The following is a 55217-nucleotide window of genomic DNA, read 5'->3' on the forward strand; positions in this document are numbered from 1 at the left end:
CCGGCTGCCCAACCGCCTGAAGGAGAAGGTGGCGGGTCTGGGCGGCGGCGACGGCGGCGGCGAGATCCCGTTCAACCTGCTGGAAGAAGCCGAGGCCCAGCTCCAGCGGGCGGCGCTCGATTTCACAGAATGGGCGCGGGGCTATCTGACCAAACTGAGCCGCCTGTGCGAACAGGCGCTGGAGCAGCCGTCGGGCCGGCGCCGTCAGTTCGATGAAATCAACATGCTGGCCCACGAGCTCCGGGGCCAGGGCGGAACGTTCGGCTATCCGCTGATTTCGATCTTCGGCAAGATGCTCTACGACGCCACCGGGGCCAGCTGTCGCGAGGACAACAACATGGTCGAGATCGTCAGGGCCCATATCGACGCCATGCGGGCCGTGCTGCGCGACAAGGTATCGGGCGACGGCGGCATGGTCGGCCGCGAGCTGCTGGCCTCGCTCAAGGCGGCGATCAAGAAACGCATGACCGCGATCTGACCCGGCCGGCCTAAAGGTCGGCCACGGTTTCCTCGATCAGTCCGTCGACCACCGCCCGCAGGGCTTCCCGGGGCTTGGCTCCGGCGCCGACGGCCCGGGCGTAGGTTTCGCTCTGCCGATGGGCGCTGGTGCCCTCCCGGACGATCCGGCGGGTGCGCTCGACCTGCTGGCGGCAGCCCAGCGCCTCGGCATCCTCGGCGATCAGGCCGATCAGCTCTTCCAGCAGGTCGGAGAATGGGACGATCTGCCCCTTGCCGAAATCCACCAGGCCCTCGTCGATGCCATAGCGCTGGGCCCGCCAGCGGTTCTCGTTGATCAGCATGCGGGAATACCGCCGCCAGCGCTGGTTGGCGCGGCGCAGGCGATAAAGCATGCGCACGATGCACACGAACAGCGCGGCGACGGCGATGGCGTCGTCCAGGCGGGTGCAGACGTCGGTGATGCGCATCTCGATGGTGGGGAAGTTGGCGCTGGCCCGGATGTCCCACCACAGGAGCGTGCCGTCCTTGATCAGGCCGGCACCGGTCAGGATCTTCACGTGGCGCCGGTATTCGCCGAAAGACTCGAAATATTCGGGCAGGCCGGTGCGGGGCAACCCATGGAACACGCTCAGCCGATAGGATTTGAGGCCGGTATCTTCGCCGCGCCAGAATGGCGAGGAGGTGCTGAGCGCCAACAGGTGCGGCAGGAAATAGCAGGCCTGGTTGATCAGGTCGATCCTGAGGTCGTCGTCGTCGATGCCGACGTGGACATGCATGCCGCAGATGAGCAGCCGACGCGCCATCGCCTGCAGGTCGCGAGCCAGGATGTTGTAGCGTTCCTTGTCGGTGTGCCGCTGGTCCTGCCATTCCGAGAACGGATGGGTGGAGGCGGCGATCGGCGCCAGTCCGTGGCTGGCGGCCACCCCGGCGACGGTGCGGCGCAGCCCGGCCAGTTCCTCGCGGGCCTCGCCGATGGTGTGGCAGACCCGCGTGCCGACCTCGATCTGCGAGCGCAGGAGTTCCGGGCGCACCCGATCGGGGATCAGCGAGCGGCATTCCTCGATCATCGCCGCCGGCGGTTCGGCCGCGATGTCGCGGGTCTGGCGGTCGACCAGAAGGTATTCCTCCTCGACGCCGACAGTGAACGGGGGATCGCCGGCCGTCATCTCAGCGGGCCGCCCGCACGGGACCGACGGCCAGCAAGGCCTCTTCGATGAGGGCTGCCCAGCGCTCGGCGCCGGCGGGCGTGTCGACCAGGTCCTGGCGGATTTCGATGCCGACATGGGGAACGCCGGCGTCACCGGCGTGGTAGTCCATCGAGAAGCCGAAGGAGCGCCCCGAGTAGGGCTGGTTGTCGCCGACGCACAGGTTGCGTTCTTGCAGGTGACGGATCAGCGGCCGCGCCAGCCGGTCGTCGCGGTTCCACAGAAGTCCCGCTTCCCACGGCCGGGGCAGGCCGCCGTTCAGGCAGGGCGTGAAGGTGTGGATGGCGATCAGCGCCGCCGGGCGCCCGCCGTTCCAACGCGACGCGAAGGCCTCGGCGACCCGGTTGTGGTACGGCCAGAACAGGCCGTCGATACGCTGCTCACGCGCCTCGTTGCCGAGATCGCGGTTGCCGGGGATGGCGGTGCCGTCGCTTTCGGCGGGAATGGAATCGATGGCGCCGGGCAGGCGGTTGAGATCGATCGCCAGGCGCGAATAGGTGGCCAGCACGGCCGGCGCGTCCAGACGCGGCGAAAGCCGACGCACAATATCGGCGGCGCCGATGTCCCAGCCGATGTGGGCCGCAAGCGCCGCCTCGTCCAGCCCGAGGGTGCCCAAGGATCTGGGGATCGCGCGGCCGGCATGACAGGCCAGCAGAAAAAAGCCGCTCCGGCCATCGGGATTGAGGATTTCGGCGACGGCCGGATCGTCGGCCCCGAGAAGCGGGCAGAGACCGGCGGGTTTGGGGGCGCTGGCGTCCATGACAACCATATAGGGAAGATCGCCCGCTTTGTCAGCCGGGTTGTCGCCGCCAAAAGGCCCGCCTTGCGGCCGATGGGACGGCTCCTTAAGTTGCACTCTCGCGTGACCCGCCAACGACGGACCGGTGCCGGATGACCACCACGGAGCGATCGCAGCGCACGGTACCGTCGGCCACCCTGGCGGCCTGGATCGCCTGGCTGTGCGGGGCCTCCTTCTATTGCTACGGCTTTTTCCAGCGGGTGGCGCCCAGCGTCATGGTCGGCGACCTGATGCGCGACTTCGGCGTCTCGGGCGCCGTGCTGGGCAACCTGACCGCCTTTTATTTCTACGCCTACGCGGGATTGCAGATCCCCGTCGGCGTGATGGTCGACCGCTTCGGCCCGCGCCGCATGCTGACCGCCGCCGCCATCCTGTGCACGGCGGGAAGCTGGCTGTTCGCGACGGCGGATTCGCTTGCTCTCGCTTATGCCGGCCGGGCGCTGATCGGGGCCGGCGCCGGGGTTGCCTGGATCGGCACGCTCCAGATCGCCGCCTTCGGCTTCCCGGCCCGCCGCTTCGCCCTGTTGACGGGGCTGACCCTGCTGCTGGGCATGGCCGGCGGCGTCGGAGGCCAGACGCCCCTGGCCTTCGTCATCGGGACGGCGGGTTGGCGGCCCACCCTTCTGGGGGCCACCGTCGTGGCCGCCGTTCTCGCCTTGCTGATCTGGGGGTTCGTGCGCATCGATGCGGCGCCGGGCGGCAGGGCGGCGCCCGCCGAGGGCAGCGTACTGCGCGGGCTGGTGTCGGTGCTGGCCACCCCGCAAAGCTGGACATGTGCCATTTTTGGGGCGGGGCTTGCGGTTCCGGTGCTGGCCTTCGCCGGGCTGTGGGGCGTGCCCTACATGATGGAAATGTACGGCCTGACCCGCCCGGCGGCGGCTTTCACTACGACGTTGATGCTGGTCGGCTGGGCCATCGGCGCGCCGGCCGCGGGATGGATCTCCGATCACCTGGGGCGTCGTCGGGGTCCCATGGTGGTTTCCAGCATGGCGGCGCTGGCAACCCTGGCCGCCGCTCTTTACCTGCCGGGGCTGCCGCTGCTTGCCGTGCAGGGCCTGCTTCTGGTGCACGGCATCTTCTCGGGAGCCATGGTGCTGTCGTTTGCCACCGCGCGGGAGAACAACCGCCAGCGGGTCAGCGCCACCGCCGTCGGCTTCGTCAACATGGCGGTGATGGCGATGAGCGCCGGCTTCCAGCCGCTGATCGGCTGGCTGCTCGACCGTGGCTGGGACGGCCGCCTGGTCGATGGCGGCCGGGTCTACGCGCCGGCCACCTTCAAGGCGGCCCTGGTGACGCTGCTGGTGGCCGGTGTCGCCGCCTGCCTGGCCGCCCTCATGACCCGCGAAACCCGCTGTAAGCCGGTCGCCGGCGCCGACTGAGAAGGCTCAGTCCAGGTCCTTCTTGCGGCGGAAGAACTCGTCGCGGTCGATGCGGCCGCTGGCGTATTCCTGGCCGAGGGTGGCCAGCGCCGCCTCGCGGACCGGATTGCTGCGCCAGCCGCGAATCAGGTGGACCAGGGCGAACGCGATGAGGGCGAAGAACAGCAGCCACAGGATGCCGTGAAAACCCATGAACCACGGCCAGCCGCCGCCGTCCCAGCCCATCATGTTCCAGTGATTGAAGCCGTTGTTCCACATGGTTGATCTCCTGAGGCAGGGAAGGGGCGTGGGCGGCCGACCGAGGGGGGCGGCCGGCCGCCCGGGGAGCGTGCGGAATGCGCTTACCGCACGGGACGCATGAAGCCGGTCTTGGCGTCGATCTCCAGCTTTTCCACCAGCGAGTTGTCGAGCGTGACGATCTCGGCGGTAAACGCCGCGTCGCCCTTGGCCTCGACCTTGCCGACCTTAAGGCGGTCGTTGCCCATCCAGGCCAGACGTTGCTGGACGACTTTCTGGGCGTCGTCGAGGGTCAGCGGTTCGGCGTTGGCGGTGGCGGCAGCCAGGCCGGGACAAGGAACATCGGTTCCGGCGGCGCCCATCATGGCGCCGGGGCCGTAGCCGCGGCCCATCATGCCCGGGCCGTAGCCGCCGCCCATCATGCCGGGGCCATAGCCGCCGCCCATCATGGCGGGACCCCAGCCGGGCCGGGTCGGGCCGTCGGCGGGATCGGCGAGGGTGACGGTGGCGCCCAAAGCGGTGAGGCCCAGGGTGGCGACGGTAGCCAGTGCGATCAGGGAGCGTTTCATGGTTGAAGCCTTTCTTTCTTCCGAGGGATGTCGTGGACCCTGGTATAGCCATCGGCTGTAACCCGAGTGTGTCGGCAAAGCCCTCATTGGTAACAAGGTTTGCCGGACCCAGGCGTTGCCACACTTTGTCACACTTTTTTCGCGGAAGGCGGCGGGGCGGCCCCTATAATCCAGCCATGAACGAGACGCCGCACCTCCTGGTCGTCGACGACAACCGCGAAATCCGCGACCTGCTGGCCAGGTTCATGGCCAAGCACGAATTCCGCGTCAGCACGGCCGAGGACGGCAAGGCCATGTGGCGGGTCCTGGAAACCAGCCGCATCGACCTCGTCATCCTCGACCTCATGCTGCCCGGCGAGGACGGGCTGGTTCTGTGCCGCGAACTGAGGGCACGTTCGAACATCCCCATCGTCATGCTGACCGCCATGGGCGAGGAAACGGATCGCATCGTCGGCCTCGAGATGGGGGCCGACGACTACGTGCCGAAGCCGTTCAACCCGCGCGAGCTTCTGGCTCGCGTCAAGGCGGTGCTGCGCCGCGCCCAGTCGCTCCCGGAGCAGGGCAAGGCGCCCGAGCAGACAGCGGTCCGCTTCGCCGGCTGGACCTTCGATCTGGCCCGGCGCGAGATCGTGTCGGCGGATGGCGTGGCGGTGCCGCTCAGCACCGGTGAGTTCGACCTGCTGGCGACCTTCGTCGCCCATCCTCGCCACGTACTCAGCCGCGACCAGCTTCTGGACCTGACCCGCGGGCGCGAGGCGGCGGCGTTCGATCGCAGCATCGACACCCAGGTCAGCCGCCTGCGCCGCAAGATCGAAAAGGACGCCAAGGACCCGCAGATCATCAAGACGGTGTGGGGCGGTGGCTACGTGTTCACGCCGGAGGTGAGCGGGGAATGAGGCGTCTGCTGCCCAAAAGCTTCTTCGGCCAGACCGTGCTCGTCCTCCTGGTCGGGCTCTCCGTGTCGCATCTGGTCAGCATGGCCATTTATTCGAGCGACCGGGTGGAGATCCTGGCGCTTTCCGGCGGCGAGGAGACGGCCCGGCGCATCGCCTCCATCGCCCGCCTGGTCGACCAGGTGCCGCCCGAATGGCGGGGCCGCATTCTGGAAACGGTGCAGGGCCCTACCTTGCGGGTCACGCTGACCGGCGACAGCGGGCTCGTGCCCGACGCCTCCGAGGACTGGCGCGGCGGCCTCATCCGCCGCTTCCTGGCCAGCGAGATCCCGGTGGCCGAGGGCGACGTCATCGTGCGCCTGGAGGGGCCGCCGGAACCGCCGTCCGTCCGGCCGGGCATGATGACGGGGTCCCTGCAGCGGCACATGCACATGGGCTGGTTCGCCCCCCGCATGGTCGAGGACTGGCCGGTCGGGGCCTCGCTGCGCGCTTCGGTGCGCCTGGGCGACGGCCAATGGCTCACCTTCGCGGCGGCGATTCCCGACCCGCCGCGCCTGTGGTCGGCCCCGGCGGCGCTGTCCCTGGTCCTGATGGTGGTGACGGTGGTGGTCTTCTCGCTGTGGGCGGTCCGCCGGCTGACCGGCCCCATTCGCACCTTCGCCGAGGCGGCCGACCGTTTGGGCCGTGACGTCAAGGCGCCGCCGCTTCCCGAAACCGGTCCGCTCGAAATCCGCCGGGCGACGCGTGCTTTCAACGGCATGCAGGCCCGCCTGCGCCGCCTGGTCGAGAATCGCACCCGCATGCTGGCGGCCATCTCGCACGACCTGCGCACGCCGATCACCCAGCTTCGGCTGCGCGCCGAATTTATCGAAGACGCCGAGGAGCAGGCCAAGACCCTGGCGACGCTGGAGGAGATGGAGGCGATGATCGCCTCGACGCTGACGTTTGCCCGGGACGACGCCCTTGCCGAGGCGCCGCGACCGGTCGATCTCGCCGCCCTGGTCGAAAGCCTGTGCGACGATCTGGCCGATGCCGGCAAGGCGGTTTCCTTCGCGGCGGCCGAGAAGGTTGCCGTGACCTGCCGGCCGGCGGCGCTGAAGCGGGCGGTGGCCAACCTGATCGAGAACGCCGTGAAATACGGCGGTGGCGCCCGCGTGTCCGTCGCCGTCGACGCCGGGGAGGTGCGCATCGTCGTCGAGGACGATGGCCCCGGCATCCCGCCCGACGAACTGGAAAACGTCTTCGCGCCCTTCTACCGGGTCGAGAAGTCGCGCGGCACCGGGCCCGGCGGCGTCGGTCTGGGCTTGAGCGTGGTGCGGGCCGTCGCCGACGCCCATGGCGGCCACGTGCGGCTCGAAAACCGCGACGCCGGCGGCCTCAGCGCCATCCTCGAATTCCCACGATGAGAAAGTCATGGGCAGGGCGGCCCCAGGCGCGTTGCGATCCGACCGCCAACCTGCGAGACTCCCCGCCGCCCATCCAATCAAACGAAAAGGGGGAGGAGCCATGCACGTTACGCTGGTTCATGTCCAGGTGAAGCCCGACCGGGTCGACGATTTCATCGAGGCCAGCCGGGTCAACCACGTGGGATCGATCGAGGAGGCCGGCAACCGCCGCTTCGACGTGCTCCAGGACACCCGCGATCCGGCCAGGTTCATCCTCTACGAGGCCTATGTCACCGCCCAACAGGCCGCCGCCCACAAGGAAACGCCGCATTACGTTCGGTGGCGCGACGCGGTGGCCGGCATGATGGCGCAGCCGCGCGACGGCGTGCCGTATAACGGCCTCTTTCCCGTCGACTAGCCGATGACGGGAATTGCGTCCTTTTCGACCGGGCGTGTGCCCAGGATCGTTTTCGGGGCGGGTGCCAGCGCCGGCATCGCCAAGGAGGCGCGGGCCTTCGGCGCCCGCGCCCTGGTGGTGACCGGCCGCCGCTCGTTCCGCGAATCGCCGCGCTGGGCCGACTTCGTGGAAAGCTGCCGGCAGGCCGGCCTTGAGTTCGACACCGTGACGGTCGAGGACGAGCCGTCGCCGGAGCTGGTCGACGAAACGGTGGCCCGTTTCCGTCCGGCCGGCATCGGGGTGGTCGTCGGCGTCGGCGGCGGCAGCGCGCTCGACGCCGCCAAGGCCATAGCCGGCCTGCTGATCCCGGGTAATTCGGTGATGGATCACCTGGAAGGGGTCGGGCGCGGCGTGCCGTATGCGGGCCCCGCCGTGCCATTCATCGCCGTGCCGACGACAGCCGGCACCGGCAGCGAGGCGACCAGGAACGCGGTCTTGAGCCGGCGCGGATCGGAGGGTTTCAAGAAGTCGTTTCGCGACGAGCAGCTGGTGGCCCGCGTTGCCCTCGTCGATCCGGCGCTGCTGATCGGTTGCCCGGCCGCGCAGATGGCGGCCAACGGCATGGATGCGCTGACCCAGCTCCTCGAATCCTATGTGTCGCCGCGCGCCAATCCGATGACCGACGCGCTGGCCTTGTCGGGGATGAAGGCCTTCCGCAAGGGCTTCTTCGCCGCCTGGGAAAGGGCGGGCCGCAACGATCCCGCTGCCCGCATGGGCCGCTCCTGCGCCGCCTACGCCTCGCTGATGTCGGGCATCACGTTGGCCCAGACCGGGCTGGGGGTGGTTCACGGCCTGGCCTCGCCCTTGGGCGCCTTCCTGCCGATCGCCCATGGCGTCGCCTGCGGCACGCTGCTGGCGGTGGCCACCGAAACCAACATCCGGGCGCTCAGGCTTCGCGATCCCGGCGGGCCGGCACTCGCCAAGTACGCCGAGGCAGGGCGCCTGCTCTCGGGGCGCGACGACCTGGAAGCGCAACGCACGCTGGATCTTCTGGTCGAGACCCTGTTCGAGTGGGTCGAGCGTCTGCAGATCCCGCGCTTGGGCGCGCTGGGCATGTCGGCCGCCGATGTGTCGCGCGTGGCCGGCGCCAGCGGCGGCACCAGCATGAAGACCAACCCGGTGATGCTGGGCAAGGACGAAATCGCCGAAATCCTCGAGCGGCGGCTCTGATTTTGGGGACACCATACTAAATTCGGATCGATCGCTTGATCAGCCGCTGTCGATGGAATTTAGTATGGTGTCCCCAAAATTGTGGGGAGAAAAGTCGTTGCCCTCGGCCGGGCAACCGGGGTACGAGAGGCCCGGTGCCGTCGGGCGCCCGACGGCGTGATTTTCAGGAGGCCGCTGCGTGCACGTTCATCTGGACGCCCTAGGCGGCGTCGCCGGCGATATGTTCCTGGCCGCCATGCTGGATGCGCGGCCGGATCTGGTGGACGGCGCGCTCAAGGCCATCCGCGCCGCCGGCCTGCCGAAGGGGTGGACGGCCGAGGCCGTCGACCATCACGCCGACGGACTGGCCGGCCGGCGCTTCCACGTGGTGCCGCCTGCGCATGGCGTTCATCATCACCATCCCCACGAACACCACCATCATGTCGCCTTCCGCGACATCCGGGCGATGATTGAGAAAAGCCGCCTGGACGGGGGCGTGAAGGCGCGCGCCATCGCTATTTTCCGGCTGCTTGCCGAGGCCGAGGGGGCGGTCCACGGCCAAGACCCCGAGGAGGTGCATTTCCACGAGGTGGCCGACTGGGATTCACTGGCCGACATCGTGGGGGCGGCCTTCGTCATCGAGGCGCTGGGCGGGGCCACATGGTCGGTCTCGGCGCTGCCGATGGGCAGCGGACGCGTCAAGACGGCGCACGGCATCCTGCCGGTGCCGGCCCCGGCCACGGCCCGTCTGCTCGAAGGCTTCGAGACACTGGATGACGGCATCGCCGGCGAACGCATCACGCCGACCGGGGCGGCCATCCTCAAGGCGCTGGCGCCGGCGCGCCGGCGGCTCCCCGAGGCCACCCTGACGGCCAGCGGCACCGGCTTCGGCACCCGCGCCCTGCCGGGCCTGCCCAACATCCTGCGCGCGCTGCTGTTCGACACGGACGCGGCTGCCCAAAACGCCCCCGGGCGAGAAAGCGAAGTGGCGGTCATCGCCTTCGAGGTCGACGATCAGACGCCCGAGGACTTGGCGGCCGGCCTTGACAAGCTGCGCGCCGAGGCCGACGTCTTGGACGTGACCCAGGCGGCGGTTTTCGGCAAGAAGGGGCGGCTGATGGCGGCCGTCCATATCCTGTGCCGGGCGCCGGCCGTCGAACGGGTTGCGGCCGCCTGCTTCGCCGAAACGACGACCATCGGCCTGCGCTGGCATCTGGCCCGCCGGTTCGAGCTGGATCGCCGGGCGGTGACGGCGGGCGGGGTTCGGGTGAAGGTGGTCTCGCGACCCGGCGGGGCGACGGCCAAGGCTGAGATGGACGACATCCGCGACGTTCCCGGCGGGCGGGTGGCGCGGGCCGCCGTCCGCGTCGCCGCCGAAGGGGATGCGTTGCGCAATGGCAAGACGAGCAAACGGAAGACCGACGACGCATGAAAGATTTTGACGCCACCCCGCTGGAAGCCCTCAACGCGGTGCTCGATTCCCTGGGCTCCATCGCCGTCGCCGTCAGCGGCGGCGTCGACAGCCTGACGCTGGCCCAGGCCGCCCACCGGCGGCTGGGAGCGGGGGTCGAGATGATCCACGCCACCTCGCCGGCGGTGCCGGCCGAGGCGACGGCGCGCACCCGTGCCCTGGCGGCCCGCGAGGGCTGGACGCTCAAGGTGATCGATGCCGGCGAGTTCGCCGACAAGGACTACTTGGCCAACCCGGTCAACCGCTGCTTCTTCTGCAAGTCGTCGCTGTACCGCAGCCTGGCGGCGATGACCGAGCGCCAAGTGGTGTCGGGGGCCAATACCGATGATCTGGGCGATTATCGCCCCGGCATGCAGGCGGCGGCCGAGCGTGGCGTGCGCCACCCCTTCATCGAGGCCGGCATCGACAAGGCGGGCATCCGGGCGGTGGCCCGTACCCTGGGCCTCGAGGGCATCGCCGAGCTGCCGGCGTCGCCCTGCCTGTCGAGCCGCATCGAGACCGGCATTGCGGTGACGCCGGAGGCGCTCGATTTCGTCCATGCCGTGGAAAACCGCATCAGCGGCTGGCTGGCCGACCGCGGAGGCTTCGCCGGCGCGGTGCGCTGCCGCATCCGCCACGACGGCCCGGCGGTCGAGTTGGATGCCGCCAGCCTCGCCATGGTGCTGGCCCCCGAGGCCGCGCCCCTGCGCGGCGAGGTCGCCGGCCTGGCGCGGGCGCGCGGCTATGGCGCCGATCTGCCGTTCGGGCCCTACCGCATGGGCAGCGCCTTTCTCAAGGCCGAAGGCGCATGAGCCCGGAATCGGTATGGGACGCGGCCCGGCGGGCCCGCATCGGCTTGGCCGAGGCCATTCTATGCGAGGGCAAGACGCCGGCCCAGATCGCCGCGATTTGCGCAGTGGCCACCAAGGACGACCGGCATCCGCTGTTGCTGACGCGACTGGAATCGACGGTGTTCGCGGCGCTGCCACCCGAGGTGCGCCGCGAAGCCGATTACGACGCGCTTTCCCGGACCGCCCTTCTCGGCCGCCTGCCGGCGCCGACGGAAGCGGCTCGCATCGCCGTGGTGACGGCCGGCACGTCGGACATAGGCGTTGCCCGCGAAGCGGTGCGCACGCTCGCCGCCTATGGCGAAGCGGCGACCGAGTGGGCCGACATCGGGGTGGCCGGCCTGTGGCGGCTGTTGGAAAGGCTCGAGGAACTCAAGCGCTTCGCCGTCGTCATCGTGGTGGCCGGCATGGACGGCGCCCTCTTCTCGGTGATCGGCGGCCTGCTGCCGGGCGCCATCATCGCGGTGCCGACCTCGACCGGCTATGGCGTGTCGGCCAAGGGTGAAACGGCGCTGCACGCGGCGCTCTCCAGTTGCGCGCCGGGCATCCTGGTCACCAATATCGACAATGGGTATGGCGCCGCCTGCGCCGCGCTTCGGATTTTGAGGGCTGCGCGCCAAACACCACCGGCCGTTGCCTAGCGCCTACTCGGCCACCGCCGCTTCCGCCGCCTCGGCCCGATAGAGCGGCACCACGTAGGGCCCCTCGGGAACCACGGCGATGCGCGTGTCTTTGTGGCGGGCCACGCTCTGGCGCACCGCTTCCTCGACCGAGGAAATGATCTCGACCCCGGTCAGCGCCCGCTCTTCGGGCGTCAGCGCCTTGGTGTAGAGCTGGATGCGCCCCACCCGCATGGCCTTGATCTGGTATTCGGTCTGCCACTCGTCGACGGCGGCGTGGCTCTTGCCGAACAGGCCCTCGATGAAGCCGTCCTCACCCTTTTCGATCAGCTCCTTCTGGGCCGCCAGGTATTCCTTCGAACCGAAGCCCTCGGAAATCTCGGACACCATAATGATGTCGCCGCCCGGCTTCAGGATGTCGATGGGCGATACCATGCCCTTGACCGTCTGGTAATAGGTGCGATCCAGCGGATAGCCGGCGCTGCTGCTGAGCACGGTGGAGAAGCGCTCCGGCACGTGGACCACGGCGTAGCGGTTGATGAAATCGACCGCCTTGAGGTGGCTCTGGGCGATCTCGCCGAAGTTGACGAAGGACAGCCGCCGAAACTCGTCGATGACGGTATTGACGGCATAGGCGCCGCCCAGCAGCTTGACCACCTCCAGCTGCTCTTCGTGCAGCGGGTTTCCCTCCAGCACCAAGTTGGCGGCGTTGGGGTGCTCCATGAAGGGCGCGGTGTGCAGCGTGGTGATGGTCTCGGCGTGGGCGACGCCGGGGGTGATCACCTTGCGCCCGCCCGAGAAGCCGGCCATGAAATGCGGTTCGACCAGGCCGGTGGCGATGCGCAGGTCGGCCTCGACGAAGCGCCTGTCCAGGCGCACCACCGTTCCGCGCGTGGTCTTGCCGAGGAATACGTGGTCGGCGTCGTTGCGGGCGAAGTGATTTTCGACGCGCACCGTTTCCATGACCCAGGAATCGCCCACCAGCTCGGCCAGTTCGGCGCCCTCGTTGGGGCGGTGCAGACCGGTGGCGACGAGGACGCGGATGTTCTTTGCGCTCATGCCGGCGTCGAGCAGCGTGCGCAGCAGGACCGGCAGCACCGTGCCGTTGGGCACCGGCCGGGTGATGTCGCAGATCAGGATGCAGGCGGTCCCGGCCTTCTTGGCCAGTTCGGCCAACGGCGCGCATCCCACCGGGTTGGCCACTGCCGCCACCGTGGCGCCGACGGGGTCCGGCGCCGCCGGCATTTCCGGCTTGCGGATGACGGTTACCCGCCAGGTGTCGTCCAGTTCGACGGGCATCGTTCCCCGCCCGTAATTCATGTCGATCCGCATGGTCCCTTTCCGCTTCTTTTATGCCGCGTTCCGGCGCCCGAGGGCGCGCGTACCATAACGCACCCGGCGGCGGTCATCCAGGTGCTTCGACCCTCCATAGATGGGAATAACCTGGCTGCATTTCCCGTTTTCGTTCGGCCGGGGTTGCCGGGCGCCGCCGAATTTGAAAGAGTCGGCAAAACTGCCTAGATGATACGGGCGGCTGGATGACGAACCTCTACGCCGATCGGAAGCGAACGCCATGAGCGAATCTCAGAACACGGAAATTCAGGAATCCCGGCGGCCGCGACCGCAGGATGTCAGCTACGACCTGGACCGGGCGCTTTCGGCGGTGGTTTCGGTGCGCGCCGAAATACCCGACGACGCCTTCACCGCCGGCATCCTGGGAACCGAGCGGGCCGGCAACGGCGTCGTCATCGACGACGGCGGCCTGGTGCTGACCATAGGCTATCTGATCACCGAGGCGGAATCGGTGTGGTTGATGGGGACGGACGGCCAGGCGACCCAGGGCCATGTGGTGGCCTACGATCAGCAGACCGGCTTCGGCCTGGTACAGGCATTGGAAGATCTGCGGTTGCCGTCTCTGCCCATCGGTTCGGCGGCGGCGGTCGACGTCGGTGAGCCGGTGGTGTTCGCCGGCTTCGGCGGCCGGCCGTACGCCACGCAGGCCTCGGTCGTCGCCAAGCGCGAGTTTGCCGGCTATTGGGAGTACGTCCTCGACGAGGCGCTGTTCACGGCGCCGGCGCACCCCAACTGGGGCGGCGGCGCGCTGATCGACGGCCAGGGCCGGCTGGCCGGCATCGGGTCGCTGTTCGTGCAGTTGCCGCAGGCCGGCAAGGGGGCGATCGAGGGCAACATGGTGGTGCCCATCGATCTGCTGGCGCCCATTCGCGACGAACTGCTGCGTTTCGGCAGGACGACGACGCCGCCGCGTCCGTGGCTTGGCATCTACGTCGCCGACGCCGAGGAGCAGTTCGTCATCGTCGGCATCGCCGAGGACGGCCCGGCCGACAAGGCCGGCGTCGAGGTGGGCGATCGTATCGTCGAGGTGGATGGCCGGCCGGTCGACAGCCTGGCGAATTTGTTTCGCAGCGTGTGGTCGATGGGCGCGGCCGGTGTCGAGGTGCCCCTGACCCTGTGGCGCGAGGGCGAGGTGATCATGCTCGGCGTCCGATCGATCGATTGCAACCTCCTCCTCAAACGGCCGCGGCTGCATTGACGGCGCCTTTCGCCGGTTTGCCGGGCCGCCTGTGGCTTGCCCTGGCGGTGGCGGCGACATGGGGCATGGCGCCGGCGGCGGCACCCGCCCAGGCCATCGACGGTATCCCCTTCGTGATCGACGGCGATACCCTGGGCTTTGGCGAAACGCGGGTCAGGCTCTATGGCATCGACGCGCCGGAGGCCGAGCAGACCTGTCCCCTTCTCGGCAGCGAGGCGCCCATCGGCGCCTGGGCGGTGCAGACGTTGCACCGCCTGATCGGCCGCCACGAGGTGACCTGCCATCCGCTGTCCCGTCCGGCCCAGGGCCATGTGGCGGCGAAATGCCGCACGACGGCCATCGCCGACCTCGGCCGCGCCATGGTGATGGCGGGCTTCGCCTGGGATTTCAAGCGCCAGGGCCATGGCATCTATGCCGACGACGAGGCTGCCGCGCGCACCCAGCGGCTGGGTGTGTGGGCCGGCGAAGGCGAGTGCCAGCCGCCGTGGGATTGGCGGCGGCGCTAGGCTTGCGTTGACCCTGAGGCTGCCCCGTCGGTGCGCAGGCCCACCCCGGTCAGGAAAATTTCGACCGACCGGTTGACATGCTTCTCCAGATCTTCCCGCGACATCCCGCTGGTCGGCGAGATCAGGCGCCGCAGCAGGATGTTGCCGATCAGCAAGCCGGTGAAAGCGCGGGCCGCTTCCTGCGGATGATCGATGCGCAATTTGCCGGCCTCGGCCAGTTCGAGGAGATACTCGGCGGTGCGCTCGATGACGCTGTCAGGACCGCGGCGCAGCACAAACTTGCCTATTTCCGGAAATTTGCTGCCTTCCGCGATGAGGATGCGAAGAACGGCCATCGTCTCCTCGTCCATCAGGCCCTCGACGAAACGCAATCCCATCCGCTTGAGCGCCACGTCGGGTGCCATCGAGGAGTCCGGACGCAACGCCGCCAGATCCGACAGCAACCGGTCGCTCTGCTCCACCGTTACCGCCCGCAGCAGCCCCTCCTTGTCGCCGAAGTACTCGTAGAGCGAGGTTCTTGATCCGCCGGCCTCGTTCACCAGATCGGCCAGCGTCGTCGCCTCGAACCCCTTCTCGTCGAACAGGCGGATCGCCGCTTCCAGCAGCCGCCTGCGCCGCGCCTGGCCGCGCGGGCCAATCTTCGGTTCCGGCAATGCTTCGGCTTTTTCCATTTTCGACCCCTTGACCTCTTCAACCTCGAGGTATATGTACTGCACAGTACAGCCCTGTCAAGCGACGGACGCTTGGCGGAAGGGCCGCCGGCCGGAGAAGGTCGACGAAAGCGCCGAGTTCCCGAGGGCCGCGCCCCCGATTGCCTGGAAAATAAGATGACGATATCCGCAACGCACGCATCCCTGTTGGCCGCCTTTTTCAGCCTAAGCCTGGCCGCCTGCGACAGCCAGACGCAGGCGTCGGCGCCGGCGCAACAGCCCCGTCCGGTGGAAGTCTCCGTCGTGACGCTCGAGAAGCAGGCGGTGCCGATCACCGTGGAACTGCCCGGCCGCACGTCGGCCTTCCGCATTTCCGAGGTCAGGCCGCAGGTGACCGGTATCGTCAAGAAGCGGCTGTTCGAAGAGGGCAGCGTGGTTGCCGCCGGCCAGACGCTCTATCAGATCGACGCCGCGCCCTATGAGGCCAGCCTGGCCAGCGCCAGGGCCGAGGCCCAGCGGGCGGAAGCCACGCTGGTGGCGGCACGCTCCAAGGCCGAACGCTACAACAAGCTGGTGACCGTCGACGCGGTCAGCCGCCAGAACCACGACGACGCCATCGCCGCCCTCAAGCAGGGCGAGGCCCAGGTGGCGGCGGCCAAGGCGGCGGTCGAGGCGGCGGCCATCAACCTCGCCTACACCAACGTCAAGTCCCCGATCTCGGGGCGCATCGGCAAGTCGGCGATCACCGAGGGGGCGCTCGTTACCGCCAACCAGGCGGCCGCGCTGGCCGTCGTCCAGCAGCTCGATCCGATCTACGTCGACGTGACCGAGGCGGCCGCCGATCTGCTGCGCATGCGCAGGGACATCGCCGAGGGCCGGCTGACGGCGACGGCGGACCACGCGCCGGTGACGCTGCTGATCGGCGACGAGATCTACCAGCGGACGGGCACGCTGAAATTCTCCGACGTCACCGTCGACCAGGGGACGGGAACGGTTCAGTTGCGGGCGGTCTTCCCCAACCAGGACGGCGTTCTGCTGCCCGGCCTTTTCGTCAAGGCGCGCATCGAGCAGGGGGTGCGCCAGGACGCCATCGTGGTGCCGCAGCGGGCGGTGAGCCGGTCGACCGACGGCAAGCCGCTGGTGTGGGTGGTGGGCGCCGACGACACCGTTTCGCCCCGTCCCGTCGAAATCGAACGGATTCTCGAGAACGACTGGCTGATTTCGGCCGGCCTCGAGGACGGCGAGCGCGTCGTCGTCGAGGGCTTCCAGAAGATCAGGCCCGGCAGCCATGTGACCGCCGTTCCCATGACCCCGAAAGTGGCCGCCGGATCGGCCGCCGAGGCTTCGCGTTCCCGCTGAGGATCAGCCGACCATGTCGAAATTCTTCATCGACCGCCCGGTCTTTGCCTGGGTGATCGCCATCACGATCATGCTGGCCGGCGCGCTGTCGATTCTGCGCCTGCCGGTCGAGCAGTATCCGCAGATCGCCCCGCCGGCCGTGTCCATCAGCGCCAGCTATCCTGGCGCCTCGGCCAAGGTCGTCGAGGACAGCGTTACCCAGGTCATCGAGCAGAAGATGACCGGCATCGACCACCTGCGCTACATGGCCTCGACCAGCGACTCGACGGGCAACGTCTCCATCACGTTGACCTTCGAGCCGGAAGCCGATCCCGACATCGCCCAGGTCCAGGTGCAGAACAAACTGCAATTGGCGACGCCGCTGCTGCCGCAGGAAGTTCAGGATCGCGGCCTGACGGTGACCAAGTCGACCATGGACTTCCTGATGGTGGCCGGGTTCGTGTCCCGGGACGGCAGCATGTCGCAGGACGACATCGCCGACTACATCGCCACCAACCTTCAGGAAACCATGAGCCGGGTCACCGGCGTCGGCGATGTCCAGCTGTTCGGCATGCCGAAGGCTATGCGCATCTGGCTGGACCCGGACAAGCTGAACAGCCGCCAGATGACGGTGACCGACGTGCTGTCGGCGATCCAGGCGGAGAACGTCCAGGTCTCGGCCGGCGAGTTCGGCGGCGCGCCGGCGGTGCCGGGCCAGCAGCTCAACGCCACCATCGTCGCCCAGACCCGGATGCAGACGGCCGAGGAATTCGGCGGCATCCTGTTGCGCGTCAACCCCGACGGCTCGCAGGTCCGCCTGCGCGACATCGCGCGCATCGAGGTGGGTGCGGAGCGCTACGAATTCGTCGTCCGCTACAACGGCCAGCCGGCCGCCGGCCTGGGCATCAAGCTGGCGACCGGCGCCAACGCGCTCGACACCGCCGATGTCGTGAAGGCCAAGCTGGCCGAACTGTCGGTCTTCTTCCCCCAGGGACTGGAGCTTTTCTACCCTTACGATTCGACGCCCTACGTCAAGCTGTCGATCGAGGGCGTGGTCGAGACGCTCGTCGAGGCGATCGGCCTGGTCTTCCTGGTGATGTTGCTGTTCCTGCAGAATTTCCGGGCGACGCTGATTCCGACCATCGCGGTGCCGGTGGTGCTGCTCGGCACCTTCGGCATTCTTTCCGCTTTCGGTTTCACCATCAATACGCTGACCATGTTCGCCATGGTGCTGGCCATCGGCCTTTTGGTCGACGACGCCATCGTCGTCGTCGAGAACGTCGAGCGCGTGATGCACGAGGAGGGGTTGCCCCCCCGCGAGGCCACCCGCCGCTCGATGGGCCAGATCACCGGTGCCCTGATCGGCATCGCGCTCGTGTTGTCGGCGGTGTTCGTACCGATGGCCTTCTTCGGCGGCTCGGCCGGCGCCATCTACCGGCAGTTCTCGATCACCGTCGTCTCGGCCATGATCCTCTCCGTGGTGGTCGCCCTGATCCTGACGCCAGCGATGTGCGCGACCATCCTCAAACCCGTCACCAAGCAGCACGGGCTATCGGGAGGCCGCTTCTTCGGATGGTTCAACCGCGGTTTCGACGCCAGCCGCGGGGCCTATCAGCGGGGCGTGCGGGGTTCGCTCTCCCGTCTCGGCCGCTATGGCATCGCCTATGTCCTGATTCTCGCCGGCCTGGGGGTTCTGTTCGCCCGGCTGCCGTCGTCCTTCCTGCCGACCGAAGACCGCGGCCAGCTTTTCATGCTGCTGTCCTCGCCGCCCGGCGCCACGCAGGAGCGGACCCGCGAGACGACGGAGAAGGTGCGCGACTACTTCCTGCACGACGAAGCGGAAAACGTCAAGGCGGTCTTCACCATCAACGGGTTCAGCTTCGTCGGCCGCGGCCAGAATCAGGCCATGGCCTTCGTCAAGCTGAAGGATTGGGCCGTGCGCGAAGGGCCCGGCCAGTCCGCCGAGGCGATCGCCGGGCGGGCCATGCGGACGCTCTCCACGCTCAAGGACGCCATGGTCTTCACCATTCTGCCGCCCTCGGTGCCGGGGCTGGGCAACGCCAGCGGCTTCGACCTTCAGCTTGTCGATCGGGCCGGGCTCGGCCACGCGGCGCTGCTCGCCGCGCGAAACCAGCTGCTGGGGACGGCGGCGCAGAACCCCAAGGTCGCCGGCGTCCGTCCGAACGGCCTGGAAGACACCGCGCAGTACCGCCTCGAGGTCGACCGCGAAAAGGCCCGCGCCCTCGGCCTGTCGCTGACCGAGGTCAACGAGACGCTGTCGGCCGCCTGGGGCGGCTCCTATGTCAACGACTTCATCCATAACGGCCGCGTGAAGAAGGTCTACGTGCAGGCCGACGCGCCGTTCCGCATGCTGCCCAGCGACGTCGACCGCTGGTATGTGCGCAACGCCGCCGGCGGCATGGTGCCGTTCTCCTCCTTCGCCAGCGCCGAATGGACGTCGGGTTCGCCCAAGCTGGAGCGCTACAACGGCAGCCCCTCGATGAACATCCAGGGTGCCGCCGCCCCCGGCGTCAGCTCGGGCGAGGCGATGGCCGCCATGGAAGAGATGGCGGCAAAGCTGCCCCCGGGCATCGGCTATGAATGGACCGGGATCTCGTTCGAGGAGCGGCTGACGGGGTCGCAGGCCCCGGCCCTCTACGCCATCTCGATCCTGGTGGTTTTCCTAAGCCTCGCCGCCCTCTACGAAAGCTGGTCGGTGCCGGCGGCGGTCATGCTGGTGGTGCCGCTGGGGATCGTCGGCGCGGTTGCCGCCGTGACGCTGCGCGGTCTGCCCAACGACATCTATTTCCAGGTTGGCCTGCTGACCACCATCGGGCTGTCGGCAAAGAACGCCATTCTTATCGTGGAGTTCGCCAAGCAACTCTACGAGGAGGGCATGAGCCTGATCGACGCCGTCGTCGAGGCGTCCAGGCTGCGCCTGCGGCCGATCATCATGACGTCGATGGCCTTCATCTTCGGCGTGGCGCCGCTGGCCATCGCCACCGGGGCGGGTGCCGAAAGCCAGAACGCCATCGGGGTCGGCGTTCTTGGCGGCATGATCACCGCCACGGCCCTGGCGATCTTCTTCGTGCCCATCTTCTTCTTCGTGATCTATCGCCTGTTCGGGCGGAAGAAACGCGTCGAAGGCGCGGATCGCGGGCCTGCGGGAATCGCCGACGCCGGACCATCGATTCCATGACGCGCGGGGCGGCGATCCCGCCCCCCTCTCCCGGCGTCGGTCTTGCCCTCACTTCCCTGCCGCCGCATGGCCGTCGGCCCGGATTGGCGCCGGCGCACTGCGCAATATTCTCGCAACAAAGAGGCTCTCGGCGCGCTGCCGGCGGGAGAATTTTGAAATAAAATTGTTGAATATTTTGACTTTTTATAAAAAAATTATTATCATAAGGATGTGTGATTTATCGAAATATAAAAAATTTATGAATAGTGATACGCCGCGAGGAAATAATGACGGATTCAAACATTGAAAAACCCAGCGAGAATGCGGGTTCATTTAACGGAAAATTCTGGCTGATGATGGCCGGAATGGTCGCGATTATTGCCCTTGGCGGCATTTTCTTCAGCTGACGGCCCGCCCCTCGCGGGGCGTCAAGCCCTCGACACCGGAACGACGGCACGTCCGGGTCCGGGCCCATGAAAGGATCTCCCCTGATGAACAAAGAAAACCTCAAGATATTCGCTCAAGGCATTGCCGCCGGGGGTGTCGTGGTGGCGATCGGCATGTTCTGGAGTGGCATGGCGGTCACCGCCGGTTCGGCCGAGACCATGGCGCGGACCCAGGCGGAGACGGCTGTCGTCGACCAACTGGCGCCCATCTGCCTGGCCCAGTTTGGGCTGGCCGCAAACAATCAACAGCTCCAAAAGGACCTGGCGGCCAAGGAAAGCTGGAATCGGGCGGATTTCGTCAAGGCCGGCGGCTGGGCGACGATGCCCGGCAGCACGACGCCGCGTGACGACATCGCCCGGTCCTGCGCCGAAATGATCATCAAGACCGGCGCCTAGTCTGCGCGGTCCGGTCCCACGGTTTCCACATTGCGGAAACCGTGGCTTTTTCGTCGGTGAATTCCGGGTGAAGCCGGCCCGGGCGGCCGGTTAGAGAGAGGTTTGCGCTTTCCGGAGCCCAGTCCCGCAATCTCCGCATAACACGTATGGGTAATTTTCTGTCATACCGTCGCCATCCCAAACGAGCCAACCGGGGGAACGGTTATGAAGCACATCATCGAGCTGGTCGCCTTCTTCAAGCTTTCCACGATTTCCTGCATGGTTGGCCTGATTCTCGTCTGACCTCTGCGCCGGAGGCAGCCCACGGCCGAAGCAGCCGCAACGCCTGGGTGCCTCCTTTGTTGTAGAACGCCCTAAAAATCCCTTTCCCATTCGGCGTCAGCGCCGTTCGAGCAGCCCGTGCTTGCGCAACCGGTTGCGCAGCTGGTCGTAGCTGAGCCCGAGATGCCGTGCCGCCACCCTCTGGTTGAAGCGGGCGGCGCCAAGCGCCTCTTCAAGCAGACGCTTCTCCGTGCGGCCCAATTCGGCCCGCAGGTCCAGCCGTGCCGGCACCGGCGCGGCTTCGGCCGCTGCGGTGGCGCCCGGCGGTTTTTCCGACGCCGGCCGGAAAGGCGAGGCGAAGGGGTCGAACGGGATGGCATCGATGGGCGCTTCCTCGTCCGCCCAGCGATAGACGGCACGTTCGGCCGCATTCTTGATCTCGCGCACGTTGCCTGGCCAGGGATGACCCATCAGGGCGGCCATTGCCCGCTCCGAAAAGCCGGGGAAGGCCTGCCAGCCCAGCTCGCGGGCCATGGCCTGCCCGAAATGGTCGGCCAGCACGGGGATATCCTCGCGGCGCGCCCTGAGCGGCGGTACCGTGATCACCTCGAAGGACAGGCGATCCAGCAGGTCGAGACGGAAGCCTCCGGCCGCGGCTTCGGCCGGCAGGTCGACATTGGTGGCCGCGATGACGCGAACGTCGACATGAAGCGTCGCGCTGGCGCCGACGCGCTCCAGCTCGCCGTACTCGACGATGCGCAGGATCTTCTCCTGGGCCGCCATGCTGGCGTTGGCGATTTCGTCCATGAACAGCGACCCGCCGTCGGCCCGCTCGAAGCGTCCGGCCCGGCGCCGCGCGGCGCCGGTGAAGGCTCCCGCCTCGTGGCCGAAGAGTTCGGTCTCGAGCAACGTTTCGGGAAGCGCCGCGCAGTTGACCTTGATCAGCGGCTTGTCCCAGCGCCCCGACAGGAAATGCAAGCGCTGGGCGATCAGCTCCTTGCCGGTACCGCGCTCGCCGATGACCAGCACCGGGCGCTCCAGCGCCGCCGCCCGCGACGTGAGTTCCATCACCTCGAGGAAAGCGGGGGACTGGCCGATCAGTGCCGGCAGGTCGCGCGGGGCATCCATGCGGAAATCATACCGATAAATGGCGCAAAACACCAATAGATGGTTTTTTGCACGAATGCCCGACTAGCCTCTACCCAAAAAATTCCTTTCATTCCAAGGGATTGTTCGGTTCTCGCCGATTGGCACGATCCCTGCTCATGGAGAGGAACAGAGACCACCAGCCGACAGAGGAAGGCAATTCCATGGGTATCTTTTCGCGCCTCACCGACATCATCAATTCGAACGTCAACGGCATCCTGGATCGCGCCGAGGACCCGGAGAAGATCATCCGCCTGATCATTCAGGAGATGGAGGAGACGCTGGTCGAGGTGCGCGCCACCGCCGCCCACTCCATCGCCGAGAAGAAGGAAATCCAGCGCAGCCTGTCGCGCTACGAGGACGCCCAGGCCGAATGGGCGCGCAAGGCCGAGGTGGCGCTGGCCAAGGACCGCGAGGATCTCGCCAAGGCGGCGCTGGGCGAAAAGGCCAAGCTGGCCGATACCGCCGCCGCGCTCACGGCCGAAATCGCCTCCCTCGACGACGCCCTGGCCCGCAGTCATGACGACATCGTCAAACTGCAGGACAAGCTGCGCGAGGCCAAGGCCAAGCAGAAGTCGATCGCGGCGCGCCACGAGACGGCCTCGTCCCGGCTACGCGTGCGCCGGCAGCTTTACGACGGCAAGATCGAGGACGCCTTCGCCCGCTTCGAGACCATGGAAAAGCGCCTTGACGCCACCGAGGGAGAGGTCGAGGCTTTCGACCTGGGCCGGACCCGGTCGCTGAAGGACGAGATCGCCGAGTTGGAAACCGAAAGCGCGGTCGAGGAAGAACTGGCGGCGCTGAAGGCGCGCCTCGCCAAGCGCCGGGGTTCGAAGGATTGAGCGGGAGACCCCGATGTTCCTGGACTTCATCCACACGCCGTTGATCGTCTTCCTGGTGATCGTGGCGCCGCTGTGGCTCATCATCCATTACAGCACGCGCTGGCGCTCGACGCGGGCGCTGTCGGCCGACGACGAGAAGATCCTGGCCGACCTGTGGGAGAGCGTCCCCAAGATGGAAGGCCGCATCAAGAATCTCGAGCGCATCCTCGACGCCGAAGTCCCCCACTGGAGGGAACAGCTATGACCCGCCATGACTTTCACGACATTCGCCATCGCGCGGCGAGATTGCGCCGCTGGCCGGGAGCCATCGTTCTCGGCGTCTGCGCGGCGGTGGCGACGCGCTTTGGCGTCGGCGCCTGGTGGGTGCGCGCCGCGGTGTTGCTGGCCCTGCTCTGGGCGCCGGTCACCACCGTGCTTCTCTATCTGCTGGCCGCCGTTCTGTTGGCCCGCAATCCGGCCTGGCGGTGGCCGGCATGAGATCGTGTCGTCCCCCCTTCGGCGGGCGGTGGCGCCACCGCCATGGCTGGGCGCCGTGGGAAGCGGGCGACGCCGGCCGTCCCAGCCCCAACCGGCTCTATCGCAATCTCGACACCGCGATGGTCAAGGGCGTCTGCGCCGGCGTCGCCGACTATTTCGGCATCTCGCCCTGGCTGGTGCGCATCGGCACGCTGATCCTGTTGTTCAGTTTTACGGTGCCGACGATCATCGTCTACTTCGTCCTCGTCAAGATGGTGCCGCCGCGCCCGGCCGGGCTGTATGAAACCTCCGAGGAGGAAGCGTTCTGGACCCGCGTGCGGGTCGAGCCGGCGGGCATGGTCTCCAACCTGCGCCGCCAGTTCCGGGACATGGAGAAGCGCTTGCGCGACCTCGAAACCTACGTCACATCGCGCGAATTCGGGCTGGATCGCGAAATCAAGGACCTTTAGCCGCGTTTAGCGGCCGCCGCCGAAAATTTGGCGCAACAGATCCGTCGTGCGGGCGGCCGGGTTGTCGCGGATGGACGCCTCCTCCTTGGCGACATAGTGGAAGATGCCGTCAAGACCCTTGTCGACGACATGGCCGGAAATATCCGCCTTGACGTCGGGGACGAGCGGGATGGCGCTGTAGCGCCCCATCATGCTGTCGTAGGCCTTAACGGCACCTGCCTGTGCCATGGCGTCGTCGACCAGGGGCTTCATGCGTTGGCTCAGGGCCGGCGTCATCTTGCCGCGGAAGTACTGGGTGGCGGCGTCCTTGGGGCCGTTAAAAATGCGCTGCGCGTCATCGAGGCTCATGTCCCGGATGGCATCCCACAACAGCGGCTTGGCCTCGGCGGCGGCGATCTCGGCGGCGCGGTTCATGCGGTTTTCAAGGTCGTCGGCCATGCCCGCCATGCCGACCTTGCGCAACCAACCCTGCACCGTCTGCAATTGTGCGGGCAGGGGGATATGAATGGCCGGATCACGGTTGAACCCGTCGACAGCGCCGACCTTTGCGACCACTCGCTCGACGCCGACGTGCAGGGCTTCCTTGAGCCCGGCGGCGATGTCACCGGTCTGCTGTGTGCTGCCCTGGCTGCCGCCGAGGCGGTCGAGCAGGCCACGCGCGGCGCCCGTGATGTCGCCCTGCGTGGCGGCCGGGCCAGCCCCAAGCAGGATTGCCGCTGCCACGCAGCCAGCGATTGCGCGTTTGGCCATGGCCGATGTCCCTCCTAGGTTTTGTGCATCGCAAAGGATAGGCCCGATGGCAGTTTGGGGAAAGCGGCAACCCCTCTGTCGCCGCTGCTGGTTATCGGAAAAAAAGCGCCATGGGAGGCATGAATTGAATTCAATATGCTCGACGGCCACTGCCTTGCGCCGGCGCCGGTGGAGAATTTGAGAGATAAAATGTTGTAAAAAAAAGAAAAAATAACGAGTCTATTTCATCACGTGGAATAAGCGATCTTGAAAAAATGAATTCATAATGCACTTATTGGAAGCGATGTTCCTTGCTGCGTCCGGTCGGGCGCACCGATGCGAGGGACCGCCCATTGATCACGGAGCGTGCGATGCAGAACAGTTATCAAGCCGGCCGGCATTTCCTGCAGATCCCGGGGCCGTCCAACGTGCCCGACCGCATCCTGCGGGCGATGGCGAAACCGACCATCAGCCACCGCGACCCGGAATTCCAGCGGCTCGGCCGCGACATCCTCGATCGCGTGCGCCAGGTCTTCAAGACCGATCAGCCGGTGATCATCTATCCGTCCTCGGGTACGGGGGCGTGGGAAGCCGCGCTGACCAACACGCTTTCGGCTGGCGACAGGGTCCTGATGTTCGAGACCGGCCATTTCTCCATGCTGTGGGAGAAGATGGCCCGCAAGATCGGTCTTGACGTCGACTATGTGGCGGGCGACTGGCGCCACGGCGCCGATCCCGATGTCGTCGAGGCCAAGTTGGCCGAGGATCGCGCCCACAAGATCAAGGCCGTCTGCGTGGTGCACAACGAAACCTCGACCGGTGTCGCGTCACGGGTGGCCGAGGTACGCCAAGCGATGGACCGCGCCAAGCATCCGGCGCTACTGCTGGTCGACACCATTTCGTCCCTGGCCTCGCTCGATTACAGGCACGACGAATGGGGCGTCGACGTCACCGTCGCCTGTTCGCAGAAGGGCCTGATGCTGCCCCCCGGCCTCGGCTTCAATGCCATCAGCCAAAAGGCGCTGGCGGCCTCGAAGAAGGCGGGATTGATGCATTCCTACTGGAACTGGGAAGACATGCTGGCGTCCAACAAGACCGGCTTTTTCCCTTACACCCCGGCCACCAACCTGCTCTACGGCCTCAGGGAAGCCATCGATATGCTGCTGGAGGAGGGCTTGGAGAACGTCTTCGCCCGCCACGCCCGGCACGGCGAGGCGACGCGGCGCGCGGTCAGGGCCTGGGGCCTGGAGATCCAGTGTCTGGACGAGCGTGAATACAGCGGCGTGCTGACTGCCGTGCGTATGCCTGAGGGCCACAACGCCGATGCCTTCCGCACGGCGGTGCTCGAGCATTTCAACATGTCCTTGGGCAACGGCCTCAGCAAGCTGCAGGGCAAGGTCTTCCGCATCGGCCATCTCGGCGACTTCAACGACCTGACCCTGATGGGCACCCTCTCCGGGGTCGAGATGGGCCTCGTGGTGGCCGGCGTGCCCCACACCAAGGGCGGGACTCAAGCCGCCCTCGATTACCTGGCGAAAGCCTGACGTCTAAACGATGCGCGCGGCTCCTGGGCCGCGCCGCATCTCCCGCCACGACGAACATTCCGCCGCCCGCCCAGTCAGCGGAAGTCTTCCCTGTCGACATTGCAGAAGTTGCGATTGCGCCGCGACCTGGCTTGTGCTAAGTTCATCTTAATGAACATGTTCATTCTAATGAACGGATAAGAAATTGACGCGACAGGGACAGGGGGAGGCGAACGTGCCTCCGACATCGTTTTTCCATCTTGAGCACAGCGTCCCTGTGCGCCGGCCGCGCCACGCGCGCAAGCCGGCCCATTCCGTTTCCTTGCGCAAAGACCCAGTAGCGAACCGGTAAAGACAAATAAGGAGCCTTCACATGAAGCATACCCGTCTGCTTACCTGCGCCGTCGCCGGCGCCATTGCGCTGGCCGTTCCCGCCGGCGTCCTGGCGGCGGAATTCCCGTCCCGCGGCATCGAATTCGTCGCCGGCTACACGCCGGGCGGCGGCCACGACATCATGCTGCGTACCATGCAGAAGATCATCCAGGAGGAGAAGATCATCGCCGTGCCGATCATGGTGGTGAACAAACCGGGTGGCGCAGGCGCGGTGTCGCTGGGCTACCTCAACGGCCACAAGGGTGACGGCCATTTCCTGATGGCCTCGACGTCGTCCTTCATCACGACGCCGCTGACCTCCAACATCGGCCTCAACTACAAGAACTACACCCCGATCGCCCGCCTGGGCATCGACCCCGAGCTGCTGCTGGTGAACGCCAACTCGCCCCTGAAATCGCTGAAGGATATTGCGGCGTCCGCCAAGGTGCTGAACGTCGGCGGTACCGGCAAGGGCGGCATCGAGCAGATCGTTACCATCCAGTTCGCCAAGGCGCTGGGCAAGAAGCTGAACTACATCCCCTTCCAGAGCGACGGTGAAGTGGTCACCGCCCTGCTCAGCAACCAAGTCGATTTCATCGTCAGCAATCCGGGCTCTGCCGGCGACTTCATCACCACCAAGCAGTTCACGGCGCTCGGCATCACCACCGAGAAGCGCGCCCAGACGCTGCCGGACGTCCCGACCTTCAAGGAGCAGGGCTACGACATCACGTTGAGCCTGTTCCGCGGCGTGGTTGCCGCCGGAGACATCGGCCCGGCCGAGAAGAAGTACCTGGCCGACATGATGAAAAAGCTGAGCGACTCGCCGGCGTGGAAGACGACGTACCTTGAAAAGAACCGCGTCGAGCCGGCCTTCCTCGGCCCCGATGAATACGCGGCCTTCCTGGCGAAGATGAACGAGGTCTATCGGGCGTCGATGACCGAACTCGGAATCATCAAGTAGTCAGGCATTCCCTATACGCAGCCGTGCGGAGAGCTCCATGAAGATGTCCGAAATCATCCTTCTGGCAGGACTGACCGTGTTTTCCCTGGTCCTGCTGGGGAGCAGCCTGGAGATGCCGTATTCCACCGAAGAGACCTTCGGCCCCGGGTTCCTGCCTTTGAACCTGGCGGTGGCCCTTCTGGGGCTGGTGGGAATTTTGGCGCTCAGGGCCGTGCTGGCCGCCCGACGGGCCGGCCAGCACGCTTCGCCGGCCGCGGAGGGGGCGAAACCAGCCCCCTCGGCGGTGGCCCGGCCCGCCGTCCTCATCGCCGTCATGGGAACGGTGGGGATCGGCATCCTGGCCATGAAATATGTCGGCGTCCTGCCGGCCCTGACCGTCCTGATGGCGGTCATCTCGTGGCGTTTCACCGGCCATTCGCCGGCCAAGGCGACGGCCGTCAGCCTGGTCACCGTGGCGTCCATCTACGCCATCTTCGACCTGTGGCTGGGCATTCCGCTGATCCAGTCGTCCATGGCCCTGTGACGTTTTTTCGAGGAAAGCCATCATGTTAGAGTCATTGGTCCATCTGGCGGCCGGGATCGACAGCGTTCTGACCCCCTACAACCTGGCGGTGATCTTCGTGGCCGGCATGATCGGCACCATCGTCGGCGCCTTGCCGGGCCTGGGCCCGTCGTCGGGCATCGCGCTGATGCTGCCGCTGACCTTCGGCATGCCGCACATCGCCGGGCTGTGTCTGCTGACCGGCGTCTACCTGGGCACCATGTACGGCGGGCGCATCACCGCGATCCTCATCAACACCCCGGGCGACGCGCCGGCCATCATCACCGCCATCGAGGGCTACCCGATGATGCGCCAGGGGCGCGGCGGCAAGGCCCTCGGCATCTCGGCGCTGAGTTCCTTCGTCGGCGGCACCTTCGGTCTGCTCATCCTCATCTTCTTCGCGCCCATCGTCACCGAATACGCCATCTATCTGGGGGCGCCAGAATACTTCATGCTCATGGTGGTGGGCCTCAGTACCATCGTGCTGCTGGCCGGCGACAACGTGGTCAAGGCCCTCATCGTCACCCTTTTCGGCGCCCTGGTCAGTACCTTCGGCAGCGACTATGTGTCGGGCCACGTGCGCTTCGCCTTCCTGCCCGAACTGATCGAAGGCATCGACTTCGTCGCCATCATCATCGGCCTCTATGGTCTGAGCGAGGTGTTCCTCAACGTCGAGAAGAACATGGTGATGAACCTGGGCAAGCCCAGCTTCAAGGTTCGCGAATATGTTCCCGGCATGCGCGAGATCGGCGAGGCGTCGGCGCCGACCCTGCGCGGCTCGGTGATCGGTACCTTCATCGGCATCCTGCCCGGGGCCGGTGCCACGGTCGCCACCTTCCTGGCGTACGCCCTGGAGCGCAAGCTGTCGCGCCATCCCGAACAGTTCGGCCACGGGGCGATTGCCGGCTTGGCCAGCCCCGAAGCCTCGAACAACGCAGCCGTGCCGGGCGCCCTCATCCCGCTGATTACGCTGGGCATTCCCGGATCGGGCGGCACCGCCATCATGCTGGGCGCGCTGATCATCTTCGGCCTGCAGCCCGGGCCGCTCCTGATGATGCAGTCGGGCGACGTGGTATGGGCGATGATCGGCGGCCTGGTGGTCGGCAACGTCTTCCTGCTGTTTTCCAACGTCGTGCTGATCCCGCTGTTCATCAATCTGCTTCGCGTCATCCAGAATCATCTTTCGAGCGTGGTGGTCGGGCTGTGCCTGGTGGGCGCGTTTTCCTTGAACTACACCCTCTTCAATGTCTGGATCGTGCTGATCTTCGGCGTCGTGGGCTACCTGATGCACAAGCACAACTATCCCTCCGGGCCGTTCATCCTGGCGGTGGTGCTGACGCCGTTGGCGGAAAATTACTTCCGCCAATCCATCATGATCTCGCAGGGGTCGTGGGGCATCTTCATCGATCGTCCCATTTCCCTGACACTGGTCCTGCTCATGGCGGTGACCATCGTGATCGCCATCATGCAGAAACAGGGCCTGTTCAAGCGGCAGGCCAAGCCGGTGTCGTGACCCGGTGGCGAAGATCAGGAGTGTAGTGGCAGCGAACGGTTGATCCCATGGCAGCTCCCAGCGCGGTACGGATTCTCGAACTCATCGAATGGCTGGCGACGCAAAGCACGCCCGCGACCCTGGCGCACACCTGTCAGGCCCTCGACCTGCCGAAAAGCAGCACGCTGCTGCTGTTCAACGCCTTGGTCGAGGGCGGTTACGCAGAACGCGGCAGCGACGGACGCTATCGGCTGGTGCGCCTGCCGGGCGAACCGACGGGCGAGCGCCGGGCCTGGGGCACATTGCTGCGCGTCGCCGAACCCCACCTGCGCCGGGCCGTCGCCGAGGCCCGGGAAAGCGGCTTCGTCGCCGTGCTGACCGACGGCCTGTGCATCCGCTACCTCAACAAGCTGCTACCCGACCGCGAGATCCGCTACGACCGCGACATCACCAACGATCGCACGGCCCATCACGTGGCCAGCGGCCTGGCGATCCTTAGCGCCCTGCCGGAAGAACAGTTCGAACGGTACCTCTCCACGCTCGACGCCTCGGCCACCGGGGCGGACCATCCCGACCAGGTCCGGGCCCGCGTCGCCAAAGTGCGGGCCGATGGCTTCGCCATCAACCTGAAAGGGCGTGTCGATGGGGCGAGCGGCGTCGCCGCGCCGATCCTCGATGCCGACCGGCGGGCGATCGGGGCCATCAACCTGTCGGGTCCGACCGACCGGGTGGTCGGCAACGTCGATGCCGTTGCCCGGGTGGCCAAGCGGACGGCCGCCCAGGTGAGCGAGGAAATGGCTCGGCGGGCAACGGCCGTCCGCAAGCCGGCGAAACCCTAAATTCCGCGGCGGCCGGGACCGCTGCGGCTCTCTCTGCAAACGAGACCAACGACAAGAAAGACGAACGGAGCGACGATGTCCAAGCCGACCCATCCGACAGCCATTCAATTCGACGTCACGGCAAAGGGGCCGCTCGACGGCGTCAGAGTGCTCGACCTCTCGCGCCTGGTGGCCGGCAACATGCTGTCCCTGCAGTTGGGCGATTTCGGGGCCGACGTCATCAAGATCGAGCCGCCTGCCGGCGACCCGCTCCGCGACTGGCGGGAGGGCGGCAAGTCGCTGTTCTGGAAGACCTATGGCCGCAACAAGCGCTCCGTCCTCTTGAACCTGCGCCAGGATGCCGCCAAGGAGGCGCTGTTGCGCCTGGTCGAGACGGCCGACGTCTTCATCGAGAATTACCGTCCCGGCACGCTCGAACAGATGGCCCTGGGGCCGGACGTGCTGCACGCCCGCAACCCCCGGCTGATCATCGTGCGCGTCTCCGGCTTCGGCCAGACCGGTCCCTACGCGCACCTGCCCGGCTTTGGCACCCTCGTCGAGGCGATGAGCGGGTTCGCCTCGCGCAACGGCTTTGCCGACCGCGAGCCGGTGCTGCCGCCCCTCGCCCTGGCCGACATGATCGCCGGCATTTACGGCGCCTCGGCGACGGCCGTGGCGCTGCTGGCCCGCGACCGCGGCCTCGCCGAGGGCCAAGTGATCGACCTGTCGCTGCTGGAGCCGATGTTCTCGGTGCTGGGCCCCGAGGCCGCCATCTACCGGGCGACCGGCAAGGTGAAGGAACGGGTCGGCAGCGCGTCCAACACCAGCGCGCCGCGCAACGTCTATCGTTGCGCCGACGGCAAGTACGTGGCGCTTTCGGGCTCGATGCAGGTGGTGGCCAAGCGCATCTTCGAAGTGATCGGCCGGCCCGGGATGATCGCCGATCCGCGTTTCGACACCAACAGCCATCGCGTCCAGAACCGCGACCTGGTCGACGAGGCGGTCGGCGCCTGGTTCGCCACCAAGAGCCGCGACGAGGCGCTTGCCGCCATGCGCGAGGCGGGGGCCACCGTCGGTCCCGTCTACGCCATCGACGATGCCGTGAGCGACCCTCACTTCCGCGAGCGCGGCATCATCGTCGAGGTCGAGGACGCGGAACTGGGCAGCCTGCCGGTACACAACATCCTGCCCCGCCTGTCGGCGACGCCCGGGGTATGGCGGCGGCCGGCCCCGGACCTGGGGGAACATACCGAAGCCGTCCTCGGCGAGGCGGGAATCGAGGCCGCCCGCATCGCCGAGATCCTTGCCGGAGGCAAAGCCCCATGATGATGCGATCCCTCCTTTACGTCCCCGCCAGTTCCGAGCGCTTCGTCGCCAAAGCCCACGAACGTGGCGCCCATGCCATCATTCTCGATCTCGAAGACGGTGTCGCGCCGGCCGAGAAGACTGCGGCGCGCGCCGCGCTTGCCGCCGCCGTGCCGGCGGTCGGCCGCAACGGCGCCAAGGTGTTCGTGCGGATCAACGCGACAGCCGATCGGCTGGCCGCGGACGCCGAGGCGGCCTGCCGGGCCGGCGCCTTCGGCCTGTTCGTGCCGAAGACCCAAACCGCACAGCGCCTGGGCGAACTCGTTACCCTTCTGGAGTGCGTGGAGGGCGACTGCCGCCGCATGCCCACCGTATTGGTCCCCTTGCTGGAAGACCCCGGCGCCGTGCTCGACGCGCGGATCATCGTCGGCGCTCCCAGGGTGTTCGCCCTGATCTGCGGGACCGAGGACCTGGCGACGGCCCTGGGCGGCGAGCCGACGCCCGACGTCCTGCGTCTGCCCAAATTGATGGTGCACATGGCGGCCAAGGCGGCCGGGGTGCGCTCGTTCGGGATGCTTCGTTCGGTCGCCGACTACGCCGACACCGAGGCCATCGCGCTGGCGGCGAGGGAGGCGCGCAGCTTCGGCTTCGATGGCGCCACCTGCGTTCATCCCGGCGTGGTGGCGGTCCTCAACCGGGCGTTCGCGCCGACCGCCGATGAGGTCGCACGAGCGGAACGGATGGTCGATGCCGCCAAGGCGGCGTTCGCCGCCGGCATGGGGGCGTTCGTGTTCGAGGGCAAGATGGTCGACGAGCCCATCATCGCGCGGGCCCGCGCGCTTCTCGCCAGCCGGTAGCGCCTACGCGGCGATCCCCGACTTTTGGCGCTCGGCCGCCGCCGCGGTTGGCCGCAGAACCCGTTCGATATAGGCGGCGAGCCCATCCATGTCGGTGGCCTCGCCGCGCGCCGCCACCACCTGATCGGGGCGGATCAGCACCCAGCCCGGCCCGTCGAGGCGATAGCGTTTGCGCACCCGATGTCCGGGATCGCTTTGCGCATCGAGGCGCAGCACCTGCAAGCCGTCGCCGGCTCCCTCGGCGACGCCGCCGATCATGATCGGCTGGCCATCTTCGAACAGCAGCAGGCTGTGGCGCGGCGCCGAGAGGAACGGCCACAAGGTGTCACTCTTGCCGGTGAGGGGTTCGAGGAATGTGGCGTCGCACGCCCGGGCTCCGACGTCGGTGCGCCGGGGGCGGCTGGGTGGGGCGCCAAGCCGCACCAGCGGACCTTCGCGGTAGACGATCTCGGTTTCCGACAGTTCGACCTGCAGCTTGCGCTGCACCGCCGGCAGGTTGCCGAAAAGGCTGATGGCAATGTCCTTGACGAGGGTGCGCAGGGGGCTTGCCCCGAAGGCGACGTGCAGCTTTTGCGCCGCGGCGTCGACCACGGCGCGCGCAATCGGCCGGCGTTCGGCCTCGTAGCTGTCCAGCAGCAGGCCGCCATCGCCGCGGCCGGTGGCGGCATGGGCCAGCTTCCAACCCAGATTGACCGCGTCCTGGATGCCGGTGTTCATGCCCTGGCCGCCGGCCGGGGAATGGATGTGCGCGGCATCGCCGGCCAGGAAGCAGCGGCCGACCCGATAGCGTGCCGCCAGCCGCTCGTTGATGCGAAAGACGGAAAGCCATCCGGGATCGCCGAGGCGAAGATCACCGGGCCCGTGGCGGTCGAGATGATCCTGCAGCTCCTCCAGCGTGGCCGGCGCCTCGGCGCTTTTGCTCCCGTCGCGCATGGCGAAAACCCGCCACACGTCGGCCCCGAAGGGGAACAGCGCCACGGTGCCGCCGTCGCGCCACCACAGATAGATGCTGCGGTGATCGAGCGTCCCGCCGCCGATCTTCGCATCGCAGAGCAGGAAGGTCTGCGGCTCGGTATAGCCTTCGAAGGCGATGCCAAGCGCCTGGCGCACGAAGCTGCGCGCGCCGTCGGCGCCGATGGCGTACGGCGTGCGCACGTCCTCGTGGCGGCCATTGGCATGACGCAGGACGACGGTGACGCCGCCCTCGTCCTGGGCCAGCCCGGTCGCTTCGACCTGGCGTTCGACGGCTACCCCCAGCGCGGCGAGCCGCGCGGTGAGAATTTCCTCGGTACGCGATTGTGCCAGCAGCAGGGGATAGGGATAGGGGCTGTCGATGCCGTCGCCGACCGCCAGCGTGGCCAGCCGGCGGCGGCCGTGGCCGACGCAAACGGCGCGCAGGCGCTGGCCCTCGGCAAGGAAGGGCTCGATCGCCTGCATGCCTTCCAGCGCCTCCAGGCTGCCGCTCCAGACGGCGAGCGCCTTCGATACGCCGCTCGGCTGTGCCGCGCGATCGACGATGCGCACCGGCATGCCGAAGCGGCGGAGCGTGATGGCCAGGGACAGGCCGGTAGGTCCGGCGCCAATGACCAGGATCGGCAAGCCAGGATGGTGATGATGCACGATTTAGCTCTCCTGAACCGGAACAGACAGCTAATTTTTCTTATTATCATTACAACTTATTCTACATGTCGCGCATCGCAATGCCAGCGGAAAATCTTCCGGGCACGGCCGGCGAACCCCACGGGAACAAATCGGTCCGGCCCCGGTTGTCAGGGTCCGATCTCGGGAACCACCCCTAGTCACAGGAGACGACAATGGCTGTGAAGACCATGGAGGACCTGTTCTTGCACGGGATACAGGACATCTATTACGCCGAAAAACAGATCACCCAGGCGCTGCCGAAAATGGCCAAGGCGGTCGGCAAGGGCGAGCTTGCCGAGGCGTTCGAGGAACACGTCAAGGAGACCCGGAAGCAGATCGACCGGCTCGAGAAGGTGTTCGCCAACTGCGAGCAGAGGGCGAAGGGCACCGAATGCCCCGCTATCGACGGCATGATCAAGGAAGCCGAGGAGATCATGGAGGACGTGGAGGACGAAGACGTCCTCTCGGCCGCCTTGCTCGCCGGCGCCCAGGCCGTCGAGCATTACGAGATGGCCCGCTACGGTACGCTGTGCGAATGGGCGCAGGTGCTGGGCTACGACGACAGCGCCAAGCTTTTGAAGGAAACGCTGGCCGAGGAAAAGAACACCGACAAAAAGCTGACCAAGCTTGCCGAGAAGGCGATCAACCGGCGCGCCGCCGCCTCCTGATCCTCATTCTGCGCCCCGGCCCGCCTCCTGCGGCGGGCCGGCCCTGCCCGGATGTTCTGATATCCCTTGTCGTCGTAGCCTGGAGAGGACGCATGACCTCAGCCGAAACCACCACCGACCACGCCACCATTCGACGGTGGGTCGAAGCCAGGAACGGCAAGCCCGCCGCCGTGTCGGCAACGCACGCCAGGGACGAGGCGGGCATTCTTCGGATCGACTTCAACGACTTCGAGGAAGGGCTGGAGCCGATCTCGTGGGACGAGTTCTTCGTCAAGTTCGACGAAGCGGGCCTGGCGTTCCTGTATCAGGACAGGACCTCCGATGGCGGCAAGAGCCTGTTCTTCAAGTTGGTGCGCCGCGACGGTGCCGCCCACTGACCGCCCGGTTCCCCGACCGCCGAGGCCGGCGGGAAGGATCACTCCAGCAAAGTGTCGGCGAGTTGCCGATTGTAGCCTTTGGCGGCGATCAGCAACTGCCGGGTATAGGCGTGGTCGGCTTCGCCCCGGCGGAGTTGCGCGACGTCGAGGCGCTCGACGATCTCGCCCCGGCGCATGACGGCCAGCCGGTCGCCCATGTGGGCGACGACCGCCAGGTTGTGGCTGACCAGCATCATGGTCAGGCCGCGCTCGTCCTTGAGGCGGCGCAGGAGGTTCAGGATTTCCGCCTGCACCGACACGTCGAGCGCGCTGGTCGGCTCGTCGAGCAGCAGGATGCGGGGTTCCAGGATGATGGCCCGCGCGATGGCCACCCGCTGGCGCTGGCCGCCGGAAAGCTGGTGGGGAAAGCGGAAGCGGTAGGAGCGGTCGAGTCCGACGTCGAGCAGTGCTTGGTCGATGCGTTCCGCGGGGTTCGCAAGGCCGTGGATGGCCAGCGGCTCGGTAAGGATGCGGTCGACCGTGTGGCGGGGATGGAGAGAACTGTAGGGGTCCTGGAAGACCATCTGGACCTGGCGGTGGAACGCCTTGGAGCGGCGCCTACCCTGCGCCTCGCCCAGGATGTCGAGGCGGCCCCGCCATTCCTCATGCAGGCCGGTGAGCGCCCGCAGCACGGTCGATTTGCCCGATCCGCTTTCGCCGACCAAGCCGAACACCTCGCCGTCGCCGACGTCGAAGGCGACCTGGCGCACGGCCTCGATGACGTGCCGGCCCGCCGTGAAGGTGACGGTCAGGCCTTCAGCCGCGATCACCGGCGCCGCCGTCATCATCCTTCCTCCGCCCACGCCGGGTCGCGCTCCAGCACCGGCAGGTCGGCGCGCGGGCGGTCGATCTCGGGAATGGCCGCCAGCAGGCCGCGCGTATAGGGGTGGCGGGCCGTATGCAAGGCGTCGGCCCGACATTCCTCGACGACGCGCCCCGCGTACATGACGGCGATGCGATCGCAGAAACTGGCCACCAAGTCGAGGTCGTGCGAGATGAACATCAGGCCCATGCCGTGCGCCCGCACCAGATCGTCGAGGATGGCCAGAACCTGCATCTGGACCGTCACGTCGAGCGCGCTGGTCGGCTCGTCGGCGATCAGAAGGTCGGGGCCGAGCGCCACCATCATGGCGATCATCACCCGCTGTCCCATGCCGCCCGACAGCGCTCCCGGATGGGCGTCGTAGACCCGCTCGCCGTCCCGGATCCTGACCGCGGCGAGCGCATCGAGCGCCTTGCGGCGGGCCGCCTTGGCCGACAGCGTCGGGTCGGCCGTACGGAACGCCTCGATCAGTTGGCGGCCGACCGTCATCACCGGGTTCAGCGAATATTTGGGGTCCTGCAGGATCATGGCGATGCGCCGGCCGCGCAGGCGGCGCATCGGCGGCTCGGGCAGGGCCATGAGGTCGATGCCGTCGAAGGCCAGCCGCGTCGCCGTAACGACGCCGGGCGGGCGGATGAGGCGCAGGATGGCGCGTCCGGTCATCGACTTGCCGGAGCCCGATTCGCCGACGATGCCGACGCGCTCGCCGCGCCCGATGTCGAGCGACACGCCGCGCACCGCCCTGACGACGCCGGTCTCGGTATGGAAATCGACCTTGAGGTCGGCGATGGAAAGCAAAGGCTCGGTCATCGGCCTATCCGCCGTGCCGGGGGTCGAGGACGTCGCGCAGGCCGTCGCCCAACAGGTTGAAGCCGAGCGAGACGACGAAAATGGCGAAGCCGGGGACGGTCGCCACCCACCATTGATCGAGCAGGAACTTGCGTCCCGAGGACACCATCGCCCCCCATTCGGGGCTGGGCGGCTGGGCGCCGAGGCCGAGGAAACCCAGCCCGGCCGCCACCAGGATGATCCCCGACATGTCGAGCGTCACGCGCACGATGACCGAGGAGGTGCACAGCGGGACCACCTGCCCGAAGACGATCCGCCACGGCGAGGCGCCTTGCAATCGCGCCGCGGCGATGAAGTCGGAGCGGCGGATGGTCAGCGTTTCGGCCCGGGCGATGCGGGCATAGGGCGGCCACGATGTGATGGCGATGGCGATGACCGCGTTCTCGATTCCCGGTCCCAGCGCGGCGACCAGGGCGAGCGCCAGGATCAGGCGGGGAAAGGCGAGGAAGATGTCGGTCAGGCGCATCAGCACGGTATCGACGATGCCGCCCGAATAGCCGGCCACGGTGCCGACCAGAAGGCCCAGCGGCGCGACGATGATGGCGACCAGCACGACGATGGTCAGCGTGATGCGGGCGCCGTAGAGCACCCGGGACAGGATGTCGCGCCCCAGCTCGTCGGTGCCGAGCAGGTAGCCCGGCGAGCCGGGCGGCAGCAGGCGGGCGTCCAGGGTTTGCTCGTAAGGGCCGTGGGGGGCGAGCGCCGGTCCCACCGCCGCCACGACGATCAGCAGCAGGACCATGGCCAATCCGCTGACGGCCAGCGGGTTGCGGCGGAAGTGCAGCCAGCCGCGGTACATCCTCCCGCACCAGGCCTGGCGGGGCGACGCGGGGGCGTCGTCGAGAAGCCAGGCGCGCCAAGTCGGGAAGGGAGGGGCGGAAAGGGTCATCGGGCCCTCGGGTCGAGCAGGCGATAAAGGATGTCGGACAGCAGGTTGAGGCCGATGAACACGGCACCGACGACGATGGTGCCGCCCAGCACCGCGTTCATGTCGGCGTTGAGCAGCGAATTGGTGATGTAGAAGCCTAGCCCCGGCCACGAGAACACGATCTCGGTCAGCACCGAGCCTTCGAGCAGGGTGCCGTAGGAGAGCGCGATCACCGTCACCAGGGGGACCCTGGCGTTGCCCAGCGCGTGGCGCCATACCACGGCCCGTTCCGTGAGGCCCTTGATGCGCGCCGTGATGACGTATTCCTGCTGCAACTGCTCCAGCATGAAGCTGCGCGTCATGCGGCTGATGTAGGCGAGCGAGAAGTAACCGAGGATCGAGGCCGGCAGGACCAGGTGGAGGGCGGCGTTCCAGAAGACATCCCATTCGCCGGCCAGCGCGCTGTCGATCAGGATGATGCCCGTTACCGGCGTAACCAGTCCCTCGAAGAAAAGATCGATGCGGCCCGGCCCCGGCAGCCAGTCGAGACGGGCATAGAAGACCAGAAGTCCCATCAGTCCCAGCCAAAACACCGGAACCGAGTAGCCCGCCAGTCCCAGCAGGCGAATGGCGTGATCGATCCAGGTGCCGCGTCGGGTGGCGGCGACGACGCCGGCCGGCACGCCCAGAACGACGCCGATGACGGTGGCCACGGTCGCCAGTTCCAGGGTGGCGGGAAAAACCCGGCGGATGTCGTCGAGCACAGGATTGGAGGTCAGCACCGATTCCCCGAATTCCCCTTGCAGCGCCGCCCAGATGTAACGGAAAAACTGTTCCCACAGCGGCAGGTTGAGGCCGAGTTCGATGCGCACCCGCTCGTAGGTGGCGGCGTTCACCCGATCGCCGACCGCGGCCAGCACGGGGTCGATCGGCACCACGCGGCCGATGAAAAAGGTGACGGCCAGCAGGCCCAGGAAGGTGAAGGCCAGGGTGGCGATCACCCGCAGGATGGAGCCGCCGTGGCGCGCCGCGGCGTGCCGCGCCCGGCGGCCGCCTCCCGAAGGGCGGGGCGGCGTTGACGCCGCCCCGTTCACGGTGTCGAGCGCCATGCCGGTCGTCTTACTTCGTCATGTTGCGATAGTAGATGACGTCGAAGTTGGGGCCGTGCTCGAAGCCCTGGAGGTTCTTGCGTTCGGCCAGAACGGCGACGTCCTGGAACATGATCACGAACGGCGAAACCTTCAGGAACTGCCGCTGCATGTCCTCGTAGATGGCCTTGCGCTTGGCCGGGTCCTTTTCGGCCAGGGCAGCCTCGGTCATCCCGGTGTACTGCGGGATGTCCCAGGCGTTGCGCCAAGCCAGCAGCTTGTTGGAACTGTCGTCGGCGTTGTCGGGATTCCAGGCGAAGCCCTGGGCGTTGGAATGCGGGTCCAGATAGTCGGGGGCCCAGCGGCCGATGTAGATGTCGTGCTGGCGGGCCCGGTATTTGGTCAGGGTTTGCTTGTTGTCGCCGGGGATGATTTCAAGCTGGATGCCGGCCTTGGCCCAGGTCGCCTGGATGATCTGGGCGATGTCGGCCGTCGGATAGGTGTTGCGCACGTCCATCGTCACCTTGAAGCCGTTCGGCAATCCGGCCTTGGCCAGCAGCGCCTTGGCCTTCTCGACGTCGAGGGTATAGGGCGTGTCGTCCAGCGCGCCGAAGAAGCCCGACGGCAGGAAGGTCTGATGCGGGATCTTGGTCTCGCGCAGGATGTTCTTCTCGATTCCCTTGTAATCGATCAGCCATTTCAGGGCTTCGATGACCTCGGGCTTGGCAAGGTTGGGGTTCTTCTGGTTGAGGCCCAGGTAGTAGATCATGCCCTGGGGAATCTTGCGGATCTTGATGTCGGGGTTCTTGGCCAGGACGTCGAGGTCGTCGGGGCCCAGATCGCGGGCGACGTCGGCATCGCCTTTTTCCAGCATCAGCCGCTGCGGCGCGCTTTCCGGGACGTGGCGAAGCGCCACCCGTTTGATTTTCGGGGCACCGCGCCAGTAACCTTCGAAGGCGTCGAGCATGACCATCTCGTTGGCTTTCAGAAGGTTCAACGTGAACGGTCCGGAGCCGGCTTCGTGGGTCTTGAGCCAGGCGCCGCCCAGATCGCCGTTCTTCTCGTTGGCCATCACGGTTTTCTTGTCGAGGACCGAGCTGACCCACGAGCCCAGGCAGTTGAGCACGAAGGTCGGCGCATAGGCCTTGTCGGTTTCGAACACCACGGTGCGGGCGTCGGTTGCCCGAACCTTCTGCTCGACGTTGTCCTTGGAAAGCCCGAAGCCGGTCAGGATGAAGGCCGGTCCCTTGTCCAACTTGACGACCCGCTGCATGGACCACGCCACGTCCTCGGCCGTCAGCGGATTGCCGGAATGGAACTTGACGCCGTCGCGGATCTTGAAGGTGAAGGTCTTGCCGTCGTCCGAGATGGTCCAGCTTTCGGCGGCGCCGCCCTTCATCTCGTTGGGCGAGGCGATATCGTAATAGACGACGCGGTCGTAAAAATTGGCGGCCAGTTCGGCCGGCGCGAACTCGTAAATTTCGGCCGGGTCGAGCGAAATCAATTCGTCGATCTGCCAGGCCATGACCACCATGTTCGAAGGCGTCGCGGCTTTAACCGGAGCCACCGCGAGCATCACCGACAGCCCGATGGCCCCCGCCACCGGCAGAATGCGTACATGCATGACTTAGTCTCCCCATCGCATGAGCAGAGCGAAACTCATACTACCACAGGGAGAGAGCCGCCATCAAAACCCGCCCGCTTTGGCGATCCGGCCACGGGCGTCGCCCGGCCTATAGATAGTCGAAGAGGTTCATCTCGTTGATCTTGGCGATCGCCGAGTAGCTCGCCTCGAGCTGCGTCTGCAGGGTTTCCATGCGGGTCAGCGCCTCTGCCACGTCCACTTCCTTGACGGTGCTGACCATGGCTTCGAGGCGCACCTGAACGTCCGTTTGCACATCCATCTCCCATTCCAGCGCGGTGGCCGCCGCGGACAGCTTCGTTTGCGTGACCAGCAGGGCGTCGAGCGCCGTGTTCACCAAGTCGTAGGCCTCGGTGAGGGCGTCCTGGTCGACCGGGTCCTCGGAGGCGTTGGCGCCCAGGCTGAGGGCGCGGATGGCTTCTTCGAAGCCCGCTTCGCTTGCCGTCACGCCGTAGGTGATCGTCTTGCCGTCGGAGGCCTGGAAGGTGGCGATGGCGCTGTCTCCCTGATAGTAGGCGGTGCTGGCGGTCGAGGGATAGGTCTGGGGCGTATACGGTGGATCGCTGACGTTGACCGGAGCGGTGTCGGTCATGTCGCCGCTGAACAGGTAGCGGCCGGTGAGGCGGGTGTTGGCGGAATCGACGAAGGTGTCGAGCCAGGTTTGCGACTGATAGTTGAGGCCGGCGGTTTCGGCCGAGTCTCCGCTCATGGCGGTGCTCAACAGGGACTGATACTTGCCGAGCGTGTCGATCATGTCGGTGACCGCGCTGTACATGCTCTCGACCCGGCTCGCCACGATCTCTCCCTGCTGCACATATTGCAGGGAGCGGGCCAATTGCGCCTCCAGATTGAGCGCGCGGGCGCTGTCGGCGCCGAGCCCGGCGTACGATTCCGATTTCAGGCCGCTCGACTGGGCCTGGGCGACGGCCATGTCCGACTGTTGGCGCATCACGGACGTCAGGGTGGCATTCAACTGCCCATAGGTCGAAATGCGGTTCATGGCTTCTCCATTTTCACGAGACAGCATCGAGAAGGGTCTCGAACATCTCGCTGATGATCTCAAACATTTGAGAACAGGCCGCGTACTGGTTCTCCAGGGCGGCCAGGCGGGCGGTTTCCTCGTCGAGGTTGACGCCCGATTCGTTGCTCAGGCTGGTGCTCAGGTTTTCGGCCACCAGGTCGGCGGTTTCGGCCTCGCTGGTTGCCGTCGATGCCTTCGTCGCGACATCGGAAACGATACTCGACGCATAGTCGGCAAGCGTGGCGCTGGTGTCGCCCAGAGAGCCCGCCGCCGCGAAGTCGACGGACTGGCCGAACAGGTCTTCCAGCGCTTCCGCGATGGACCCGTCGCCCGAGGCGATGCCGGTATCCCCGGCCGCCAGGGTGGAATCCGAACTCAATGTTCCCGTCGCCAACAGGGTCGAATCGGCAGCCAGGTCGGATCGCACGCGGATCGTATCCGCCGACGTTCCGGTGAACAGGCTGTTCAGCCCGAAGTACGACGAAATTCCCGTGCCGGCGGTGCCGGCGGCGCTGTCCATCTCGTTGATGGCCACGCCCAGCGACGAATCGTCGGAAGAAACGACCAAACGCCCTTCGGCGTCGAGGGACGCGCTGACGCCGTCGATGGCATCGATGGCACTCACCAGGTCGCCGACGGTCGAGTACGTCGACAGGTCCAGATCGACCACCGTGTCGACGACGCCGTCGGAATCGACGAGGGCGATCCGCATCGTGCCGGTCCCCGAAAGCGAGTCGGCGCTTGCGCGCGACGTCGTGCCGGTCAGGGTGCCGGCCGCCGGCACCGCGGTGCCCTGGTTGGTGACGGCGTTCACCTCTTCGACCAGCGTCGCCGCCAGGGCGTCCAGTTCGTCCTGGATGGCGGGCAGGGTCTCGTCGCGGAGCTCCAGCAGGGCGCCGATTTCGCCGCCGCTCAGCTTTGTCGTGACCGCCTGGCCGTCCAGCGTGATCTCGTCGAAGCCGCTCGGGTATTCCATGGTTGCGGATACGTTGCCGGCGGCTTCGTAGGCCAACGTGTGCGCCTGGCTGTCGACCAGGGGCTCTCCCGACTGGGTGTAGACATGCAATTCGCCGGAGGAGGTGGTGAAGTAGTTGACGTCCAGCTTTTCGGCGACGGTTTGCAGCGCCACGCGGCGGGCGTCTTCGAGATCGCCGGTGTCCTGCCCGAGCGCCTTGGCCATGGTGATCTGTTCGTTGAGCTCGTCGATCTCGGCCAGCGCCGTGTTGAGCTCGCCGACCGTGTCTTCGATCTGCTGGTCGGCGTCGGCCCGCTGCTGCTGCACCTCGGCGGAGAGCGCGTTCAGCGAGTCGGCGACGTCGACGGCGGCTTCCACCACCAGGTACTTCAGGCTGTCGCTTTCCGGCGTCACCGCCAGATCGGCAATCGCCGTCTGAAGGGCGGTCAACCGATCGGCGATCGTTGTTTCGCTATCGGTGGTTCCGAGCGCGCTGGACAGCGCTTCCAGGTAGTCGGCGACGGTCTGGGTATAGGTTTGGTCGCTGGTCGCCGCCACCAGCGAGCGCACGAGGTTCTCGTTGACGTAGGAAGTGATGGAGCTGAGGGAGACGCCGGTGGCGCTGCTTCCGGTGACCGTCGTGGTCAGGCTGGTGGTCTTGGCGGTATAGCCGGTGACCCCGGCGTTGGCGACGTTTGTCGTCGCGACCGACGATTGCGCCTCGGCGACGGTCAGGCCCGTCAGGGCCGCATACTGGGCTGCGCGCAGATCCATGGAACCCTCGCTCGGCGGCGGTTGCCCGCCGTTCTCAAATCAGGCGCGGCGGACGGATCGATCCCCGTCCCGGCGCCGAGGTGCGGCCGCTGTCCTCGTAGTTGACCGGCTTCTCGTTCTGGGACCGCCGCCACGCCGCGATGCCGGCTTCGATGCGGTTCGCCGTTGTGACCTTGGCGGCATTCAGCAGGGTCAGGTTGCGGGCGACGCGGGGCCGCAGGCTCTCCGCGCGGGCGGCCAGTTCGGAGAAGGCGGCCCTGTGCTCGAGATCGGCGTGCCGAAGGCTTGGCTGGAACTCCCGCCAAAGCGCCTCGAAGGCCCTGCCGGCCTCGATCTTGGCTGGGGCCAGGCGTTGCAGGGTGGCGGTGTCATGCCGCTCGATCGCCGCGTTTTCCATCTCGACCAGTTCGCTGAAGCGATCGAGCAGGGCGGTCAGTTCGCCGACATACTCCGGGGTGGTCTTTTCGGTTCCGTTCATCGCGCTTCTCCTGCCTTGTACGCCCGGCCGGCCGCCCTGTGGCGGGTCCCCAGGACAAGGCGCTGTTCAACCGCCGCCTTCTCGGAGATCAGCCGGGCCGTCAACGCGGTCAGGTCGTCGAAAAGTGAAATCAAGCGCCGCCGTTCGGCCAGCCGGGTATCGGGGTGCATGACGGCCAGCCGGTCGGCCGTTTCGCGCGCCACCGTTATCGCCTCGCCCTCGTCGATGATGAGGGTGCCCAAAACGCTCTGGGCGTCGGCGAGGACCCGCTGACAGTCGGCGGTGAGCCGCCTGTCGACGGGGGCGATCGGCGCCTTCTTCCTGGACTTCGACATCGTCTGTTTCGCCTTTCTCATGGGTTCGCGTCAGCGAACGGAACCGATCAATGCGTCGAACATGTCCTGCGACGTGCTGATCACCTGCGAGGCCGCCGAGTAGGCCTGCTGGGCGACGATCATGTCGGTCAGTTCCTCCGACGTCGTCACGGTGGAGGCCTCCAGGGCGCTGCCGCTGATCGCCCCGGTACCGCCGTAGCCCGGCATGTTCAGCGTGTAGGTGCCGGAATCGACGGTGGCCAGGTAGGCGTTGCCGCTGACCAACTGCAGGCCGTTGGGGTTGTTGAAGGACGCCAGCGGGATCTGATAGACGGTCCGGCTCATGCCGTTGTCGAAGGTGGCGATGACCAGGCCGTCCGCCTGGATGCTGACGCTGGCCAGGTCGCCGAACTGCAGGCCGTCCTGGTTGACCGAGGTGACCGAAACCTGCGGATCGCCGTCCTCGCTGGAGAACTGGCTCAGGCCGTCGGTACGCCCGGAGGTGCCGAGGCCGAGGGTGATGGTGCTGTCGCTCGCTCCGGTTTCCCAGGCGGTGATGCTGAGGGTCACCGGATCGGGGTTCGTTGTGTCCAGGTTGCCGTCGGAATCGAAGGTGATGGTGATGGGGCTGCCCGCCAGGGTTCCCGACTCGTCGGTGGGATCCGAACCCAGTGTCGGATTCGACACCGACAGTTCCCACTCGTTGGCGTCGGTCTTCTCCCACGTATATTCGATGGTATGGCTGACGCCGAGCGAGTCGTAGATCTCGGAAGACGTCGTGAAGGTGTCGCCCACCGCTGCGTCGGCCGGCAGATTGGCAACGAGGTCGATCGTCGACGTGGCCTGGGCGGCGCCGCTGATCGAATTGAGGTTGATGGTTTCGAGGCTGCTGACCGAGCCGCTGCCGTTGACCAGGTTGCCGTCGGAATCCACCGGCCATCCCTGCAGGAAATAGCCGTTCTCGTTGACCAGGTAGCCGTCGTCATTGGTCGAGAAGCTGCCGGTACGCGTGTAATAGAAGGAATTGCCGTCGGCGGTGTTGGTGACCACGAAGTATCCATTGCCGTCGATCGCCATGTTGGTCGACGTGTTGGAGCTTTCGATCAGTCCCTGGAGGTCGACATGCTGGATGCTCGACACCACGACGCCGCCGGTATTGAGCGACGAGGACGAATAGGGATTGGTCACCAGGGTCTTGAAGTTGGTGGTGAGTTCCTTGTAGCCGACGGTCGAGGAGTTGGCGAGGTTGGTCGAGATGATGGAGAGGTTCGAGCTCTGCGCGCGGAGCGCGGAGACCGCAATGGACATGGCGGCGTCGCTCATCGGTGCATCCTCCTCAGGCCTTGGAAACGGAAACGACGTAGCTGCCGGGGACCTCGACGCCGTCCATCAGCAGGGTGGCGGTGTCGCCCGTCAGGTCGATGCCGGTGACGGTGCCGCAGGCGTAAAGGGTGGCGGAGACGTCGTCGCCGCTGGCGTCGGTGGCTTCGACCACCAGCTGATAGGCGCCGTCGGGCGCGATCTCGCCGTCGTCGGTGGTGCCGTCCCAGGTGAACTCGTGGGTGCCGGCTCCGGTTTCGCCGGTGGTGGTGTAGACGACGTTGCCGTCCGCATCCAAGACGGAGATGGTGACCGTTTCGGCCGTCGATTCGAGGTCGTACTGCCATTCGGCGGACCCATCGCTCAGGGGCGCGGTGTCACCGTAGGCGGTGATCTTGCTGCCGATATAGCCGGCCAGCGAATCGCCCTGCAGCCCCGAGACCAGCGTCAGCAGGCTGCTCAGGGTCTCGTTGGTCAGGGCCTGCTGTTCCAGCGAGGCGATGGAAGTCAGCTGGCTGGTGAATTCCGTGGTGTCGACAGGATCCGTCGGGTCCTGGTTCTCAAGCTGCGTGCAGAGGATGGTAATCCACGAATTGTAAAGCTCTTCGGCGGAGCTCGAGGTCGTACTCGAATCGCTGGAAGAAGAGAGGGCCGAAAGAACGGCCGAACTGTAATCGCTTGACGCTACTGATGTCGTCTCCATGGGAAACTCCTTGCGAGACTCGGCCCACGGTCCCAATGCCCATACCTCCTTTCACGGCCCGTCCCGCAAAACCTGGCGCAAAAAAAACTCCGGCCGAAGCCGGAGTTCGATCCCTTATCGGGGAGGTGGCGGCGGTGGGGGCGCGCCGGGCCCCATGGCCCACCGTTCGATGAACGTCCGGCGGTCCTCCAGACCGAGATCGAGGACGACGGGAAGGATGGCGGCGCTGACGATGGCGATGCGCCGCCGCGTCAACTGCTCGAAGTCCTCGATCCGCTTGGCAACGCGCGGTCGGTCGGGTTCCGGCTGCAACAGCAGCGAAACGATTTCTGCGCGAATAGTGATGGCCTGCCGCTCAAGGTCGCGGATGTCAGAGGCCCGGCTATCCAGGGCGGCCAACACCTTCCGGTGGCCGGTCTCCGAGAGGTCATGGGCGAGAAAGCCGACGAACCGCTGTTCAGGGGACATGCCCGATCCGGGGGGCGGCCGGAGCAGGCCGGCCGCCGCGCCCAGGCGTCCGGCCAGCGAGCCGGGCACCAGCGGGCTGGTGCCCACCAGCCATCCCAGGAAGAAAAAATTGACGGCAAGCGACACGGTCAGCGTCACGCCGATGATGATCTTCGTCCGTTTCTTCAGGGTCGACATACTGTCCAACATCCCTCCGATGCATTCTGCGCATTCGGGTTGCGGCGGACCGGCGCCGCGCCGTCAGAGAGTTACGATGAAATAGATGAGGCCGCTCTGGGCATCTTGCTGGGAGCTCGCCCGATCGGCGACGCCGACCAGGATGCCGATCAGCGACACGGTCGCGAGTAGGATGGCCGGGTGGTAGACTAGGCCACCCAAGATGCCGTTCACCTCGCCGACCAGCGCGCGCGCCCTTGCCAGGATCGGCATCGGCGCCGGCGATGTCGCGCCGGCCAGCCGTTCCTCATGGGCGCGGATGCGGGCCATGACCCGGTCCATCGCATCGGGACTTGGCTCCGGAACGGCGGGCTCGGCCAACAGGCGTTCCACGCACCGGGTTTCTTCGAGAAGGCGGCCGGCGTCGGCCGAGGCACCCGCAAGGGCAAGCGCCTCTATCCGGCGGTCGGCCGGCCAGGCCTTCGGATCTCCGCCATAGCGGTCAAGAAGATCCTGAAATTCTTTCAGTCCCATTCATCCACTGTCCCCTAAAAGGTCTTTCGACCGGTTCCGCAAGATTGTCCGGAGACGATTCCGAGCCCGTTTCAGCAGCGATTCCACTGCCGAAACGCTGGTGCCCAAAATTTCCGCCGTCTCCGCGTTCGACAAGCCCTGGTGATAGAATAGCGCAAGCGCGGCCTGTTGTTCATCGCTCAATTTCAGGGTGGCGCTCCTGAGGATCTGGCTGGCCTGGTGCTGTTGCAGAAGTGCCGCCGCGTCCGGCCGATCGTCGGCTATTTCGGGAATCTGGTCGGAATCGGTGGTTTTGCGTTTGCGCTTGAAATCGATGCAGCGGTTGAGGGTGACGCGGTAAAGCCAGGTCGAGAAGGCGGCCTCGCCCGGCTGCCATTCCGCCCGCTTCAGCCAGACGGTGAAGAACACGTCCTGGGCCAGATCCTCGGCATCCGCCGCGTTGGGGACCATTCGGAAGGCCAGCGAATAGACCCGGCGGAAATGGCGCGCCATCAGGGTTCTGAAGGCGGCCTGGTCGCCGGCGGTGGCCTGCGCCATCAGGGCATCGTCGCCGGGCTCCGTCCCGGCCGCGCCCGTTTCGACGGACGGTTTATGACGTCGGCCCGAACTCGCGGCCTCGGCCGGCGCCGGACTTTCCCCCTCACCCGGCGGCCACGCTCCATGGGCGTTCACCTCGATTTTTCCCCCCACGAACGTCAATCTATCGTACTTCCCCTGTCGTCGAGGGTCGCCCACGCCTCCTGGACCAGTTTGACGTCCGCCAGGACGCGCTGGCAGGTGTTGGCGTCGAAGCCGCTCCTCGTGAGATGGGCAATGCGCACCATGCTGGTTCCGTAGAATTGACCGAGCCGGTCGGTCAGCCGCCGTGAAACTTCGGGACGCAGGTTGTCGCGCAGTCCCTGAAGAATGGCGATCGCCTTGCTGGCCCGCCTCATGGACTCGGCCCGCCGGCCGTCCGCGCAGGCGCGTTCGGCGGCCTCCAGGTGATTGATGACGCCATTCAACAGGATGGCGACCATCCACGGCTGCGGCGCGCATCCCTGGGCTTTTCCGTAAGCGGACGTCGCCCGCCGGCTGGCGGTTTTCATGGCTGGATTCCCCCCAAAACAACGCTCTTAATCATCGTCGTCAGATCCCAAAAGGGCTTCGATGACGGCCATTGTGGCTTCCGCTTCGGCGATCTTGGCCTCGAGGTTCGCGTAGTAGTCGATCAGGCGTTCCTCGTAGGCGTAGGCCCTTTCGGTGATGTCCGCCGCCTTGGCCGTCTTGGTCGTGTTTTCGTCCTCCAGCGCGGCAATCGCCTCGGCGATCTGGCCGCTGCTAGAATCGGCGATGGTGCTTAGCGAGTCGTAAAGAAGATCGGCGATTCCGTCGGATATCGTGATGCTGACGGTGGCGCTTTCCCCCGAATAGACGAGCTTCAATCCGGCGAAAGCGCTGCCGTCGGCGCCGGTCAGGACCGTTCCGTCGATGGTGAACAGGGTATCGTCGCCGTCGACCGACACCGAGGTGATGTTGCCTTCGGTATCCGTCTCGATGTCGAGGACGTAGGTGCCGGTGGCCAGCGCCGAATCGTCGCGCAGCACCTGCAACTCGTCCGACGTCGATGTGAACTGAAACTCGAACAGTTGTGTGACGGAATCGAAGTCATCGACGATGGCCGCGTCGAGCGTGTCGTCGTCGATGACCAAGCAGTTGTTCTCGTCGAACGTGATGCCGATGGCGCCCAGCGACAATCCTCCGGCGTCCGTTTCGATCAGTTCGGCGATGATGCTGTTGATGGCCGAATTGGTGCCCCGCAGGATGGAATCGCCGAAAAGCACGGCGGAGTCGGAAGGCGTTCCATCGCTGCCGACCGTCTGGTTGGTCAAGGCGAACTCGCGATAGGTGTTGTAGGCCGTAACGAAAGCCTCGATGGCCTCCTTGGCGCTGGCATAGTCGGGTTCCACCTCGACCGTAACGCTGATCCCCGACGTCGCGGCGTAGAGATCGAGGTCGACGCCGCTCAGAACGTCTTCGATGGTGTTGGTGGAGGATTCGACGGTGACGCCGTCGATGGTGACGATCGCGTTCTGGGCCGCCTGAAGCTCGGTGGCGAAGGCGCCGGTGCCGTCGACGATTCCCAACGATTGGGCCACCCCATCGGTATCGGTCAGTTCGATCGTCTGGCCGGTTTCGCTGCTCGACAGGACCAGCATGTAGGAGCTGTCGGAAACCTTGAGGACCGAGGCCTGGACGCCGCTCGTCTCGGTCGTCGCATTGATGGCGGTGGCGATGTCGGCCAGCGACATGCCGGAATCGACGGTGATCGTCGCGCTTTCGCCGCCCTCGGTGCCAAGGGTGAAGCTGCCCGACAGATCCAAGGCCCCGTCACTCGACGACTGGGTTCCCGATCCCACCTTGTGGGACAGGGCGAGTTGTTCGACCTCGATCGTGAAGGACTGCGAGGCGGTGCCGTCGTCCACGGTCACGCCGAGGTAACCGGTAGCGTCCGTGCCGTCGCTCGCCGTCAAGTAGGCCGCACGGGAATCGAAGACGCTTTCCGTGCTGGTGGAGCCCGAGGCGTTGCGCAGCGTGTCGAGGGCATCCATCATGTCGGACAGATACCCCTGCATCTCCTCGTAGGCGGCGATCGTGGTTTCGTTTTCCTCGACCTGCGTCTCCAGCGTCGTGGCCGCCTCGAGCTTGGCGTTGACCGCCGCCTCGATCAGCGCCGACGTATCGAGACCCGAGGAACCCGACACGTAGGTGCGCGTGTAGCCGGTGACGATGGCGGTGGAGGAGGTGGTGGTGGTCATGGATACGATCCTTCGCCGAAGGGGATCGGCCCCGGGGGGGTGGAGGTCACGCCCCCCGGGGGGATCTTCGGGTTACCGCAGCAGGTCGAGCAGTTCCTGCGGCAGCTCGTTGGCCGAGGCCAGGGCCGCGATGGCCGCCTGCGTCTTCACTTCGTTGGAGGCCAGTTCCGCCTGCTCGGAGGCGATGTCGGCATCCATGATGGCGGATGCCGCCGCGTCGGTGTTCTCGAGCGATGTCGCCAGCATCGATTCGCGGAACTCGAAGCGCGACATCTGGGCGCCCACCTCGGCGCGCGCCGTCGCCAGCGTATTGATGGCGGCGTCGATGGCGGCCAGCGCGGCCGTCCGCGTCGTGGCGTCGGTTTCGACGTCGAGGGCGGCGACGGCGAGAGCCGTGGCATCCACGTCGGTGATGGTGACGGTCAGGGTGTCGGTCGACTCGGTGCCGGCCATGAAGACGACGCCCGTGGCATAGTCCGACGTGCCGTCGAGCAGCGATTCGCCATTGAAGGAGGTGGCGGTCGCGATGCTGGTGATTTCGAGGGCAAGTTCGTCGATTTCGGCCTGGATGTAGGCCCGCTCGGTATCGGTGACCGTGCCCGAGACCGACTGTGTCGCCAGCGTCTTCATGCGCGACAGAATGTCGCTGATGCTGGCCATGCCGCCGTCGGCGACGGACAGGATGGAGGCGCCGTTGGCGGCGTTGGTCTGGGCCTGGGTCAGGGTGGCGACGTCCGTTTGCAGCTTGGTGCCGATGGCCAGGCCCGAGGCGTCGTCCGACGCCTTGGTGATGCGCGAGCCGCTGGCGATGCGCGACAGGTTTTCGGACTGCTGGTCGCTGTTGTAGTTCAGATAGCGAAGCGCCGAGTTGGCGGCGGTGTTTGTCGAGATCACGGGCATTTGGATTCTCCTTTGCCAAAAGAACTGGGAGCCTTCCCGCTCCCATCGAAACTGATGGGCCTTTACGTACCCTTCACTGGCTTCTACGGACGAGGCGCCCAAAACCTGGCGTTTTTTTTGCGGGGCGGGCAGACTGGGGTGGATCGCGTGGCAAAAAGGAAAGGCGGCCCGGCATGATGGAGCGATGGCTCGGAGAGCCCGGCCGGCAGGTCGAGCGGCTGGTCGTCGGCGCCTCGGAGCGGCTGGGCGAGGTCGCCGCCGACGCCCTCGAGCGCGCCTCCGAGCGTACCGTCCGGCTGGCTATCACGGGCTTGAGCCGCAGCGGCAAGACGGTGGCGGCGACCGCAATCGTCCACAACCTGCTGCGCGCCGTCGAACACCCGGAACTGCTGCCGTTCCTGTCGGTGGTCTCCGAGCGCCGGCTGGTGGGCGCCCGGCTGGTCGAGCGGGCCGATCTGCACCTGCCGACCTTTCCCTACCGCCAATCCCTGGCGCTCTTGACCGGAGAGCCGCCGGTCTGGTCGGAATCGACCGACCGCATCAACCGCTCGCGCCTCGCCCTGCGCTTCCGCCCGGCCGGCGGGCTGGCCCGGCTGGCCCGCGACCGCGTTTCGCTGCATCTCGACATCGTCGACTATCCCGGGGAATGGCTGCTCGACCTGCCGATGCTGGACCAATCCTTCGAGGAATGGTCGAGGGATGTCTTCGAACGCCTGGGCCGGCCGCCGCGCGACCGCTTGGCCGGCGACTTTCTGGCCTTCGTCGGGCCGCTCGGTCCCGCCGCCCCCCTCGACGACGAGACGATCGGGCGGGGCGCCGATCTCTACCGGCGATTCCTTCACGCCTGCGCCGAGGAGGGCCTGACCCTGTTGCAGCCGGGGCGCTTCGTGAAACCGGGCCGCGAGATTTCCGAAAACGCCCCGCTGATGGCGTTCTTCCCGCTGCCGGCCCGGCCGGAGAACGACCCGCGGGCCCTGCGCGCGCTGCTGGAGCGCCGCTACGACGCCTACCGGGATCACCTCGTGCATCCGCTCTATCGCGACCACTTCGCCCGCTCGGACCGCCAGATCGTGCTCGTCGACGTGCTGAAGGCCCTGGCCGGCGGACCGCACACGCTGGCCGACATGCGCGACGCGCTCGCCGTCATTCTGCGCAGCTTCGATCATGGCAGCGCCGGCTGGCTGCGGCGGATCTTTGCGCCGCGCATCGACCGCGTGCTGTTCGTCGCCACCAAGTGCGACCACGTTCCGCTCGAACAGTACCGCAACCTGCAGCAGCTGCTGGAAGAGATGATTACCCACGCCTCGGGCGAGATCCGCTTCGAGGGTGCCCGCACGAAAACGGCCGCCATCGCCGCCGTGCGCTGCACCGAGAACGTACTGGGCGAGCATGACGGCAAGACCCTGCCGATGGTCTGCGGACTGCCGGAGGGACGCGCCGAGAAGGTGGCCCTCTATCCCGGCGAGGTCCCGCCGCGCTTTCCCTCGCCCCAGGCGTGGAGCGCCATGAACTTCCGGTTCCTCAAGTTCCTGCCCCATGGACTGCGGCACGCCGAGACCGAGGGGCTGCCCCACGTCGGTCTCGACCACGCGCTGGAATTCCTGCTCGGGGACCGTCTGCGATGAGCGAGCAACGACGCGAACCCTTCGAACTCGATGCCGGCCGCGTTCGGCCGCTGACCGGCGAACGGGAGCCGGCGGCCGACGCCTTCGGCCTGTCGGCGCCCCTCGAACTGCCGGCCGACGTGGTCAGGCCCCATCCCGCCGACGAACCGGCGCCGGCCGAGCTGTCGGTCAAGCCGCCGCGCACCAGGCGGCGGGCGTTTCGCGTGTTCCTGGCCGCGGCCACCGGATTCGTCCTTTCCGTCCTCGCCATCGAGTCGGTTTCCTATACGCTGGCCCTGTTCGAGCGCGATTCGGTGCTGGGCGGCCTGCTCGGCGCGCTGGCTGCCGTCGCCTTCGGCAGCGGCCTCGTGGCCGTCGGTTCGGAAGTGGTGGCGCTGCGCCGCCAGCTCAGGGCTCTCGGGGAGGTGGCCGAACTTCGGGCGGAGGCGGCGCGCATCCTCGATGCGCCCGTCGACACCGGGGACGGCGGCGTGCTGGCCGCCCGCATCGTCGCCCTCTACGAGGGCCGCCCGGAAGCGGAGGGCGGCATCGCCCGCTTCAAGGCGACGGTGACCACCGCGCATGCCGACCGCGAGATGCTGTCCCTCCTGGCGCGCGAGGTTTTGCAGCCGCTCGACCGCCAGGCTTATCGCGTGGTGTCCAGGGCCGCCCGCGATGCCGGCGTCGGGGTACTCCTAAGCCCGGCCGGGCTGCTCGACGCCCTCCTGGTGATCTGGCGGACCAGCCGGATGATCCGCGACGTGGCCCTGGTCTATGGCTTGCGGCCGAGCCACATCGGCCGTTTCGCGCTGACCCGCCGGGTGTTGGAAAACGCGGCGATGGCCGGCGCCGTTGAATATCTGGGCGACCTCCTGACCGCCCACATCGGGGCGGGCGTCGCCGGCAAGGTCTCGAACAAGGTGGGGCAGGGGGCCTTCACGGCGCTGCGCACGGCGCGCCTCGGGCTCATCGCCATCGAGGCCTGCCGGCCGGTCCCCTTCACCAGCGAAGACCGCGCCAGCTTGGCTTCGCTTCGGGGCGACATCATGAAACCCTTCCGCGGGCGGGACGCCTGACCGAGGTCAGGCGTTGGCGCCCTCGGGCAGGTCGGCGTGGAAACGGTTGCCGGCCGTCGTCGGCCTGATGTGACCCCGCCGGATGACGAAATCGCCGAAGCACTCGCCGTCCTCGCGCTCCCTGGCATAGGACTCGATCAGGGGCGTCAGGGCGGCGACGATGCCGGTGTGATCGACGTCGGCGCGGTAGAGCTTGTTGAGCCGGGTGCCGTCGAAGGCCGCTCCCAGATAGAGGTTGTAGCGGCCGGGGTTGCGGCCGACGAGGCCGATCTCGGCGATGTAGGGCCGGGCGCAGCCGTTGGGGCAGCCGGTCATGCGGATGACGATGGCGTCGTCGCGCAGCCCCGCCCGCTCCATCACGTTCTCCAGTTCCGTGACCAGCGACGGCAGGTAACGCTCGGCGTCGGTCAACGCCAGGCCGCAGGTCGGCAGCGCCACGCAGGCCATGGCGTTGAGCCGGAGCCCGCTGAAGTCGTTGGTCAGGCCGTATTCCTTGAGCAGGCGCTCGATGCCGGGCTTCTGGCGGGCCGACATTCCGGCGACGACGACGTTCTGGTTGGGGGTCAGGCGGAAGTCGCCGTCCTTCAGCACCTTGGCGATTTCCCTGAGGCCCGTTTTCATGGGGCGATCGGGGGTGTCCTTCACGCGGCCGTTCTCGATGGCGATGGCGTAGTTCCAGCGGCCGCGATGGTCCTTGGTCCAGCCCAGGCGGTCGCCTGTGCTGTCGAACGAAAATGGGCGTGGCGGCTCAAGCGCGTAGCCCAGGCGGCGTTCCACCGCGGCCTTGAACCACTTAAGCCCGCGGTCCTCGATGGTGTATTTCAGACGGGCGTGCTTGCGGTTGGCGCGATCCCCGAAATCGCGCTGCACGGTCACCACCTTCTCGGCCACGTCGACGGCCTGTTCGGGCGTGCAGAAGGCCATGACGTCGGCCAGCCGCGGGAAGGTCTCGGGCTCGCCGTGGGTCATCCCCATGCCGCCGCCGACGCTGACGTTGTAGCCGACCACCGATCCGGACTTGTCGACGATGGCGATGAAGCCGAGGTCGTGGGCCAGAACATCGACGTCGTTGCCGGGCGGAATCGCCACCGCGATCTTGAATTTGCGGGGCAGATACTTCGACCCGTAAATCGGTTCGACCACCCGGCCCTCCGAGGTGTCGAGGATCTTTTCCCCCTCCAGCCAGATCTCGTGGTAGGCCGGAGTTTGCGGCAGCAGGTGCTCGCTGAGCGCGCGGGCGAGTTCGTGGGCCGCCGCTGATGCCCGCGATTCATGCGGATTGGGGTTGCAGATGACGTTGCGGTTGACGTCGCCGCAGGCCGCCAGCGTGTCCAGCAGCGCGCCGTTGATCGCCTGGATGGACCGTTTCAGGTTGGTCTTGATGATGCCGTGGAACTGAAACGCCTGCCGCGTGGTCAGCCGCAGGGTGCCGCTGCCGTAGGCGTCGGCGATGCGGTCCATTTCCAGCCATTGCGCCGGTGTGGTGACGCCGCCCGGCACGCGCACCCGCACCATGAAGCCGAAGGCCCGCTCCATCCGCTTGCGCCGCCGTTCCGGGCGCAGGTCGCGGTCGTCCTGAAGATAGATGCCGTGGAACTTGGTGAGCTGCTGGTCGTCCTCGACGATGCCGCCGGTCACCGCTTCGTCCAGGCCCTCGGCGATGGTGCCGCGCAGATAGCGGCTGGCCTCCTTGATGGTCTCGTTCTTCGACAGGGTTTCGGACATGGCGGCCTTCCCTCAGTAGACGTCGCGCTGATAGCGGCCGGCCTTGGCGAGCCCAGCCAGATAGGCCTCGGCGTCCGCTTCCGAACGCCCGCCGACATCGGCCACGAT

At 66.8% G+C, this 55217-nt stretch carries 57 protein-coding genes (2 of these 57 cut by a window edge); 29 read left to right on the forward strand and 28 right to left on the reverse strand.

The window, feature by feature from the left end; genetic code table 11:
- Positions 1-478 carry the 3' portion of a response regulator gene (locus ODR01_RS13400; protein ID WP_316978177.1) on the forward strand. The gene continues 590 nt to the left of window position 1, outside the view, so the window shows 478 of its 1068 coding nt (coding positions 591-1068); the start codon falls outside the window, past its left edge; it ends in the stop codon at positions 476-478.
- 10 nt (positions 479-488) lie between these two features.
- Here ODR01_RS13400 and ODR01_RS13405 read toward each other — a convergent pair whose 3' ends face one another.
- Both ODR01_RS13405 and ODR01_RS13410 read right to left on the reverse strand, forming a co-directional pair.
- Positions 489-1625 carry a carboxylate-amine ligase gene (locus tag ODR01_RS13405; RefSeq protein ID WP_316978178.1) on the reverse strand — a complete coding sequence of 379 codons (1137 nt, stop codon included), beginning with the start codon at positions 1623-1625 and terminating at the stop codon, positions 489-491.
- Position 1626: 1 nt separating this feature from the next.
- Positions 1627-2433: an N-formylglutamate amidohydrolase gene (locus ODR01_RS13410; protein ID WP_316978179.1), complete on the reverse strand. Its 807-nt coding sequence runs from the start codon at positions 2431-2433 to the stop codon at positions 1627-1629.
- A gap of 122 nt (positions 2434-2555) precedes the next feature.
- On the opposite strand from ODR01_RS13410, the gene ODR01_RS13415 reads away from it, so the two are divergent.
- The gene (locus tag ODR01_RS13415; protein ID WP_316978180.1) at positions 2556-3842 is read left to right on the forward strand and encodes an MFS transporter; all 1287 of its coding nucleotides are present in this window, start codon (positions 2556-2558) and stop codon (positions 3840-3842) included.
- A gap of 6 nt (positions 3843-3848) precedes the next feature.
- Here ODR01_RS13415 and ODR01_RS13420 read toward each other — a convergent pair whose 3' ends face one another.
- Together ODR01_RS13420 and ODR01_RS13425 are read right to left on the reverse strand one after the other, a co-directional pair.
- A complete protein-coding gene (locus tag ODR01_RS13420) occupies positions 3849-4100 on the reverse strand; it encodes an SHOCT domain-containing protein (RefSeq protein WP_316978181.1) in 252 nt (83 codons plus the stop codon).
- A gap of 83 nt (positions 4101-4183) precedes the next feature.
- Positions 4184-4648, reverse strand: coding sequence for a hypothetical protein (locus ODR01_RS13425; RefSeq protein ID WP_316978182.1), 465 nt, complete (start codon positions 4646-4648; stop codon positions 4184-4186).
- 176 nt (positions 4649-4824) lie between these two features.
- Between ODR01_RS13425 and ODR01_RS13430 the strand changes: the two genes are divergently transcribed.
- The 7 genes from ODR01_RS13430 to larB all read left to right on the forward strand — a co-directional run bounded on the left by ODR01_RS13430 (position 4825) and on the right by larB (position 11471).
- Positions 4825-5544, forward strand: coding sequence for a response regulator (locus ODR01_RS13430; protein WP_316978183.1), 720 nt, complete (start codon positions 4825-4827; stop codon positions 5542-5544).
- A complete protein-coding gene (locus ODR01_RS13435; protein WP_316978184.1) occupies positions 5541-6947 on the forward strand; it encodes an ATP-binding protein in 1407 nt (468 codons plus the stop codon). Before ODR01_RS13430 ends, ODR01_RS13435 begins: the two co-directional genes overlap by 4 nt.
- Positions 6948-7047: 100 nt before the next feature.
- Positions 7048-7344: an antibiotic biosynthesis monooxygenase gene (locus ODR01_RS13440; protein ID WP_316978185.1), complete on the forward strand. Its 297-nt coding sequence runs from the start codon at positions 7048-7050 to the stop codon at positions 7342-7344.
- Between the two features lie 36 nt (positions 7345-7380).
- Positions 7381-8553, forward strand: a complete 1173-nt coding sequence (locus tag ODR01_RS13445; protein ID WP_316978186.1) for an iron-containing alcohol dehydrogenase — start codon at positions 7381-7383, stop codon at positions 8551-8553.
- A 178-nt stretch (positions 8554-8731) separates the two neighbouring features.
- Entirely contained in the window at positions 8732-9964 is a 1233-nt protein-coding gene (locus ODR01_RS13450; RefSeq protein ID WP_316978187.1) for a LarC family nickel insertion protein, read from the forward strand.
- Positions 9961-10794: an adenine nucleotide alpha-hydrolase family protein gene (locus ODR01_RS13455; RefSeq protein WP_316978188.1), complete on the forward strand. Its 834-nt coding sequence runs from the start codon at positions 9961-9963 to the stop codon at positions 10792-10794. Before ODR01_RS13450 ends, ODR01_RS13455 begins: the two co-directional genes overlap by 4 nt.
- On the forward strand, positions 10791-11471 hold the full coding sequence (larB, locus tag ODR01_RS13460) for a nickel pincer cofactor biosynthesis protein LarB (protein ID WP_316978189.1): 681 nt from the start codon (positions 10791-10793) through the stop codon (positions 11469-11471). Before ODR01_RS13455 ends, larB begins: the two co-directional genes overlap by 4 nt.
- Positions 11472-11474: 3 nt before the next feature.
- On the opposite strand, the gene larA is transcribed toward larB, so the two are convergent.
- On the reverse strand, positions 11475-12782 hold the full coding sequence (gene larA / locus ODR01_RS13465) for a nickel-dependent lactate racemase (protein WP_316978190.1): 1308 nt from the start codon (positions 12780-12782) through the stop codon (positions 11475-11477).
- Positions 12783-13023: 241 nt separating this feature from the next.
- Between larA and ODR01_RS13470 the strand changes: the two genes are divergently transcribed.
- Complete coding sequence (locus ODR01_RS13470) at positions 13024-14001, forward strand: S1C family serine protease (protein ID WP_316978191.1); 978 nt, start codon at positions 13024-13026, stop codon at positions 13999-14001.
- The gene (locus tag ODR01_RS13475; protein WP_316978192.1) at positions 13998-14507 is read left to right on the forward strand and encodes a thermonuclease family protein; all 510 of its coding nucleotides are present in this window, start codon (positions 13998-14000) and stop codon (positions 14505-14507) included. Before ODR01_RS13470 ends, ODR01_RS13475 begins: the two co-directional genes overlap by 4 nt.
- Here ODR01_RS13475 and ODR01_RS13480 read toward each other — a convergent pair.
- On the reverse strand, positions 14504-15178 hold the full coding sequence (locus ODR01_RS13480; protein WP_316978193.1) for a TetR/AcrR family transcriptional regulator: 675 nt from the start codon (positions 15176-15178) through the stop codon (positions 14504-14506). The genes ODR01_RS13475 and ODR01_RS13480 overlap by 4 nt on opposite strands.
- Before the next feature lie 156 nt (positions 15179-15334).
- Between ODR01_RS13480 and ODR01_RS13485 the strand changes: the two genes are divergently transcribed.
- The 3 genes from ODR01_RS13485 (at position 15335) to ODR01_RS13495 (ending at position 20515) form a co-directional block, all read left to right on the forward strand.
- Positions 15335-16516 (forward strand): efflux RND transporter periplasmic adaptor subunit, encoded by a 1182-nt coding sequence (locus tag ODR01_RS13485; RefSeq protein ID WP_316978194.1) that lies wholly within the window; start codon positions 15335-15337, stop codon positions 16514-16516.
- Positions 16517-16529: 13 nt separating this feature from the next.
- Positions 16530-19694 (forward strand): efflux RND transporter permease subunit, encoded by a 3165-nt coding sequence (locus ODR01_RS13490; protein ID WP_316978195.1) that lies wholly within the window; start codon positions 16530-16532, stop codon positions 19692-19694.
- Positions 19695-20164: 470 nt separating this feature from the next.
- On the forward strand, positions 20165-20515 hold the full coding sequence (locus tag ODR01_RS13495) for a hypothetical protein (RefSeq protein WP_316978196.1): 351 nt from the start codon (positions 20165-20167) through the stop codon (positions 20513-20515).
- Between the two features lie 378 nt (positions 20516-20893).
- On the opposite strand, the gene pspF is transcribed toward ODR01_RS13495, so the two are convergent.
- Complete coding sequence (gene pspF, locus ODR01_RS13500) at positions 20894-21904, reverse strand: phage shock protein operon transcriptional activator (RefSeq protein WP_316978197.1); 1011 nt, start codon at positions 21902-21904, stop codon at positions 20894-20896.
- A 182-nt stretch (positions 21905-22086) separates the two neighbouring features.
- Between pspF and pspA the strand changes: the two genes are divergently transcribed.
- Genes pspA through pspC form a run of 4 tightly spaced genes read left to right on the forward strand, consistent with a single transcriptional unit; the run spans position 22087 to position 23690 of the window.
- Positions 22087-22764 (forward strand): phage shock protein PspA, encoded by a 678-nt coding sequence (gene pspA, locus ODR01_RS13505; protein ID WP_316978198.1) that lies wholly within the window; start codon positions 22087-22089, stop codon positions 22762-22764.
- Positions 22765-22777: 13 nt separating this feature from the next.
- The gene (pspB, locus tag ODR01_RS13510) at positions 22778-23008 is read left to right on the forward strand and encodes an envelope stress response membrane protein PspB (RefSeq protein WP_316978199.1); all 231 of its coding nucleotides are present in this window, start codon (positions 22778-22780) and stop codon (positions 23006-23008) included.
- Positions 23005-23241 carry a PspC domain-containing protein gene (locus ODR01_RS13515; protein ID WP_316978200.1) on the forward strand — a complete coding sequence of 79 codons (237 nt, stop codon included), beginning with the start codon at positions 23005-23007 and terminating at the stop codon, positions 23239-23241. Before pspB ends, ODR01_RS13515 begins: the two co-directional genes overlap by 4 nt.
- On the forward strand, positions 23238-23690 hold the full coding sequence (gene pspC / locus ODR01_RS13520; RefSeq protein WP_316978201.1) for an envelope stress response membrane protein PspC: 453 nt from the start codon (positions 23238-23240) through the stop codon (positions 23688-23690). The genes ODR01_RS13515 and pspC overlap by 4 nt, the downstream gene beginning before the upstream one ends.
- 6 nt (positions 23691-23696) lie before the next feature.
- Here pspC and ODR01_RS13525 read toward each other — a convergent pair whose 3' ends face one another.
- A complete protein-coding gene (locus tag ODR01_RS13525; RefSeq protein WP_316978202.1) occupies positions 23697-24440 on the reverse strand; it encodes a DUF4197 domain-containing protein in 744 nt (247 codons plus the stop codon).
- A gap of 350 nt (positions 24441-24790) precedes the next feature.
- On the opposite strand from ODR01_RS13525, the gene ODR01_RS13530 reads away from it, so the two are divergent.
- From ODR01_RS13530 to ODR01_RS13560, 7 genes are all read left to right on the forward strand, one after another.
- Positions 24791-25963, forward strand: a complete 1173-nt coding sequence (locus ODR01_RS13530; RefSeq protein ID WP_316978203.1) for a pyridoxal-phosphate-dependent aminotransferase family protein — start codon at positions 24791-24793, stop codon at positions 25961-25963.
- 352 nt (positions 25964-26315) lie between these two features.
- The gene (locus tag ODR01_RS13535) at positions 26316-27275 is read left to right on the forward strand and encodes a Bug family tripartite tricarboxylate transporter substrate binding protein (protein WP_316978204.1); all 960 of its coding nucleotides are present in this window, start codon (positions 26316-26318) and stop codon (positions 27273-27275) included.
- 37 nt (positions 27276-27312) lie between these two features.
- The gene (locus ODR01_RS13540; protein ID WP_316978205.1) at positions 27313-27798 is read left to right on the forward strand and encodes a tripartite tricarboxylate transporter TctB family protein; all 486 of its coding nucleotides are present in this window, start codon (positions 27313-27315) and stop codon (positions 27796-27798) included.
- A gap of 22 nt (positions 27799-27820) precedes the next feature.
- Positions 27821-29329 carry a tripartite tricarboxylate transporter permease gene (locus tag ODR01_RS13545; RefSeq protein WP_316978206.1) on the forward strand — a complete coding sequence of 503 codons (1509 nt, stop codon included), beginning with the start codon at positions 27821-27823 and terminating at the stop codon, positions 29327-29329.
- A gap of 47 nt (positions 29330-29376) precedes the next feature.
- Entirely contained in the window at positions 29377-30147 is a 771-nt protein-coding gene (locus ODR01_RS13550; protein ID WP_316978207.1) for an IclR family transcriptional regulator, read from the forward strand.
- A 75-nt stretch (positions 30148-30222) separates the two neighbouring features.
- Positions 30223-31452 (forward strand): CaiB/BaiF CoA transferase family protein, encoded by a 1230-nt coding sequence (locus tag ODR01_RS13555; protein ID WP_316978208.1) that lies wholly within the window; start codon positions 30223-30225, stop codon positions 31450-31452.
- The gene (locus ODR01_RS13560; protein ID WP_316978209.1) at positions 31449-32288 is read left to right on the forward strand and encodes an HpcH/HpaI aldolase/citrate lyase family protein; all 840 of its coding nucleotides are present in this window, start codon (positions 31449-31451) and stop codon (positions 32286-32288) included. Before ODR01_RS13555 ends, ODR01_RS13560 begins: the two co-directional genes overlap by 4 nt.
- A gap of 3 nt (positions 32289-32291) precedes the next feature.
- Here ODR01_RS13560 and ODR01_RS13565 read toward each other — a convergent pair whose 3' ends face one another.
- Positions 32292-33908, reverse strand: coding sequence for an FAD-dependent monooxygenase (locus ODR01_RS13565; protein ID WP_316978210.1), 1617 nt, complete (start codon positions 33906-33908; stop codon positions 32292-32294).
- 194 nt (positions 33909-34102) lie between these two features.
- Between ODR01_RS13565 and ODR01_RS13570 the strand changes: the two genes are divergently transcribed.
- Positions 34103-34597: a YciE/YciF ferroxidase family protein gene (locus ODR01_RS13570; protein ID WP_316978211.1), complete on the forward strand. Its 495-nt coding sequence runs from the start codon at positions 34103-34105 to the stop codon at positions 34595-34597.
- A 92-nt stretch (positions 34598-34689) separates the two neighbouring features.
- Complete coding sequence (locus tag ODR01_RS13575) at positions 34690-34974, forward strand: hypothetical protein (RefSeq protein WP_316978212.1); 285 nt, start codon at positions 34690-34692, stop codon at positions 34972-34974.
- Positions 34975-35012: 38 nt separating this feature from the next.
- Here the strand turns inward: ODR01_RS13575 and ODR01_RS13580 are convergent, their stop codons facing one another.
- The 17 genes from ODR01_RS13580 to ODR01_RS13660 all read right to left on the reverse strand — a co-directional run bounded on the left by ODR01_RS13580 (position 35013) and on the right by ODR01_RS13660 (position 50704).
- Positions 35013-35798: an ABC transporter ATP-binding protein gene (locus ODR01_RS13580; RefSeq protein WP_316978293.1), complete on the reverse strand. Its 786-nt coding sequence runs from the start codon at positions 35796-35798 to the stop codon at positions 35013-35015.
- Positions 35798-36646, reverse strand: a complete 849-nt coding sequence (locus tag ODR01_RS13585; protein WP_316978213.1) for an ABC transporter ATP-binding protein — start codon at positions 36644-36646, stop codon at positions 35798-35800. Before ODR01_RS13585 ends, ODR01_RS13580 begins: the two co-directional genes overlap by 1 nt.
- A 4-nt stretch (positions 36647-36650) precedes the next feature.
- Positions 36651-37574 (reverse strand): ABC transporter permease, encoded by a 924-nt coding sequence (locus ODR01_RS13590; RefSeq protein ID WP_316978214.1) that lies wholly within the window; start codon positions 37572-37574, stop codon positions 36651-36653.
- The gene (locus ODR01_RS13595) at positions 37571-38662 is read right to left on the reverse strand and encodes an ABC transporter permease (protein ID WP_316978215.1); all 1092 of its coding nucleotides are present in this window, start codon (positions 38660-38662) and stop codon (positions 37571-37573) included. The genes ODR01_RS13590 and ODR01_RS13595 overlap by 4 nt, the downstream gene beginning before the upstream one ends.
- Before the next feature lie 10 nt (positions 38663-38672).
- The gene (locus tag ODR01_RS13600) at positions 38673-40265 is read right to left on the reverse strand and encodes an ABC transporter substrate-binding protein (RefSeq protein ID WP_316978216.1); all 1593 of its coding nucleotides are present in this window, start codon (positions 40263-40265) and stop codon (positions 38673-38675) included.
- A gap of 109 nt (positions 40266-40374) precedes the next feature.
- The gene (locus ODR01_RS13605) at positions 40375-41283 is read right to left on the reverse strand and encodes a flagellin (RefSeq protein ID WP_316978217.1); all 909 of its coding nucleotides are present in this window, start codon (positions 41281-41283) and stop codon (positions 40375-40377) included.
- Positions 41284-41296: 13 nt separating this feature from the next.
- A complete protein-coding gene (flgK, locus tag ODR01_RS13610) occupies positions 41297-43033 on the reverse strand; it encodes a flagellar hook-associated protein FlgK (protein WP_316978218.1) in 1737 nt (578 codons plus the stop codon).
- 34 nt (positions 43034-43067) lie between these two features.
- The gene (locus ODR01_RS13615; RefSeq protein ID WP_316978219.1) at positions 43068-43511 is read right to left on the reverse strand and encodes a hypothetical protein; all 444 of its coding nucleotides are present in this window, start codon (positions 43509-43511) and stop codon (positions 43068-43070) included.
- Positions 43508-43846, reverse strand: a complete 339-nt coding sequence (locus ODR01_RS13620; RefSeq protein ID WP_316978220.1) for a hypothetical protein — start codon at positions 43844-43846, stop codon at positions 43508-43510. The genes ODR01_RS13615 and ODR01_RS13620 overlap by 4 nt, the downstream gene beginning before the upstream one ends.
- 30 nt (positions 43847-43876) lie before the next feature.
- Positions 43877-45148, reverse strand: coding sequence for a flagellar hook protein FlgE (gene flgE / locus ODR01_RS13625; RefSeq protein ID WP_316978221.1), 1272 nt, complete (start codon positions 45146-45148; stop codon positions 43877-43879).
- 13 nt (positions 45149-45161) lie between these two features.
- Positions 45162-45848 (reverse strand): flagellar hook assembly protein FlgD, encoded by a 687-nt coding sequence (locus ODR01_RS13630; protein WP_316978222.1) that lies wholly within the window; start codon positions 45846-45848, stop codon positions 45162-45164.
- Between the two features lie 114 nt (positions 45849-45962).
- Positions 45963-46493 carry a periplasmic heavy metal sensor gene (locus tag ODR01_RS13635; protein ID WP_316978223.1) on the reverse strand — a complete coding sequence of 177 codons (531 nt, stop codon included), beginning with the start codon at positions 46491-46493 and terminating at the stop codon, positions 45963-45965.
- 63 nt (positions 46494-46556) lie between these two features.
- Positions 46557-47006, reverse strand: a complete 450-nt coding sequence (locus tag ODR01_RS13640) for a hypothetical protein (RefSeq protein ID WP_316978224.1) — start codon at positions 47004-47006, stop codon at positions 46557-46559.
- A complete protein-coding gene (locus ODR01_RS13645; RefSeq protein ID WP_316978225.1) occupies positions 47007-47741 on the reverse strand; it encodes a sigma-70 family RNA polymerase sigma factor in 735 nt (244 codons plus the stop codon). It abuts the gene before it with no gap.
- Complete coding sequence (locus tag ODR01_RS13650) at positions 47702-48094, reverse strand: flagellar protein FliS (protein ID WP_316978226.1); 393 nt, start codon at positions 48092-48094, stop codon at positions 47702-47704. Before ODR01_RS13650 ends, ODR01_RS13645 begins: the two co-directional genes overlap by 40 nt.
- 27 nt (positions 48095-48121) lie before the next feature.
- Positions 48122-49804: a flagellar filament capping protein FliD gene (gene fliD, locus ODR01_RS13655; RefSeq protein WP_316978227.1), complete on the reverse strand. Its 1683-nt coding sequence runs from the start codon at positions 49802-49804 to the stop codon at positions 48122-48124.
- A 72-nt stretch (positions 49805-49876) separates the two neighbouring features.
- On the reverse strand, positions 49877-50704 hold the full coding sequence (locus ODR01_RS13660) for a flagellin (protein WP_316978228.1): 828 nt from the start codon (positions 50702-50704) through the stop codon (positions 49877-49879).
- A gap of 173 nt (positions 50705-50877) precedes the next feature.
- On the opposite strand from ODR01_RS13660, the gene ODR01_RS13665 reads away from it, so the two are divergent.
- The gene (locus tag ODR01_RS13665; protein WP_316978229.1) at positions 50878-52329 is read left to right on the forward strand and encodes a YcjX family GTP-binding protein; all 1452 of its coding nucleotides are present in this window, start codon (positions 50878-50880) and stop codon (positions 52327-52329) included.
- Complete coding sequence (locus tag ODR01_RS13670; RefSeq protein WP_316978230.1) at positions 52326-53384, forward strand: TIGR01620 family protein; 1059 nt, start codon at positions 52326-52328, stop codon at positions 53382-53384. Before ODR01_RS13665 ends, ODR01_RS13670 begins: the two co-directional genes overlap by 4 nt.
- 6 nt (positions 53385-53390) lie before the next feature.
- Here ODR01_RS13670 and ODR01_RS13675 read toward each other — a convergent pair whose 3' ends face one another.
- Both ODR01_RS13675 and ODR01_RS13680 read right to left on the reverse strand, forming a co-directional pair.
- Complete coding sequence (locus ODR01_RS13675) at positions 53391-55109, reverse strand: NADPH-dependent assimilatory sulfite reductase hemoprotein subunit (RefSeq protein WP_316978231.1); 1719 nt, start codon at positions 55107-55109, stop codon at positions 53391-53393.
- Positions 55110-55121: 12 nt separating this feature from the next.
- Positions 55122-55217: the final stretch of an assimilatory sulfite reductase (NADPH) flavoprotein subunit gene (locus ODR01_RS13680; RefSeq protein ID WP_316978232.1), read on the reverse strand. It continues 1692 nt past the right edge of the window; the window shows 96 of its 1788 coding nt (coding positions 1693-1788); the start codon falls outside the window, past its right edge; it ends in the stop codon at positions 55122-55124.

The sequence above is a fragment of the Shumkonia mesophila genome, assembly GCF_026163695.1.
Taxonomy (GTDB): domain Bacteria; phylum Pseudomonadota; class Alphaproteobacteria; order Rhodospirillales; family Shumkoniaceae; genus Shumkonia; species Shumkonia mesophila.

Bases quoted from the DNA above. Each gene is read 5' to 3' on its own strand.
- ODR01_RS13405 (WP_316978178.1), bottom strand. From the start codon at position 1,625: ATGACGGCCGGCGATCCCCCGTTCACTGTCGGCGTCGAGGAGGAATAC.
- ODR01_RS13410 (WP_316978179.1), bottom strand. From the start codon at position 2,433: ATGGTTGTCATGGACGCCAGCGCCCCCAAACCCGCCGGTCTCTGCCCG.
- ODR01_RS13415 (WP_316978180.1), top strand. From the start codon at position 2,556: ATGACCACCACGGAGCGATCGCAGCGCACGGTACCGTCGGCCACCCTG.
- ODR01_RS13420 (WP_316978181.1), bottom strand. From the start codon at position 4,100: ATGTGGAACAACGGCTTCAATCACTGGAACATGATGGGCTGGGACGGC.
- ODR01_RS13425 (WP_316978182.1), bottom strand. From the start codon at position 4,648: ATGAAACGCTCCCTGATCGCACTGGCTACCGTCGCCACCCTGGGCCTC.
- ODR01_RS13430 (WP_316978183.1), top strand. From the start codon at position 4,825: ATGAACGAGACGCCGCACCTCCTGGTCGTCGACGACAACCGCGAAATC.
- ODR01_RS13435 (WP_316978184.1), top strand. From the start codon at position 5,541: ATGAGGCGTCTGCTGCCCAAAAGCTTCTTCGGCCAGACCGTGCTCGTC.
- ODR01_RS13440 (WP_316978185.1), top strand. From the start codon at position 7,048: ATGCACGTTACGCTGGTTCATGTCCAGGTGAAGCCCGACCGGGTCGAC.
- ODR01_RS13455 (WP_316978188.1), top strand. From the start codon at position 9,961: ATGAAAGATTTTGACGCCACCCCGCTGGAAGCCCTCAACGCGGTGCTC.
- larB (WP_316978189.1), top strand. From the start codon at position 10,791: ATGAGCCCGGAATCGGTATGGGACGCGGCCCGGCGGGCCCGCATCGGC.
- larA (WP_316978190.1), bottom strand. From the start codon at position 12,782: ATGCGGATCGACATGAATTACGGGCGGGGAACGATGCCCGTCGAACTG.
- ODR01_RS13470 (WP_316978191.1), top strand. From the start codon at position 13,024: ATGAGCGAATCTCAGAACACGGAAATTCAGGAATCCCGGCGGCCGCGA.
- ODR01_RS13480 (WP_316978193.1), bottom strand. From the start codon at position 15,178: ATGGAAAAAGCCGAAGCATTGCCGGAACCGAAGATTGGCCCGCGCGGC.
- ODR01_RS13485 (WP_316978194.1), top strand. From the start codon at position 15,335: ATGACGATATCCGCAACGCACGCATCCCTGTTGGCCGCCTTTTTCAGC.
- ODR01_RS13490 (WP_316978195.1), top strand. From the start codon at position 16,530: ATGTCGAAATTCTTCATCGACCGCCCGGTCTTTGCCTGGGTGATCGCC.
- ODR01_RS13495 (WP_316978196.1), top strand. From the start codon at position 20,165: ATGAACAAAGAAAACCTCAAGATATTCGCTCAAGGCATTGCCGCCGGG.
- pspF (WP_316978197.1), bottom strand. From the start codon at position 21,904: ATGGATGCCCCGCGCGACCTGCCGGCACTGATCGGCCAGTCCCCCGCT.
- pspA (WP_316978198.1), top strand. From the start codon at position 22,087: ATGGGTATCTTTTCGCGCCTCACCGACATCATCAATTCGAACGTCAAC.
- pspB (WP_316978199.1), top strand. From the start codon at position 22,778: ATGTTCCTGGACTTCATCCACACGCCGTTGATCGTCTTCCTGGTGATC.
- ODR01_RS13515 (WP_316978200.1), top strand. From the start codon at position 23,005: ATGACCCGCCATGACTTTCACGACATTCGCCATCGCGCGGCGAGATTG.
- pspC (WP_316978201.1), top strand. From the start codon at position 23,238: ATGAGATCGTGTCGTCCCCCCTTCGGCGGGCGGTGGCGCCACCGCCAT.
- ODR01_RS13525 (WP_316978202.1), bottom strand. From the start codon at position 24,440: ATGGCCAAACGCGCAATCGCTGGCTGCGTGGCAGCGGCAATCCTGCTT.
- ODR01_RS13530 (WP_316978203.1), top strand. From the start codon at position 24,791: ATGCAGAACAGTTATCAAGCCGGCCGGCATTTCCTGCAGATCCCGGGG.
- ODR01_RS13535 (WP_316978204.1), top strand. From the start codon at position 26,316: ATGAAGCATACCCGTCTGCTTACCTGCGCCGTCGCCGGCGCCATTGCG.
- ODR01_RS13540 (WP_316978205.1), top strand. From the start codon at position 27,313: ATGAAGATGTCCGAAATCATCCTTCTGGCAGGACTGACCGTGTTTTCC.
- ODR01_RS13545 (WP_316978206.1), top strand. From the start codon at position 27,821: ATGTTAGAGTCATTGGTCCATCTGGCGGCCGGGATCGACAGCGTTCTG.
- ODR01_RS13550 (WP_316978207.1), top strand. From the start codon at position 29,377: ATGGCAGCTCCCAGCGCGGTACGGATTCTCGAACTCATCGAATGGCTG.
- ODR01_RS13555 (WP_316978208.1), top strand. From the start codon at position 30,223: ATGTCCAAGCCGACCCATCCGACAGCCATTCAATTCGACGTCACGGCA.
- ODR01_RS13560 (WP_316978209.1), top strand. From the start codon at position 31,449: ATGATGATGCGATCCCTCCTTTACGTCCCCGCCAGTTCCGAGCGCTTC.
- ODR01_RS13570 (WP_316978211.1), top strand. From the start codon at position 34,103: ATGGCTGTGAAGACCATGGAGGACCTGTTCTTGCACGGGATACAGGAC.
- ODR01_RS13575 (WP_316978212.1), top strand. From the start codon at position 34,690: ATGACCTCAGCCGAAACCACCACCGACCACGCCACCATTCGACGGTGG.
- ODR01_RS13580 (WP_316978293.1), bottom strand. From the start codon at position 35,798: ATGACGGCGGCGCCGGTGATCGCGGCTGAAGGCCTGACCGTCACCTTC.
- ODR01_RS13585 (WP_316978213.1), bottom strand. From the start codon at position 36,646: ATGACCGAGCCTTTGCTTTCCATCGCCGACCTCAAGGTCGATTTCCAT.
- ODR01_RS13590 (WP_316978214.1), bottom strand. From the start codon at position 37,574: ATGACCCTTTCCGCCCCTCCCTTCCCGACTTGGCGCGCCTGGCTTCTC.
- ODR01_RS13595 (WP_316978215.1), bottom strand. From the start codon at position 38,662: ATGGCGCTCGACACCGTGAACGGGGCGGCGTCAACGCCGCCCCGCCCT.
- ODR01_RS13600 (WP_316978216.1), bottom strand. From the start codon at position 40,265: ATGCATGTACGCATTCTGCCGGTGGCGGGGGCCATCGGGCTGTCGGTG.
- ODR01_RS13605 (WP_316978217.1), bottom strand. From the start codon at position 41,283: ATGAACCGCATTTCGACCTATGGGCAGTTGAATGCCACCCTGACGTCC.
- flgK (WP_316978218.1), bottom strand. From the start codon at position 43,033: ATGGATCTGCGCGCAGCCCAGTATGCGGCCCTGACGGGCCTGACCGTC.
- ODR01_RS13615 (WP_316978219.1), bottom strand. From the start codon at position 43,511: ATGAACGGAACCGAAAAGACCACCCCGGAGTATGTCGGCGAACTGACC.
- ODR01_RS13620 (WP_316978220.1), bottom strand. From the start codon at position 43,846: ATGTCGAAGTCCAGGAAGAAGGCGCCGATCGCCCCCGTCGACAGGCGG.
- flgE (WP_316978221.1), bottom strand. From the start codon at position 45,148: ATGAGCGACGCCGCCATGTCCATTGCGGTCTCCGCGCTCCGCGCGCAG.
- ODR01_RS13630 (WP_316978222.1), bottom strand. From the start codon at position 45,848: ATGGAGACGACATCAGTAGCGTCAAGCGATTACAGTTCGGCCGTTCTT.
- ODR01_RS13635 (WP_316978223.1), bottom strand. From the start codon at position 46,493: ATGTCGACCCTGAAGAAACGGACGAAGATCATCATCGGCGTGACGCTG.
- ODR01_RS13640 (WP_316978224.1), bottom strand. From the start codon at position 47,006: ATGGGACTGAAAGAATTTCAGGATCTTCTTGACCGCTATGGCGGAGAT.
- ODR01_RS13650 (WP_316978226.1), bottom strand. From the start codon at position 48,094: ATGAAAACCGCCAGCCGGCGGGCGACGTCCGCTTACGGAAAAGCCCAG.
- fliD (WP_316978227.1), bottom strand. From the start codon at position 49,804: ATGACCACCACCACCTCCTCCACCGCCATCGTCACCGGCTACACGCGC.
- ODR01_RS13660 (WP_316978228.1), bottom strand. From the start codon at position 50,704: ATGCCCGTGATCTCGACAAACACCGCCGCCAACTCGGCGCTTCGCTAT.
- ODR01_RS13665 (WP_316978229.1), top strand. From the start codon at position 50,878: ATGATGGAGCGATGGCTCGGAGAGCCCGGCCGGCAGGTCGAGCGGCTG.
- ODR01_RS13670 (WP_316978230.1), top strand. From the start codon at position 52,326: ATGAGCGAGCAACGACGCGAACCCTTCGAACTCGATGCCGGCCGCGTT.
- ODR01_RS13675 (WP_316978231.1), bottom strand. From the start codon at position 55,109: ATGTCCGAAACCCTGTCGAAGAACGAGACCATCAAGGAGGCCAGCCGC.